This is a genomic window from Reyranella soli, assembly GCF_007992495.1.
GTDB classification, from domain to species: domain Bacteria; phylum Pseudomonadota; class Alphaproteobacteria; order Reyranellales; family Reyranellaceae; genus Reyranella; species Reyranella soli.
Genome location: NZ_BKAJ01000100.1, coordinates 1 through 54835 on the forward strand (window position 1 = coordinate 1; position 54835 = coordinate 54835).

The 54835-nt window shown below is 66.4% G+C and carries 45 protein-coding genes; 19 read left to right on the forward strand and 26 right to left on the reverse strand.

The genetic code is table 11. The features are described from left to right. Positions 1–13 precede the first annotated feature (13 nt). Entirely contained in the window at positions 14–1222 is a 1209-nt protein-coding gene (locus RSO01_RS27845) for an MFS transporter (RefSeq protein ID WP_147153637.1), read from the reverse strand. A gap of 130 nt (positions 1223–1352) precedes the next feature. Between RSO01_RS27845 and RSO01_RS27850 the strand changes: the two genes are divergently transcribed. The 3 genes from RSO01_RS27850 to RSO01_RS27860 are packed head-to-tail and all read left to right on the forward strand — an operon-like array spanning position 1353 to position 4956. Beyond that, positions 1353–1829, forward strand: coding sequence for an L-2-amino-thiazoline-4-carboxylic acid hydrolase (locus RSO01_RS27850; RefSeq protein ID WP_147153639.1), 477 nt, complete (start codon positions 1353–1355; stop codon positions 1827–1829). Then, on the forward strand, positions 1826–3433 hold the full coding sequence (locus RSO01_RS27855) for a GMC family oxidoreductase (RefSeq protein WP_147153641.1): 1608 nt from the start codon (positions 1826–1828) through the stop codon (positions 3431–3433). Before RSO01_RS27850 ends, RSO01_RS27855 begins: the two co-directional genes overlap by 4 nt. Then, positions 3433–4956, forward strand: a complete 1524-nt coding sequence (locus tag RSO01_RS27860; RefSeq protein WP_147153643.1) for an MFS transporter — start codon at positions 3433–3435, stop codon at positions 4954–4956. The genes RSO01_RS27855 and RSO01_RS27860 overlap by 1 nt, the downstream gene beginning before the upstream one ends. A gap of 347 nt (positions 4957–5303) precedes the next feature. Here the strand turns inward: RSO01_RS27860 and RSO01_RS27865 are convergent, their stop codons facing one another. Next, the gene (locus tag RSO01_RS27865) at positions 5304–6368 is read right to left on the reverse strand and encodes an Ldh family oxidoreductase (protein WP_147153645.1); all 1065 of its coding nucleotides are present in this window, start codon (positions 6366–6368) and stop codon (positions 5304–5306) included. 79 nt (positions 6369–6447) lie between these two features. On the opposite strand from RSO01_RS27865, the gene RSO01_RS27870 reads away from it, so the two are divergent. Next, positions 6448–7209 (forward strand): hypothetical protein, encoded by a 762-nt coding sequence (locus RSO01_RS27870; protein WP_218037478.1) that lies wholly within the window; start codon positions 6448–6450, stop codon positions 7207–7209. 112 nt (positions 7210–7321) lie between these two features. Here the strand turns inward: RSO01_RS27870 and RSO01_RS27875 are convergent, their stop codons facing one another. From RSO01_RS27875 to RSO01_RS27890, 4 genes are read right to left on the reverse strand one after another with little or no spacing between them, the layout of a single operon-like run. After that, the gene (locus RSO01_RS27875; protein ID WP_147153647.1) at positions 7322–7687 is read right to left on the reverse strand and encodes a nitrile hydratase accessory protein; all 366 of its coding nucleotides are present in this window, start codon (positions 7685–7687) and stop codon (positions 7322–7324) included. Beyond that, positions 7684–8340, reverse strand: coding sequence for a nitrile hydratase subunit beta (nthB, locus tag RSO01_RS27880; RefSeq protein ID WP_147153649.1), 657 nt, complete (start codon positions 8338–8340; stop codon positions 7684–7686). The genes RSO01_RS27875 and nthB overlap by 4 nt, the downstream gene beginning before the upstream one ends. Further along, positions 8337–8963: a nitrile hydratase subunit alpha gene (gene nthA / locus RSO01_RS27885; RefSeq protein ID WP_147153652.1), complete on the reverse strand. Its 627-nt coding sequence runs from the start codon at positions 8961–8963 to the stop codon at positions 8337–8339. The genes nthB and nthA overlap by 4 nt, the downstream gene beginning before the upstream one ends. 54 nt (positions 8964–9017) lie before the next feature. Beyond that, the gene (locus RSO01_RS27890; RefSeq protein ID WP_147153654.1) at positions 9018–9836 is read right to left on the reverse strand and encodes an LOG family protein; all 819 of its coding nucleotides are present in this window, start codon (positions 9834–9836) and stop codon (positions 9018–9020) included. A gap of 41 nt (positions 9837–9877) precedes the next feature. Between RSO01_RS27890 and RSO01_RS27895 the strand changes: the two genes are divergently transcribed. After that, complete coding sequence (locus RSO01_RS27895) at positions 9878–10969, forward strand: amidohydrolase family protein (protein ID WP_147153656.1); 1092 nt, start codon at positions 9878–9880, stop codon at positions 10967–10969. 147 nt (positions 10970–11116) lie between these two features. On the opposite strand, the gene RSO01_RS27900 is transcribed toward RSO01_RS27895, so the two are convergent. Then, on the reverse strand, positions 11117–12238 hold the full coding sequence (locus tag RSO01_RS27900; RefSeq protein WP_147153658.1) for an amidohydrolase family protein: 1122 nt from the start codon (positions 12236–12238) through the stop codon (positions 11117–11119). Between the two features lie 104 nt (positions 12239–12342). Here RSO01_RS27900 and RSO01_RS27905 point away from each other — a divergent pair, with 104 nt between their 5' ends. After that, entirely contained in the window at positions 12343–13092 is a 750-nt protein-coding gene (locus RSO01_RS27905) for an SDR family NAD(P)-dependent oxidoreductase (RefSeq protein ID WP_170303404.1), read from the forward strand. Positions 13093–13111: 19 nt separating this feature from the next. Here the strand turns inward: RSO01_RS27905 and RSO01_RS27910 are convergent, their stop codons facing one another. The 7 genes from RSO01_RS27910 to RSO01_RS27940 form a co-directional block, all read right to left on the reverse strand. After that, positions 13112–13675, reverse strand: coding sequence for a hypothetical protein (locus RSO01_RS27910; RefSeq protein ID WP_147153662.1), 564 nt, complete (start codon positions 13673–13675; stop codon positions 13112–13114). Between the two features lie 67 nt (positions 13676–13742). Beyond that, positions 13743–14888: a Gfo/Idh/MocA family protein gene (locus RSO01_RS27915; protein WP_147153664.1), complete on the reverse strand. Its 1146-nt coding sequence runs from the start codon at positions 14886–14888 to the stop codon at positions 13743–13745. Between the two features lie 31 nt (positions 14889–14919). After that, the gene (locus RSO01_RS27920; protein WP_147153666.1) at positions 14920–15774 is read right to left on the reverse strand and encodes an LLM class F420-dependent oxidoreductase; all 855 of its coding nucleotides are present in this window, start codon (positions 15772–15774) and stop codon (positions 14920–14922) included. A gap of 75 nt (positions 15775–15849) precedes the next feature. Beyond that, positions 15850–20733: a beta strand repeat-containing protein gene (locus RSO01_RS27925; protein WP_147153668.1), complete on the reverse strand. Its 4884-nt coding sequence runs from the start codon at positions 20731–20733 to the stop codon at positions 15850–15852. Between the two features lie 110 nt (positions 20734–20843). Then, a complete protein-coding gene (locus RSO01_RS27930; RefSeq protein ID WP_170303405.1) occupies positions 20844–23852 on the reverse strand; it encodes an AfsR/SARP family transcriptional regulator in 3009 nt (1002 codons plus the stop codon). Between the two features lie 87 nt (positions 23853–23939). After that, positions 23940–25313, reverse strand: coding sequence for a class-II fumarase/aspartase family protein (locus tag RSO01_RS27935; RefSeq protein ID WP_147153671.1), 1374 nt, complete (start codon positions 25311–25313; stop codon positions 23940–23942). Next, entirely contained in the window at positions 25310–25867 is a 558-nt protein-coding gene (locus RSO01_RS27940; RefSeq protein WP_147153673.1) for a CYTH domain-containing protein, read from the reverse strand. The genes RSO01_RS27935 and RSO01_RS27940 overlap by 4 nt, the downstream gene beginning before the upstream one ends. A gap of 159 nt (positions 25868–26026) precedes the next feature. Between RSO01_RS27940 and RSO01_RS27945 the strand changes: the two genes are divergently transcribed. The 3 genes from RSO01_RS27945 to RSO01_RS27955 all read left to right on the forward strand — a co-directional run bounded on the left by RSO01_RS27945 (position 26027) and on the right by RSO01_RS27955 (position 31230). Then, on the forward strand, positions 26027–29218 hold the full coding sequence (locus tag RSO01_RS27945) for a WD40/YVTN/BNR-like repeat-containing protein (RefSeq protein ID WP_147153675.1): 3192 nt from the start codon (positions 26027–26029) through the stop codon (positions 29216–29218). Positions 29219–29331: 113 nt separating this feature from the next. Then, entirely contained in the window at positions 29332–30921 is a 1590-nt protein-coding gene (locus tag RSO01_RS27950) for a carboxylesterase/lipase family protein (RefSeq protein ID WP_147153677.1), read from the forward strand. 24 nt (positions 30922–30945) lie between these two features. After that, on the forward strand, positions 30946–31230 hold the full coding sequence (locus RSO01_RS27955) for a DUF4242 domain-containing protein (RefSeq protein WP_246158870.1): 285 nt from the start codon (positions 30946–30948) through the stop codon (positions 31228–31230). A gap of 11 nt (positions 31231–31241) precedes the next feature. Here the strand turns inward: RSO01_RS27955 and RSO01_RS27960 are convergent, their stop codons facing one another. Continuing rightward, positions 31242–32216, reverse strand: coding sequence for a Bug family tripartite tricarboxylate transporter substrate binding protein (locus RSO01_RS27960; protein ID WP_246158872.1), 975 nt, complete (start codon positions 32214–32216; stop codon positions 31242–31244). 160 nt (positions 32217–32376) lie between these two features. On the opposite strand from RSO01_RS27960, the gene RSO01_RS27965 reads away from it, so the two are divergent. Then, positions 32377–32670, forward strand: a complete 294-nt coding sequence (locus RSO01_RS27965) for a hypothetical protein (RefSeq protein WP_147153680.1) — start codon at positions 32377–32379, stop codon at positions 32668–32670. On the opposite strand, the gene RSO01_RS27970 is transcribed toward RSO01_RS27965, so the two are convergent. Then, complete coding sequence (locus RSO01_RS27970) at positions 32671–33966, reverse strand: tetratricopeptide repeat protein (protein WP_147153682.1); 1296 nt, start codon at positions 33964–33966, stop codon at positions 32671–32673. A 65-nt stretch (positions 33967–34031) separates the two neighbouring features. Here RSO01_RS27970 and RSO01_RS27975 point away from each other — a divergent pair, with 65 nt between their 5' ends. Genes RSO01_RS27975 through RSO01_RS27995 form a run of 5 tightly spaced genes read left to right on the forward strand, consistent with a single transcriptional unit; the run spans position 34032 to position 39226 of the window. After that, positions 34032–34799, forward strand: coding sequence for an SDR family NAD(P)-dependent oxidoreductase (locus RSO01_RS27975; protein WP_218037479.1), 768 nt, complete (start codon positions 34032–34034; stop codon positions 34797–34799). Between the two features lie 42 nt (positions 34800–34841). Next, positions 34842–35756 carry a dienelactone hydrolase family protein gene (locus RSO01_RS27980; RefSeq protein ID WP_147153684.1) on the forward strand — a complete coding sequence of 305 codons (915 nt, stop codon included), beginning with the start codon at positions 34842–34844 and terminating at the stop codon, positions 35754–35756. 19 nt (positions 35757–35775) lie between these two features. Then, a complete protein-coding gene (gene clcA, locus RSO01_RS27985; protein WP_246158873.1) occupies positions 35776–37161 on the forward strand; it encodes a H(+)/Cl(-) exchange transporter ClcA in 1386 nt (461 codons plus the stop codon). 18 nt (positions 37162–37179) lie between these two features. Further along, positions 37180–37959: a sulfite exporter TauE/SafE family protein gene (locus RSO01_RS27990; RefSeq protein ID WP_147153686.1), complete on the forward strand. Its 780-nt coding sequence runs from the start codon at positions 37180–37182 to the stop codon at positions 37957–37959. 10 nt (positions 37960–37969) lie between these two features. Continuing rightward, entirely contained in the window at positions 37970–39226 is a 1257-nt protein-coding gene (locus tag RSO01_RS27995) for an MFS transporter (protein ID WP_170303406.1), read from the forward strand. Here the strand turns inward: RSO01_RS27995 and RSO01_RS28000 are convergent. From RSO01_RS28000 to RSO01_RS28020, 5 genes are all read right to left on the reverse strand, one after another. Beyond that, positions 39213–40190 carry a Bug family tripartite tricarboxylate transporter substrate binding protein gene (locus RSO01_RS28000; protein ID WP_147153689.1) on the reverse strand — a complete coding sequence of 326 codons (978 nt, stop codon included), beginning with the start codon at positions 40188–40190 and terminating at the stop codon, positions 39213–39215. The two genes, RSO01_RS27995 and RSO01_RS28000, sit on opposite strands and share 14 nt — an antisense overlap. A 6-nt stretch (positions 40191–40196) precedes the next feature. Then, a complete protein-coding gene (locus tag RSO01_RS28005) occupies positions 40197–41159 on the reverse strand; it encodes an NAD(P)-dependent oxidoreductase (RefSeq protein WP_147153691.1) in 963 nt (320 codons plus the stop codon). Next, positions 41160–42203 carry a hypothetical protein gene (locus RSO01_RS28010; RefSeq protein ID WP_147153693.1) on the reverse strand — a complete coding sequence of 348 codons (1044 nt, stop codon included), beginning with the start codon at positions 42201–42203 and terminating at the stop codon, positions 41160–41162. Beyond that, positions 42203–43171, reverse strand: a complete 969-nt coding sequence (locus RSO01_RS28015; protein WP_147153695.1) for a peptidyl-alpha-hydroxyglycine alpha-amidating lyase family protein — start codon at positions 43169–43171, stop codon at positions 42203–42205. The genes RSO01_RS28010 and RSO01_RS28015 overlap by 1 nt, the downstream gene beginning before the upstream one ends. 94 nt (positions 43172–43265) lie before the next feature. Further along, the gene (locus RSO01_RS28020; RefSeq protein ID WP_147153697.1) at positions 43266–44969 is read right to left on the reverse strand and encodes a GMC family oxidoreductase; all 1704 of its coding nucleotides are present in this window, start codon (positions 44967–44969) and stop codon (positions 43266–43268) included. A 136-nt stretch (positions 44970–45105) separates the two neighbouring features. On the opposite strand from RSO01_RS28020, the gene RSO01_RS28025 reads away from it, so the two are divergent. From RSO01_RS28025 to RSO01_RS28035, 3 genes are all read left to right on the forward strand, one after another. Next, entirely contained in the window at positions 45106–45636 is a 531-nt protein-coding gene (locus RSO01_RS28025) for an NADH-quinone oxidoreductase subunit E (protein WP_147153699.1), read from the forward strand. 125 nt (positions 45637–45761) lie between these two features. Further along, complete coding sequence (locus RSO01_RS28030; RefSeq protein WP_147153701.1) at positions 45762–46172, forward strand: nuclear transport factor 2 family protein; 411 nt, start codon at positions 45762–45764, stop codon at positions 46170–46172. Further along, positions 46172–47890, forward strand: coding sequence for an N-acyl-D-amino-acid deacylase family protein (locus RSO01_RS28035; protein WP_147153703.1), 1719 nt, complete (start codon positions 46172–46174; stop codon positions 47888–47890). Before RSO01_RS28030 ends, RSO01_RS28035 begins: the two co-directional genes overlap by 1 nt. Before the next feature lie 120 nt (positions 47891–48010). Here RSO01_RS28035 and RSO01_RS28040 read toward each other — a convergent pair whose 3' ends face one another. Continuing rightward, the gene (locus tag RSO01_RS28040; protein WP_147153705.1) at positions 48011–49843 is read right to left on the reverse strand and encodes a phospholipase D-like domain-containing protein; all 1833 of its coding nucleotides are present in this window, start codon (positions 49841–49843) and stop codon (positions 48011–48013) included. Between the two features lie 178 nt (positions 49844–50021). Here RSO01_RS28040 and RSO01_RS28045 point away from each other — a divergent pair, with 178 nt between their 5' ends. Further along, positions 50022–50168, forward strand: a complete 147-nt coding sequence (locus tag RSO01_RS28045; RefSeq protein WP_147153707.1) for a malate:quinone oxidoreductase — start codon at positions 50022–50024, stop codon at positions 50166–50168. Positions 50169–50304: 136 nt separating this feature from the next. On the opposite strand, the gene RSO01_RS28050 is transcribed toward RSO01_RS28045, so the two are convergent. Genes RSO01_RS28050 through RSO01_RS28065 form a run of 4 tightly spaced genes read right to left on the reverse strand, consistent with a single transcriptional unit; the run spans position 50305 to position 54679 of the window. Next, on the reverse strand, positions 50305–51336 hold the full coding sequence (locus tag RSO01_RS28050) for a 5-methyltetrahydropteroyltriglutamate--homocysteine methyltransferase (protein WP_147153709.1): 1032 nt from the start codon (positions 51334–51336) through the stop codon (positions 50305–50307). 6 nt (positions 51337–51342) lie between these two features. Next, the gene (locus RSO01_RS28055; RefSeq protein WP_147153711.1) at positions 51343–52302 is read right to left on the reverse strand and encodes a tripartite tricarboxylate transporter substrate binding protein; all 960 of its coding nucleotides are present in this window, start codon (positions 52300–52302) and stop codon (positions 51343–51345) included. Between the two features lie 19 nt (positions 52303–52321). Next, the gene (locus RSO01_RS28060; protein WP_147153713.1) at positions 52322–53692 is read right to left on the reverse strand and encodes an amidohydrolase family protein; all 1371 of its coding nucleotides are present in this window, start codon (positions 53690–53692) and stop codon (positions 52322–52324) included. A gap of 60 nt (positions 53693–53752) precedes the next feature. Further along, complete coding sequence (locus RSO01_RS28065; RefSeq protein WP_147153714.1) at positions 53753–54679, reverse strand: NAD(P)-dependent oxidoreductase; 927 nt, start codon at positions 54677–54679, stop codon at positions 53753–53755. Positions 54680–54835 lie beyond the last annotated feature (156 nt).

The following is a 54835-nucleotide window of genomic DNA, read 5'->3' on the forward strand; positions in this document are numbered from 1 at the left end:
CTGTGCAGAGCTACTAGGCCGCCGCCGGGGCGGGCGTCACGCTGGCGTCGTTGATGGGGAAGTGCAGCAGGGCCGCCACCAGACCCGCGAGGGCCGTCGCGATCCACAGCGGTGTGTACGAGCCGGTCAGGTCGTAGACCACGCCGCCAATTCCGGCGCCGAGGAACGACCCTATCTGGTGGCTGAGGAAGCAGATGCCGAATAACGTGCCGAGATGCTCGGTGCCGAAGATCTTTGCGACCAGACCACTGGTGAGCGGCACAGTGCCGAGCCAGGTCAACCCCATGACGGCCGCGAAGCCGAGCACCGAGGCATCCGTCTTCGGCAGGAAGAAGAACAGGATGATCGCCAGGCTGCGAACGAAGTAGAGCCATCCCAGGACGTACTGTTGGCGCACCCTGCCGCCCAGCCAGCCACAAGTCCAGGTGCCGATCATGTTGAACAGGCCGATCAACGCCAGCGCCATCGCTCCCAGGCCTGCCGGCATGTTGCAAAGGACGAGGTATCCCGGCAGATACGTCGCGATGAAGGCAAGCTGGAAGCCGCAGGTGAAGAAGCCGAGTGTGAGGAGAATATAGCCGCGGTGGCGGCAGGCGAGGGCCAGGACGTCGCTGAGCGAGTAGGCGAATTGGGGTCGGCCGGTTGCAGCGGCGCCGCGGCGCCGGTCGAGCATGAGGCCCAGCGGCGACACAGCCACCATCAGAATGGCCAGCGCCAACAGCGCGACCGAGAGGCCGGAGGCTTCGCTCACGAGCTGTGCCGCGGGCACCAAGGCGAACTGGCCGAACGAGCCACCTGCGCTCGCCATGCCCATCGCCATGCTGCGGCGCTCGGGTGTGGCGACCCGGCCGACCGAGGTGAGGACCACCGCGAATGTGGTGCAACTCACGCCAACACCGACGAGCAGGCCCATGCCGATCACCAGCAGGAAGCCCGTGGAGGCGTTCGCTGCCAGCGCCAGGCCGGCGGCGAAAGCCAACGCGCCGAAGCCGACGACGGGCGCCGCCCCGTAACGATCGGCAGCCGCACCGGCAAAGGGCTGCGCCAACCCCCAGACCAGATTGTGCAGAGCGATCGCCATGGCGATGGTGCTGAGCGATATTCCGCGCTCGAGAGCGATCGGATCGACGAACAGGCCGAACGTCTGGCGGATCCCCATGGCCGCACTGAGGATGAGGGCGCCGGCGACGATGACCGGCGCGGCTGTGTTTCTCGGATACATCGACCGGCTGCTCCTTGGCTCGCGTCGCGGAAATCTGGCGACGGGTCACCTGTTGGGCAAAGGAGAAGGATTCGTCGACGGGTGAATGATCCTGCTTTGAACGTATACTGCCTTGATTGGAGACTTGCCCATGCCGGACGTTGCCAGACTTTCCCTGCTCGACGAGGTCAAGCTGCAGGCCGAGGTGATCCTACCGATCCTGCGCTCGCTGCGCGCCGAGGTCGGCAAGGACAAGGCCGACCGCATCGTGGGCGACGCGCTGCGCACCTGGGCGCGCGATCTCTACCATCGCATCGGCGAGAGCAAGCCGGGTTCACCGCGCCAGAAATGGGACGCGGTGTGGGCCGAGGACATGCGGCCGCGCATCGGCGACGCCGTCGATCGCGACATGCTGAAGGACGACGGCGCGGTGCGCGAATACAACGTCACGCGCTGCCAGTACGCCGAGTTCTTCCGCGGTCTGGGAGAGCCCGAACTGGGCGGCATCCTGCTGTGCGATTCGGACTTCCACATCGCCGACGTCGCCGGGTCGAGCATCGAGTTCAAGCGCACCCAGACCATCATGCAGGGCGCCGCCTACTGCGATTTCCGCTACCGCTTCAAATGACCAACGAGACTTTCGACTACATTGTCGTCGGCGCGGGCTCGGCCGGCGCTGCCGTGGCCAACCGGCTGTCGGCCGATCCGCGCAACCGCGTCCTGCTGCTCGAAGCGGGTCCGGCAAGCAATCCGTGGTCACGCATCCCGATCGGGTACGCCAAGCTCATAAACAACCCGGCGGCCAACTGGCTCTACAGCGCCGAGCCCGAGGCCAACACCAACGGTCGCCGCCTGGCGGTCCCGCGCGGAAAACTGCTGGGCGGCTCGAGTGCCATCAACGGCCAGGCCTTCGTGCGCGGCCAGGCGCAGGATTTCGATTCCTGGGCGCAAATGGGCAACCGCGGCTGGAGCTACAGCGACGTGCTGCCGTTCTTCAAGAAGATGGAGAGCTACGAGGGTGGCGGCGACGATGCTTTCCGCGGCCGAGAGGGGCCGCTGCGCGTCACCGATCCCGACTGGCGCGATCCGCTGTTCTCGGCGCTGATCGAGGCGGCGGGACAGGTCGGCATCCGGCACAATCCTGACTACAACGGGGCGCAGCAGGACGGCATCGGCATGAGCCAGGCGACGATCGCCTCGCGCCAGCGCATGAGCACCGCGCGCTGCTATCTCGATCCCGTCCGCGGCCGGCCCAATCTGCGCATCGTGACCGACGCCCTGACCGAGGGGCTGGTGCTCGACGGCAAGCGCTGCGTCGGAGTCCGCTATTCCGTCGCAGGCTCGGCGCGGGAAGCCCGGGCGGCGCGCGAGGTCGTGGTCAGCGCCGGGTCGATCAACTCGCCTCAGCTCCTGGAGCTGTCGGGCATCGGCCAGCCCGACCGCCTGCGGGCGCTCGGCATTACCGTGCGCCATGCCCTGCCGGGCGTGGGCGAGAACCTGCGCGACCACTATGCGCCGCGCACCCGCTGGTCGATCGGCGCCAAGGGCTTCACCTTCAATCATCGCGGCCGTGGGCTCGGCATGGTCTATCAGGCGATGCGCTACGCCTTGTTCGGCGACGGTCTCCTGTCGATGGTCGCCGCGCCGATCCGCGCCTTCGTGCGCTCGCGCGAAGGTCTCGCCTCGCCGGACCTGCTGCTGGGCTGGGTGCCCATGCTGACCGAGCCGGGACCGAAGGGGCCGCGCATTGCGCGCCAGTCCGGCATGACCTGCTACGCCCATCCGATGCGACCCGAGAGCAGGGGCCACATCCACATCGTGTCGCCCGATCCGAAGAAGCAACCTGCCATCAACTTCAACTTCCTGTCGTCGCCCATCGATGCCGAACTCACGGTTCGCGCCGTGCGCATTGCCTGCTCGGTCATGCATGCACCGGCGCTCGCCCATCTGCAGATCAGCGAGATCGCGCCGGGCCCCGAGCGCAAGACCGACGACGAGATCATCGCCTGGGTCAAGCAGGCCGCCGAGACGACCTATCATCCCGTCGGCACCTGCAAGATGGGCTCGGACGGAATGGCCGTCGTCGATGCCCGCCTGCGTGTGCACGGCATCGCGGGCCTGCGCGTCGCCGATGCCTCGATCATGCCGACGCTGACCTCGGGCAACACCAATGCGCCCTCGATCATGATCGGCGAGAAGGCCGCGGCGATGGTTTTGGAGGATGCTGCCTGATGGCCAGCGCAGAGCCCGGCCCGGCCTCGGTTGAGGCCTTGCGCAACGCCATGCTCAAAGGCCACGAGCCGCCGCCATTGCAGGCCGTCGCCCGGCTCGCCTGGTATCCCTGGGCTGTCGTCGGCACCGTGTGCATCGGCGCCTTCATGGGCCAGGTCGACGCCAGCCTGACGCAGATGCTGCTGCCCCGGCTCGAACGCGATTTCCATGCACCGCTCAGCACCGTGAGCTGGGTTGCGGTGGCCTACATCCTGACCATGGCGTCGTTCATGCCGATCTTCGGCCGGCTGGCCGACATGATCGGCCGCAAGCTGCTCTATACCGGCGCCTTCCTGCTGTTCGTCATCGGCTCCGGCTTGTGCGGTTTCGCGCCGGACCTGCCCACCCTGATCGCCTTCCGCATCGTGCAGGGCATCGGCGCCGCGCTGCTCACCGCCAACAGCATCGCCATCGTCGTCCTGGCCGCCGGTCCCGAGCACCGCGGCCGCGCGCTCGGGCTGCAGTCGGCGGCGCAGGCGATCGGGCTGGGCGTCGGTCCGGCGGTGGGCGGCCTGGTGCTCGACACGCTGGGCTGGCACTGGGCGTTCTGGATCAACGTCCCGTTCGGGCTTTTGGGCCTGCTGCTCGGTTGGTTCGTGCTGCCGCAGACCCGGCATCTGGCGGAAGCCGGACGCTTCGACTGGCATGGCGCCTTCCTGATCGCGCCGGCGCTCACGGCCGTCGTGGCGATCCTGAACGAAGGCCACACCTGGGGCGTGGCATCGCCCGCCTTCATCTCCTGCGTCGTGGCGGCAGTCGTTCTCCTGGCGCTGTTCGTCCGCGCCGAGCACCACGCCAAGACGCCCCTGATCGACTTCAAGCTGTTGCGCCAGCCGGCCTTCCTGACCGGCAACCTCGCGAACTTCCTGTCCTATGCCACGCTGTTCGGCGTGTTCTTCCTCATCCCCTTCGTGCTGGTGCGCATCTACCAGGACTCCGAGCTCGTGGCGGGCCTGAGGCTCTCGATCGTGCCGGTGATGCTGGGCCTGCTGGCGCCGGTCGGCGGCATGCTCTTCGACCGCTTCGGCGGGCGCATCGTGACGGCGGCGGGCATGACGATCTGCGTCGCCGGCCTTGCGGTGCTCTACGTCTTCCTCGACGGCAAGGCGGCGAACATGCCGATGGTCATGCTGGCGATGGCGATTTTCGGTGTAGGACAGGGGCTGTTCATCTCGCCCAACAGCAGCGCCATCATGGCGACGGCGCCCGAGGAGCTGACCGGCGAGGCCGGGAGCCTTTTAAACGTGGTGCGCTACCTCGGCATCAGCACCGGCATCGCGGGCGCCTCGACCGTGCTGGCGCTCGGCATCACCGACGCGCCCGGATCGAATGGCATCACGGTCGATGCCTCGGCCGCGACGCTCGTCTTCGCCAGCCGCGCGGTGATCTTGATGCTCGGCATCCTCGGCGTCCTCGCTGCCGCGCTGTCGTTGATGCGAACCGTGCCGCGCAAGGTGCGAGAGCCGCAGGCAGTCGAACTCTAGCAGCTCGCGAAGGCGAACCGGGTAAATGCGTACTCAAGTTATTGACTAATATGCACCTAAGTTATATAATCGGCCTGCTGCATTGCTTGCCGTGTTGTCGCTCTTTGCATCGTTCATCCGAGACCAAAAGGCTGCAGATACCCTTGCACGGCCTGTCCGGCTGCCTGTCTCCGGACGGGCCTGGCTCGGAGTTCCGAGTCTTGCATTGAGGCCCAACCGATAGGGGGTTCGTTCTCGAAGGGGCTACCAGGCTCTCTGTCGGAAATACCGGAAATACCGATAAATCCATCGCGCCGCTGACGGCAATGCATGCACGCCGCGGTCCGCTCTCGGGCGGCCGGCTCGGATCAGTTCGTCATGATCCACGGGGCGCCCGAGGCGAGTGCGACGTCGCGCACCTTGGCGAGCAAGCCGGGTCCGACGGGAATGCCGGTCTTGAGGCGCTGGGCCGCGATGCGCCGTTCGGGCTCGCCTGCCACCATCACGGGGCGATCGGGATCAGCGGGCTTGGTGGCGCGCAGCGTGTCGCAGAAGGCGGCGACGTCGTCGCGGAATTCCTTCGGGTCGCGGAAGATGCCGGGATCGAGCGCCAGCATGAAGTGGCCGATGTCCTGCGTGCCGGGCTTCTTGGTGTGCATCGGGTCGGTGATCATGGTGGCGCCGCTCAGCGCCGACGACAGGATGTTCACCATCGATGACAGGCCGTAGCCCTTGTGGCTGCTGCCCTCAGGCGTGCCGCCGAGCGGCGTCATGAAGCCGCCCTTGCTCACCTCGCGCGGATCGGTGCTTGGCTTGCCCTCCGCAGTGACCAGCCAGCCGAGCGGCGTCGGCAGATTCTCGTTGGCCTTGTTGCGGATCTTTCCGGCGGCGACGGTGGTGGTCGCCATGTCGAGCAGGAAGGGCTCACCCGGCCGTCCCGGCGCGCCGAAGGCGATCGGGTCCGTGCCCAGCCTGGCCTGGGCGCCGAAGGTCGGCGCGACCTGGATGCCGCTCGCCGATGTGGCGACCATGCCGATCAGGCCGGCCTCGACCGCCATCAGCGCATAGAAGCCGCAGGCGCCGAAATGCGCCGAGTTGCGCACCACGGCGACGCCGATGCCCGAGGTCTTGGCCTTGGCGATGGCAAGATCCATGGCGCGCCGCGCGTTAGCGTGGCCGAGGCCGCCCTGGCCGTCGACCAGCGCCGAGACCGGTGTTTCCCGTGAAACGACCGGCTCGACCTTCATGTCGATCTTTCCGCCGCGCCGCCGCTCGTCATAGACCGGCACCATGGAGATGCCGTGGGTGTCGATGCCGTGCAGGTCGGCCCAGCTCATGATCTCGGCCGTGCTGGCCGCGGCCGGTGGCGCCATGCCCCAGGCGCTGAGGATCAGTTCGAGCTGGCGGCGATGTGTTTCATACGAGGCGGGCATGCGGTCTTCCACGGGCTATGCAGCGGGACGGGTACCCTAGCACGTGCTAGCTTTGCCGAAACGCCGGAGGAGACGTGCCATGAACGCAAGCATGAGTGCCGCGCAACGTGCAGACGCAATGGAAGCCGAGATGGCGGCCGAGCTCGACTACATCGTCGTCAAGTCGCGCCTGCACATGATGGCCGAGGGCGACTTGAGCCCACCACCCAACGCCGGCGCCATGATCAGGGCCAATCCGAAGCTGCGCGTCCTGATGGGCGACGATCCGCGCCTGCCGGCGATGCCGGAGAAGCCGACCTTGATCGATTTCTTCAAGCTGCGCTTCGGCCCCTCGATGCATCTGCTGCAGAGCGCCCGCCATGCGGTGAAGGGCGGCCTGCCGGAGAAGATGGTGCTGGCCTGCCTGCTGCACGACATCGCCGGCGCGGGATTCATCCGCGGCGACCATGGCTACTGGGGCGCCCAGCTGGTCGAACCCTATGTCGACGAGGAAGTGACCTGGGCGATCCGTGCCCACCAGGTGCTGCGCTTCTATGCCGACGAATCGGTTGGCTACGAGTATCCGCAGTCGTACGTAACGCTGTTCGGCGCCGACTATCGTCCCGATCCCTACGTGGAGGAGGATTACAAGCGCATGCGGGACCACAAGTGGTACATGTCGGGCCGCATGATCACGGTGCACGACATCTACTCGTTCGATCCCAACGTGCATGTCGAGCTCGAGGAATTCACCGACATCATCGGCCGCAACTTCCGCCAGCCCGAGCAGGGGCTGGGCTTCGACAACAGCCCCGTCGCGCACATGTGGCGCGCGATGATCAGGCCGGCGAAGTATCTGTAGTCTTGCCGGACCGCGGGCCTTCACGCCCGCTCAGACTCTTCCGGACCGCGCGCATCCGGCGCGCTCATGATCATGAGCGGGCCTGGAGGCCCGCGGTCCGGCAAGAGATGCCCTACCTGAAATCCTCCGGCTTGAGCTCGATCGGATCGCCATGCCGCGTACGGTCGGCGGCGTGGTCCCAGGCGTCGTGGTAGCGCGCCAGCAGGCCGGCATCGGCGATGCCTTTTTCGGTGACCAGCCGTTCGAGGGCGTTGAGCCAGTGCGAGTAGTAGGTCGCCCCCGTGTCTGGATCGCCCGCCGCCTGCGCCCGCTTGATCTCGTCGCCCAGCGTCGCCGCCCATTCCGGCCAGGTGAACAGGCCGCGCTTGTGCAGCGCCAGCGTCATGGCGAAGGCCTGTGCCTCCCACGGCTCGCGGAACACCGGCCCCTCCGCATCGCAGGGAATGCCGGGCAGGGGGATGGTCGGACGATCCGTCATGCCGGCTCGAGATAGGGCTCGAAGGCGTCGATCGAGATGGTGAGCGTCGGATCGGCATCCGGCCCCCAGATCTCGCGGCCGTCGAACACGACCGTGTAGAGCCACTGCGGATCGTCGCCACGCCCGGTGGCGACGGAATCCGGATAGGCGTGGCAGCCATGGATCAGCTCGACGGTGCCGACCTTGTCGCGCGCATAGCGCGGCAGGCGGGTGTGCGTCAGCGGATTGATGTTCACGGTGCGCACGCGGTCACCGGGCTTGAAGCGGGCAGGGCCCTGCTGCTGGCGGAAGAACGAGCTGCGCGTCATGCCGGCGTCGACGACGTCCTTGGTGAGCTTGCGCGGCAACGGCTTGCTCGGTCCGATCGCGTGACCCGCCTTCAGCTCCTCCTGCGTGACGTAGCCGCGCGCCAGCAGGTTCTTCTCCGCCGCCAGCTCCCAGCGCTGGTAGTAGGAGACGGCCAGATAGGTCTGCGGCGGCAGGGTCTCCTGGGCATAGCGCGAATCGTCGATGTGCCAAGCGCCGGCGTAGCCCATGGAGCGCACCAGGGCGAGCACGCGTCCCTCCCATTCCTCGTGGAACGGCGGCTCGTTCTTCTCGGCCTCGACCTTGCCGAAGCCGTCCATGCCGCCCATGTCGTGCACGCCGTTCATTTGGCGATCTCTGCCGGCGTGAGGGCGAGCCCGGTGCCGATCATCGAATCGCGCGTCACCAGGTCGGCCAGGCGCTCCTCGCTCCAGCCTTCGGTGCCGGCGGGACGCATGGGCAGCACGATGAACCGCGTCTCGGCGGTCGAATCCCAGACTCGGATCTCAGTCTCCTTGGCAAGCTTGACGCCGAAGTCGGTGAGCACGCCGCGCGGGTCCTTGACCGCGCGCGAGCGGTAGGGGGCGGACTTATACCAGACCGGCGGCAGACCCAGCACTTCCCACGGGTAGCAGGAGCACAGGGTGCAGACGATCATGTTGTGCCGCTGCGGCGTGTTCTCGACCGCCACCAGATGGTCGCCGACCGGGCTGACATGGCCCAGCGTGCCGACCGCCGCCGTGGCGTCCTTCAACAGCGCCTGCCTGAAGGCGGGATCGGTCCACGCCTTGGCGACGACAAGGGCGCCGTTGCGCGGCCCGATCTTGGTCTCGTAGGCCTCGACGATGGCATCGAGCGCCGAGGGGTCGATGTAGCCTTTTTCGGTCAGGATGGTCTCCAGCGCGCGCACGCGCAGCTGGGTCTCGGACAGTTCCGAGCCATGCTCATGGGAATGATCGTGGTCGGCCATGGAAAAGCACTCCGGTGAACTGGCTGCTATCGTAGCTCACAGGCGCCCGCCATCCTAGTCGTCGGGTGGCACCTCGGTTTCAAGGCCGCGGTCGACCAGGCATTTCCAGGCTTCTTCCGCGTCGTCGGCGTAGCTGAAGAGATCGAGGTCGCCGGTCGTGATCATGCCGGCGTCGAGCAGCGCATCGAAGTTGATGATGCGGCTCCAGTAGGCGCGGTCGAAGCACACGATCGGGGTGCGTGGCATCTTGCCGGTCTGGACCAGGGTCAGGATCTCGAACAGCTCATCCAGGGTACCGAAGCCGCCAGGAAAGACGACCAGGGCAGCGGCACGCATCGCGAGATGCATCTTCCGCATCGCAAAGTAGTGGAACTGGAAGGTCAGTTCGGGAGTCGAGTAGGCATTCGGCTCCTGTTCCTTGGGCAGGCGGATGTTGAAACCGATCGACGGAGCCCCCGCGTCCGACGCGCCGCGATTGGCCGCTTCCATGATGCCGCCGCCGCCACCGGTGGCGATCACGTTGCGCCGGCCCGCCCGGCGGCTCTGGAGGGCGCCGCCGCGCTCCGAGGCGATACGTCCGAAGCGGCGCGCCTGTTCGTACCAGTGTGCGGCGCGCTCGATCTGCCTCGACATCGCGTCCGGCGAGGGCGTCGACGCAGGCGGTCGCGCATCGCCTTCGACGGCTGGCTTGGTGCGGGCGCTGCCGAACACGACGATCGTCGAGATGACTCCCCACTTTCGCAGCAGTTCCTCGGCCTTGGCATATTCGAGGAGGAAGCGGACGCCGCGTGTCGAGTCACCCAGGATGAACTCCTCATCCAGGGCGGCGAGGCGATAGGAGGGGCTTTGCCTTTGAAGGTCGTTGTCCGTCATGATGGCAGTCTAGAGGCAGATCAACAGAGGGGAGAACGCCAATGTCTTTGACCGGGGATTTCGTTCCGAGCCCTCCTGCCGGCGGCATCATGTTCACGGGCTGCGATCTGCACGCGGCCGCAGGGCTCAGCCCGCCGGCGCACCCGCACGGCCATGACCATCCCCGTCGCCGCGAGGTCGTGGTCAACGGCAAACGCATCAAGACCATCGACGTGCACGCCCATTGCTGCGTGCCCAAGGCGATGGCCCTGATCAACCATCCGCTCGAGGCGCCGGGCCTCCTGATGGACGACACCAGCACGCGCATCGCGGCCATGGATGCGCAAGGCATCGACGTCGAAGCGCTCAGCATCAATCCCTACTGGTATAAGGCCGAGCGTGATGTCGCGGCCGAGCTGATCCGTGTCCAGAACGAAACCTTGGTGGAGTTCTGTGCCGCCAATCCCGACCGCTTCGTCGGCTTTGCGACGGCCGCCTTGCAGCATCCCGAACTTGCGGCCGAGCAGGTGGAGCACGCCGTCAAGAAGCTGGGCTTCCGCGGCATCGGCGTGGGTGGCAGCGTCGCGGGCGAGGAGCTGGCCAATCCGCGCTTTCATCCCTTCTGGGCCAAGTGCGAGGAGCTGGGCGTGCTGGTTTTCATGCATCCGCTCGGCACGCGCGAGCTCGAGCCCAGCGGCCGGCTGGGCGGCAGCGGTCTCCTCACCAACACCATCGGCAATCCCCTGGAAACGACGATCGCGCTGTCGCATCTGATCTTCGAGGGCACGCTCGATCGCTTCCCCGGGCTGAAGATCTGCGCCGCGCATGGCGGCGGCTTCCTGCCGTCCTACGCCAACCGGTCGGATGCGGTGATCCGCTGCTTCCCCAACCGCGTCGGTCCGTTGCCCAAGAAGAACCCGACCGCCTATCTCAAGGACGGCCAGCTCTTCTTCGACACCATCGTGTTCACGCCCGAAGCGCTGCGCCACCTGATCGCCGAGACCGGTCCCGGCCAGATCATGATCGGCACCGACTATCCGTTCCCCTGGACCAGCACCGAGGTCGACCTCGTGCTGAGCACGCCCGGCCTCAGCGACGAGCAGCGCGTCGCCATCCTCGGTGGCACGGCGGCGAAGCTGTTGGGAATCAAGTAGTCCGGAGCGCGGACCTCCAGGTCCGCTCATGATCTTTCGGACCGCGAGCTTCCAGCTCGCTCATGATCATGAGCGCGCAGGATGCGCGCGGTCCGGAAGACGAAGATTATGAGCGGACCTGGAGGTCCGCGCTCCGGCAAGACGACGTTAGTGCAGGCCGTAGAAGCCCATCGCGCCGCCGGCCATGATCTTGCGCTGGACCTCGGGCGACAGGCCTTTCATGCGCTCCTTCAGCATCTCCGGCGCACCCGGGAAGAAGCCGTCGCGGTGAGGATAGTCGGTCGCCCAGAGGATCTTGTGCGGGCCGATATACTCGGCCAGCGCACCGATCGAGCCCTCGACCGGCTCGAAGGAGATCCAGCAGTTGCGCCGGAAGATGTCGCTCGGCCGCATCTTCAGGCCGGAGTCATTGAACCCCTTGTCGTCGAAGTGGCGGTCCATGCGGTCGAGCCACGGCGCAATCCAGCCACCGCCCGATTCGAGGAAGCCGACGCGCAGCTTCGGGTGCCGCTCGCACACGCCGCCCCAGATGAAGCTCATCGCCGCCAGCATCATTTCCATGGTGTGGGAGATGATGTGCTGCGCGCCGCGGCCGTCGAAGCGGTCGACGCCGACCGTCGGCATGCCGCTGTTGCCGCCCTCGTGGATGCCGATGCTGAAGTCGAGCTCTTCGGCTGCGCTCCAGAACGGCTCGTAGTCCGGATCGTGCAGCTTGCGGTCGTTGTAGGGATTGGGCCGCAGGAAGCCGCCACGGAAGCCGAGCTCCTTGCGGGCGAAGGTCATCTCCTGGATCGCCGCGTCGATCGACTGCATCGGCAGCATGGCGATGCCGAACAGGCGGTCGGGGTAGGGCTTGCAGTAGTCGGCAAGCCAGCGGTTGTAGGCGCGGCACATCGCGGCGGCGAAAGCGGGATCGCTGACGGCGCCGGCGAACAGGCCGAGGCTGGGATAAAGGAAGGCGGCATCGATGCCGTCGAGGTCCATGTCGGGGATGCGCGCGTGCGGATCGAAGCCGCCCTTGCGTCCATCCTTGTATTCCATCGCGTCGGCGGCGACGACGCCCTGGCGTGCGCCCACGCCGCCGATGCCGCCGAAGCCCGCGCGGCTGCCGAGGATCTTGTCCTCCAGCAGCAGGCGCTCCTTGCCGTTGTCGTCCTTCACGAGTTTCGGTGCGCGCTCGCGATACTGCGGATCCATGTAGTCCTTCCACAGCGTGAACGGCTCCAGCACATGCCCATCGGCATCGATGACGTCGTACTTGCGGTCCATGTTTCCTCCATCCGGCTTGGATGCCGGTTTGGTGGAAAGATCATAGTCATTCCCTCGTGTCGGAACAGGCTCTAGGCTGCCGGCCAACACCGAGGGAGAAACGCATGGACCTGAAAGGAACAGTCGCCGTCGTCACTGGGGGCAATGGCGGGCTTGGGCAGCGCATCTGCCATGCACTGGCTGCACAGGGCTGTCACATCGCCGTCGTCTATGCCCAGAGCAAGGAGCAGGCGGAGGGCGTAGCGCGGGATCTGGAGAAGCACCAGGTCGGCGCGGCCGCCTTCGGCTGCGACGTCACCAAGCGCGACCAGGTGCAGAAGCTGGTCGACGACGTGGTGAAGCGTTTCGGGCGGCTGGACATCCTGGTCAACGACGCGGCCTACAACAAATCGATCCCGTTCAAGGACCTCGACAACCTCACCTACGAGGAATGGACCAAGATCATCGACATCAACCTGACGGGGCCGATGCTGATCACCAAGGCCGTCGCACCAGTGATGAAGCGGCAAGGCAGCGGGCGGATCGTCAACATCTCCTCGGTGGCGGGGCTGGGACCGACGGGTTCGTCGATCGCCTATGCGGTCTCGAAGGCGGGGCTGATCCATCTCACCAAGTGCATGGCCGTGGCTTTGGCGCCCGAGGTGCTGGTGAACTGCGTGGCGCCCGGCCTGCTCGAAGGCACGCGCGCAACGGCCAACCTCCGGCCGGAGGTGATCGAGACCGGCCGCAAGGCCTCGCTGCTGGGCAAGGCCGCCGACAAGGACGACTGCGCCGATCAGGTCGTCACGATGTGCCGGACCAACACCATGACGGGCCAGACGCTGGTGATCGATTCGGGCCGCACGTTTCATTGAGGCCCGCGGTCCGGCAAGTTTAGCGGAACATCGGGTCGTTGAAGGCCCAGCGATTCTGTTGCTCGCTGAAGATCACCGGGAAGAGCTCGCGGAACAGGCGCTCGATGCGCGGGTCGGTCGGGCCGGTGGCGTCGGTCCAGGCCGTCGTCTGCGACATCGCCCGGTCGTTCCGGCAGTAGATCGCATAGACGTAGAAGCGGCCGGGCGTGCCGGGACGGAAACGCGGCGGCTCGCCAGCGCACACCGGATCGCTGTTGAGGTTCAGCGCCGGATCGAACACCAGCACGAGCCGGTAGTTGGGCCGCGGCAGGGGCGAGGGCGCGTCGTAGGTGAAGGTCAACGCCGGCCGTGGCTTGGCGCGTTGCATGGCAGGCAGCAGGTCGCGCGCAACGATTGCCGGGTCGATGCCGGGAAACGGATTGCCGGCCAGCACGACCTGGAAGGGCTTGCCGTCGGTCGCCGCGAAGAAGTCGCGGTAATCGTACTGCGGAGCGTAATAGGTGCCGCCGATGACGGCGGCAAAAGTGGCCACCGGCGCGGTCAGCAACGCGAACAGGACGGCAGCGAAACGGGCAGGGCGCATGGGAACCTCCGGCGCCAGTTCACTTGGGCTGCGATCCAGCTCCGGACCAATCAAGTCTTCGCGATGCTCAGAGCTTCAATTCCGGCACTTTCATCCAGCGCTGCTCGGCCACACTCTTGTAGGCGAGGTCGGCGAGCTGCACGGCCTTGGCGCCCTCGACCAGCGTCGGCACATAAGGCGCATCCTCGCCGACATGGCGCAGGAATGCTTCCCAGCACTGGCGGAAGGGGCCCTTGTGGTCGCCGGCGTCCGGTACTTCCTTCCAGTCCGCCATCAGGTCGACGCCGCCGGGCCGGGCGGCCTTGATGAAGGCCTCCGGTGTTTCGGCGGCCGACTGGGTGAAGCAGCGGAAGCGCCCGGCCACTGCCGAGCCGTTGGTGCCGTCGATCTGCACGACCATCGTGTCGTCGCGGCGCGGCCGCGTCGCCCAGCTGTTGGTGATCATGCCGATCGCGCCGCTTTGCAGCTTCAGCAGGGCGTAGTTGGTGTCTTCGGCATCGACCTTGTAGCGCTGCCCGGCTTCGTCGACGCGCTCGGGGATGGCCGTGGCCATGACGGCGCAGACATCGGTGATCGGCGACGCCAGGCGATCGATCATGTAGCGCCAGTGCGCCATCATATCGAGCGCCAACCCGCCGCCCTCGGCCTTCTTGTAGTTCCAGCTCGGCCGTTGGCACTCCCGCTCGCTGCCGTCGAAGATCCACGAGCCGGCATCGACCTTGACCGACAGGATGCGGCCGAAGAAGCCCGACTTGCTGACGGCCAGAAGCTTGGCGAAGCCGGGGAGAAAGAGCTTGTCCTGGATGACGCCGTGCTTGAGGCCGGCGCGGTCGGCCAGGCGTGCCAGCTCCATCGCCTCGTCGACCGTCGGCGCCGTGGGCTTCTCGATGAAGATGTGCTTGCCGGCCGTGATTGCCTGCCGCACGCGCTTCGGCCGGTCGCCGGTGGCGGCGCAATCCATGAAGATGCGGTCCGGCCCGGCGAACGCCTCTTCGAGCTTGGTCGTCCAGCGCTGGCCGCCGTGATCGGCCGCGAGCTTCTCGATGCGCCGGGCATCGCGGCCGACCAGCATCAGCTCGGGAATCAGCCGGTCGCCATTGGCGAGGGGAAGTCCGCCTTCCGCCGCGATGGCCAGAAGGTTGGCCATGTGCTGGGTCGTGCCCATGCGGCCCGTGGCGCCGTTGATGATGACGCCGATCCGACGATCGCCCATGTCTCTTTGCTCCCCCGAGCCGCTCGTTGAACTACTTCGGCGCAACTTCCTTGAACCGCCGCAAGGTCTCGATCTGGCGATCGAGCTCGGGCATACGATACATCGGATAGAGCATCACGATCCCGGCTCCGAGGCGCTGCCAGCCATGCGCAGCTGCCGCCCAGCGCTGCGGATCGGCCTCGTCGAAGCGCAGCCAGCCTTCCAGGCCGAACTTGGCCGGATCGCGGCCGAACGCCTTCAGATGCTCGCGCAGCGCGGCGAGCTTGGGCTCGGCGGCCTCGGGCGACAGGATCGGCATCCAGCCGTCGCCGATGCGGGCGGCGCGCTTGACGACGGCATCGGACGAGCCGCCGAACCAGATCGGGATCGGGCGCTGGACCGGGACCGGCAGCATGTTGACGTCGATCAGCGTGTGGAACTTGCCCTTGAAGGTGACCAGCTCCTCGGTCCACAGGCGCCGCATCACCTCGATCTGCTCGGCCTGCCGCGCACCGCGCGTCTTCCAGTCCATGCCGAGCGCCTCGTACTCGACGTGGTTCCAGCCGACGCCGACGCCCAGGCGCAACCGGCCGCCGCTCAGGATATCGACCTCGGCAGCCTGCTTGGCGACCACGCCGGTCTGGCGCTGCGGCAGGATCAGCACGCCGCTGCACAGCTTGATGTTCTTGGTGACGGCGGCGATGAAGGCCATCGTCGTGAAGGTCTCGTGAAAGGGATCGTGTTCGCTGTAGGTCGGCTTCCAGTCGCCGCGCGGCGCCGCGCCAAACACGTGATCCGCCACCTCGATGCAGTCGTAACCGAGATCCTCGGCGGCCTGCGCCCAGTCCCGGATCTTCGCGGGATCGCGGCCTATGTCACGCGTCGGAAAGAGGGCGCTCAGCAACATCGATGACTCCTGTGCCGGGAATTTTCATGCAGCCATTGTGCGCAAAATGGCTTCGATGTTGCAAATCCCGGCTGATCAGAGGATCGCGTCGTGATGCGTCAGGTGTGTGACGGGCGGATGATGGCTGTCGCCGACGGGCGAGCCGTCTGGCGACACACGCCAGGCATCGGCATAGAAGCCGACGATATCCTCGTTGCTCAGTGGCTGGTGAAGGATGGTGCCGTCCGGCAGCTGGAAGTCGGTACCCTGACCGCTGTGGCTGCCGAGAAGCCCTCGTACCGATCCCGCCCCGTCATGCGGCCCGAGCGCGACGCCCCAGTCCAGCCAGTCGTTGCCGTGATAGCTCACGATGACGGCCTGGCCGGTGTTCCAGGTCAGCTGATAGGTGCCGGACGAGAGTTGCGCGAGCGTTCCGCCCGGGATCGCCTGCACACCGCCGCCGTGCAGCGCGATGTCCGGTGCGCCGTCGACATGCAGGGAAATCGCCTGTCCGACGGCAAAGGTCACTTTAGTGTTGCCGAAGACGGCCTCCAGCTCGGTCGTGATGCTGGCCACGCCATGGACACCCGCCGTCTCGATGCGGATCTGCAGTGGCGTCGCGGGATCGGTCCATTGAACGGCGACGAACTCGCCGACGGCCTGGAAATCGTAGTGCAGGCCGTCGAAGGTCATCATGTGGACGTCGCCTCGTCCGCCCGCCACATTGGTACCGCCGAGTCCGTCCGGCGTCACCGTGAAGCCGTCTGCTGCGTAGTCTCCCGCGATCTTCAGCCGAAGAGGGCCGAGGTCGGTGTCGAGTGTCAGCACGCCGTTCGCCCAGGTGGCGCTGCTCGCATGCGTGCTGGCCAGTTCCAGCACGTCATCGCCATTGAAGCCGACGATCGTGCCCCGAAAGGCGTGCGGATCGTTGAGCAGGGCATGTCCGTTGGCGCCGAAGGTCAGTGTCTGCTCCGTCCCGACGGCCGCCTGCAGCGTGAGCGACGATCCGGCAGCCATGGACAGGTCGCCCGAGCCTGTGACGCCACCGTAGAGCAGCAGTTCGCCGCCGTTCGCCTTGATCGAGCCGTCATTATGGATGTCGGCGAGCTGCACGGTCTTGCTGCCGCCACCCAGGCCCGAAAGCGTGCCCCAGCCGGAGACGCCGCCGCCCGAGGCAATGTGGAAGATCTCCGCGCGGACGGTGGCGTCGGTACCACCCAAGGCAAGGTGACCCGCCGCGCCGAGGGTGAGGGTGCCGTTGACCCCGAACAAGGCGTCATGGTCCGCGCCTGCACCCACGGTCACCTCGGCGGCGCCGGCCTCGCCGAGATGGGCGTCGCCGTAGACCAAAAGCGCGCTGTAATCGCCGATGCGGATGCGGCCCCTGCCGTCGTCGGCCCGACCGACGAGGAGCAGGCCGTTATTGTTGGCGCTCGCGGCGCCGACCGCGACTTCGCTGCCATGCTCGATCGCGAGGCTGCCGTCACCGTCGTCGCCGACGGTCAGGATGGTGTCGCCGGTGGCATTGGTGTTGGCGACCAGCAGAAGGCCGCCGTCGAGCCTGACCACGCCATGGCTGCCCGCCTGCCTGCCGATCGTCGCCTCGTAGGCCGTTACCTGGCCGCTGATGCCGTTGGCCGCGCCGTCGATCAACAGGGAGCCGTTGCCCGCATCGCCGACGACGAGTTCACCGGACGAAGTGACGTCGGTTGTCGACTGGCCGATCGCCCAGAAGCCGCCATTGACCAGCGCCGTGCCCTGACTGCCGGCTGAACGACCGATCGTGGCGCCGCCCGCCGTCATCGACGAGGCCACGCCCAGCAGCGCCAGCGTGCCGCTACCGGATTCTCCGATGACCACCGTGCCGTTGGCCGTGATCTGCTCGAGATTGACGACGGTGCCGTCGCTGCCGGCCGCCTCGCCGACGACAAGGGCGTCTGCCGTCGATCCCGTGAGCGCAAGCGCACCGCCCATCAAGGTGAGCAGGCCGGCACCCGTGCCGCCGACGATCGCCTTTGCCTGATCGGTGAATTCGCCGCCGCCGGCGAGCAGCAACGTGCCGTTGGCGTCGACCACCAATCCGACGCCGCTCGCCCCCTGGGCAATGACTTGTCCGGTCAACGTCGTCGGCGCCGTGACGTTGACCTGATCGACGGCGCCATCGCCGGACACCGTATAGGCGCCGGCGCTGCCCGGCTTGAACAGGGCGACGTTGACGCCGCCAGGCGGCGTGGTCGTACTCGCGCCGCTGCCGGTCAGCTTCCAGTTTGTGACGTCGCTGAAGCTGCCGACGGCGACGGAGCTATCCCATTCGAACCGGTCCGGAGTGGCTCCGCTGGCGTAATTCGAGACCGAGATCGTCGCTGTCGCGGAGGCGATGCCGGCGTAGTTGGTGGCGCTGATCGAAATGGAATCGGGCGTCGTCGTGCGACCCTTGTAGGTAAGGGTCTGCAGGCTCTGCTCGACAGCGAAGAGGGAGCCGGCAAGAGTGAGAGTGCCGGTGTTGTTGCCGGTTATCGTTATCGTCCCGTTGCCCGTGACGTCGGAGGCGAGGAGCCGTCCGCCCGTACCCGCCGTCGTCGTCAGTGTGACCGTGATCTCCGCGATTGGCAGAATCGTGCCATCGGGGATCGGCATCTCGAGAACGATGTTCGGAACGAGCACGTCCCGGTCGACTGCGCCCTGCAGCGAAGCGGCCTGCGGTACGACAACACTCGGCGCGATGCCAGGCGAGAGGGGAGCGAACGTGATGATGTGGCCGCCGCTGATCGTCGGGCTGAGGCCGGTCAGGTCACCGGTCAGTCGGTACACCAGCGGCCCACCGGTCTGCAGGTTGACGGTCAGGAGGCCAGCGCCGCTGTCGTAGCTCGCGCTGTTTACGGTGACGTCATTCAGGATCAGGCGATCGGCGTAGGAAAATCCGGTGATCGCGCCGCCCATCCCGAACGGCGCCTGGAGCTCCAGCGTGCTCGGCGAAAACGGCAGGTTCGGAGGCGATGCGAAGTTGATGGTCTGGGTCGCGCCGATCGCTGCGTTGGCGATCAGCGTGGCGCCGGCGTCGATCGTCACAGTGCCGCTGCCGGCGAGGGCATTGGCCAGCGTGAGCCGTTGCAGCCCCAGCGTCAGGTCGGTCACTGCTTCGATCGTGCCGTCGTTGACGATGGCGCCGCCGCCCGAGGCCGACAACGTGCCGTTGCCGCTCAGCTGAGCGCCGCTTTCGATCGTGGCGGTGCTGCCGCCGAGGTTGCCGCTGAAACGCCCGATGCCGCCGTTCAGGACTTCGAGCGCGCCGCTGACGGCAAGGCTTGCCGTGCTGTAGGCGGAGGGCGCCAGCGCCGCGAGCAGCGAGAGATCGGGACCGATTTGCAGATCGCCGTTGACGGTCTGGGCGTTCTCAACGCCGCCGACGAACAACACGCCCTTGTTGGCCAGCAGCGCCGTGATATCGGAGATCGTCGTGCCGTTGACGTCGCTGGGCGGGCTCGCAGCGGGCGCGGCAACTGGCGCGGAAATCTCAACGCCGACGGTGCGTACGGCGGTGTTCCCGCTGCTGTCCGTCACCGCGATCTGCACAATGTCCCGGCCCGATTGCAGCATATCGGTGAGGCTCGCGAGCACCGTGTTGATCTGGGAAAGCGGGCCCGACAAGCTGAGCGTTGGACCGCTCGTCGATCCGCCCGCGATGCCGAATGGATCGGTTACGCCGAGCGTGCCTCCGTTCGTGGAGGTCAGCGTGACGCTGTATGCACTTTGGGTCGTGGCGCTGGCCAGGAGGACGGCATCGACGCCCGAGAACCCGACCGTGCCTGGCGCGCCGGTTACGAACGCAGGCGCGATGAAGCCGAGTGCGGAGCCGTCATCCGGAGCGCCCGTCGTCGGCGCATTGCCGGCGGCAAGGACCGTGGCCAGGAACTGGACCTGGTTGGCGGTAAGCCCGGGGAAACCGGGGTAAGGGACCAATCCGTCCCACAGCTCGATGTCGCCGGCATTTGCTGCCGCACCGTTGGCGATGACGTAGGGCCAGCCCGCGTATCCCGGGAAAGCGGGAGTGGGTCCGTCGAACGCGCCGTTCTCGGTGCTGTTGGTCGTGGCGCTGCTCAGCAGGGTACGCGGCGAGGCCGTCTGGAGGCTGCCGCCCGTCGCACTGGGATCGAGTGCCGCATCCGCCTGCATCTGGAGATAGATGAAGGCGTCGGAGGAGGGCAGAGGGTTGTTCAGGGCATGATTGCCGGCCTGGACGACGCGAGCGGAGTTGCGGGCCTGCTGCAGCACCGCAAGCGTGAAGTTCTCGTCGCCGTTGGAGTGGCCCCCATCGGCCAGATGAAAGAGGTTCATCGTGTAGTCGAGGGGCGTCGTCGACCATTGGGAATAGTCGGCGATCGCCGCGCGCAGCGTGAGCTGTTGGGCGGCATCGGTGTAGCCCACGGCCTGCAACGGATAGACTCCGTTGGTCAGCGGGATGAACGGCTCGTCGGTCTCGGAAGCTCCCGCCGTGTTTGAAATGCCGCGGATCAGAGCGTTGCCGTCGAAGGCGGTGGCCAGCGCGTTCTGGAGACTGGTCCAGGCATCGATGTAATCGGCGCTCCAGAATCGACCGAGCGTCTGGGGATTGCCGTCCTTGTCGATGACGGCGATGGGCGGGCCGTTGATGTTCTTGGCCCACTCGGGCGCCGTGAAGCCGCCCCACACACGAAGCTTGATGCCGAGGTCGGTATCGTGCTGCTGGTTGTAAGCCGCCACCAGGGCGATTGCGATGTCGATGTCCGCTGTTATGAGCGGAGTGTCGATGCCCGTTACGGGCTGCAGCTGCGCCCAAGTAACGTTCAGCACGATCTCGCTGAACAGCCCCGGATACGGGTCAAGGTCGGAATTCAGCAGGGTCGAGAAGGGGACGGCCGTCGAGGGGTTGTTGTAAAAGCTGATGTCCCCCATATCGACGAGCCCGGTCTGCAAGGGCTTGCCGTCATCGGATGTACTCATTCAGACGCTTCCTCTCGCAGCGGCCCCACCAGACGATGCAGTGAGTTTTAGCCGATGAGCCGGTCCGGGTACCTCACGGATCGATCACAGATGAAATCTTCACGTTCACATCATATTGGCCACAGGCGTGCGACGCTGTCCGGCAGCGCGGCATCACCGATCGCAGCGCGAAGTCGGTTCAGGCGGAGGGTACGCCCCACATCGGCAGGATCGAGCGTCAGCAGGAATCCGAGACCCTCACTCGCCAGCAAGGCCGACTGCCGCTGGCGCTCGAGGACAACCGGCGCCATCGCAATCCCCGGCAGAAGCGGTCCCTGGTGAAGCTGCAAGGCAAGATCGAACGCCGCCATCCGGTCCGTCGTCGGCAGTGTCTCGTCACCGACGAGCCGGAGCGCGTCGCGGAGCCGGCCGAGATCGGTCGAAACGTGCAGCGGATTCAGGCGGACATGGCTGTCTTCATGAATGACTGCCTGTGCGCCGATCAGCTTGCGCAAGCGGTAGATCGTCGTGGTGAGGCTGTGGAGCGACTGATCGCCATCCGCGTCCGGCCACAGTTCGTCGGCGAGCCAGTCCTGCTCGAGATCGCGGCCATTGGCGATAATGAGATGAAAGAGGAGTTCGCGCGGCTTGCGCTGCGCCTTGCCCGAACCCGTCGAGAGCCGGTGGCCGTCCAGCTGGATCGCAAACCGGCCGAGGCAGCTGATATCGACCCGATAAGGCCAGTCGTGGTGGACAATACTCCGTTGTGGAGGCGGAAGATCCCAGAGCGCGATGAGGCGGCGCGTCACGCTGACCTCCGCACCTCGATGGAGCGCTAGGTTGGCGAGATGGCCGAAGTGCGCGACGTCGAGACCCGAGATGCGACGGAAGCCAAGCTGGCAAGCAAGATGTGCCAAGCCGTTCCAAGCGGCCACGAACGCCGACATTCGGTCCTGCGCGGCGGCATGGCAGGCCTCCGCCAGGTCGGCGTGCAATTGGAAAATGGCGCTGTGGGATCGCGCGGCAAGCTCGCGCAGCTCGTCGATGTGCTTGCGTGCTCTGTCGTCTCCCTTGACGGCAAAGGCCATCGCGAGCTGCATGGCCAACAATCCGCGCTGCTGTGTGTTGCCGACCCGGCCTGCCCGTTCGTATGCGGCTGTCGCCTCGCCAATCGCGAGATCCGCGTTTCCTTCACCGAGCGCGATCGTCGCGCGCAGGAAATGCGCCCCGACGACGTCCGGGCGGCCAGACCGCACAGCGCTCTCGATGCAGACAGCAGCCTCGGCCCGATCGCCAGCCGCGGCATAGGCTTGCGCCGCCACCCAGTAGGCATTGGCGAGACGATGCTGCGTCCCCCATTTTTGCGCGAAGGCCACGACCTCCCGCATCAGCTTTCGCACCTCGCCGTCATTGCCGTCGCGGTAGGCAATGGTCAGCGCTCCGAAGTACCAGGCCATTGTGGCAAGCGGCGGCACATCGGGCCGGCTCGCCAACGGCGCGAGGTTGTCCAGGTATGGCCGCGCTGCAGCGAGATCGCCTCGCCACCACAGGAGATAGTTGACCAAAATGGCGCCGAGCAGCAATTGCCGTCCGGCCTGTAGCCGGGGCAGGACCGCCTCGACATGCTTTTGCGCGTTCAGCACGTCGCGATGCATGGGGCAGCCGAGCAGCATCGCGACAGCCCGGGTCATCACCAATCGAGCATGAATCGCCTCCGGGAGTGCCGTAAGCAGGGGCAACGCCCGGTCGATCTCATCGATGCTCGATGAGAGCTGGGCATCGATCGACCAGTCGGCCAGGGCTGCATTGATGTCTCCCATCACGGCGACGGCAAACTCGACCGGTTGTTCGGCCGGATTCGCAGAGCGCCAGACATCCCGAAACACTTCACGTGCGGCTGACGGTTCGAACGGCAGGCGCCCCGTAGCCTGCCAAACGCGCACCAGAGGCACGCGTTGTGCGCTGTCCGACAGCATGGCGATCAGCTCGACAAGCTCCTGGTTCCTGCCACCCGTGATCATGTCGGATGCCTGGCTCAAGATGAGGTCGCGGGCCTCGTCGTCGGCGCCGGCCTGCGTCAGCAGGCGGACACCGGAGAGCATTTCGCCGCGTGCCGTCAACAGCCGTCCGGTTTTCAGCCGCGCCCGCAACAGCGCATCCGGCGCCAGCTCCGTCTCGGCGGCAGTGCGCAGGCACTCGAAGAGCAGATCGTGCTTGTGCAGTGCCCCATTGAGCAATCGAGCAACCAGCGCCGAAGTGCTGGCGAGTTGTGTGAGAACGGAGATGGCGCCTTCGCCTCCCAGCGTCCGCCACTCTTTCTCCTCGCCGGTCTGAAGAAAGGCCGTCTCGAGAAGAGCTCTTCGTTCGACCTCGCTACAGCCTGCAAACAGCCGCTTGGGCGCCAGGGCCGGGTGAGTGCGCAGATCATCGAGCGAGGGGTGCGACGATGGCCTGACAACAAGGTCGGCGATCCAGCGGCCCGACCGCTGTGCCGTGGCAATGAATGTCGCGCGGCCGCTTGCGTGCACGCCAGGAACATCGCGCGCAAAATCCTCCCATTCCCCTGCCTCGACCCGCAAATCGCTGATAACGCAGAGTCGTTTCCCTGGTACGGCGGAAAGCAAGAGCGCGGGAGGGCTTTCGCGAGACAGGCACAGCAGGCGGTCCTGAGCGAGCAGAGCACTTGCCAGGATGGCCAGAATTTCCACGACTGCCGAGTCCGGAGGCAGCCTGTGCATGTCGTCGAACGCGAACAGGTAGGGCGCACGCTCCTTGTTGCCCAGGAGGGACTTGAACCAGTTCCGGGCGAAGACCTTGACGTTCGGCAGCGCGTCCGGGGTCAGCCTCGGCAATGCCTTGCTCGCCCTGTCAGGCGATGCTCCAACCGCCAGTGCCAGCGTTTCGAAGAAGATCACCGGATCGGCATCTGTTTCATCGATGCGATACCAAAGCGCATGGCCGTGCCGTGCGGCGCTTCGACCCGAATAGAGCCAGGTCGCGGCGAGCGAGGTCTTTCCCGCTCCAGGCGGCGCGGCGATCCAGACAATACCCTTGGGCGGCGCCTGCTCGATCTCACGGAACAGCCGTTGTCGCGCGACCAAGCCGCCGATCTGCGGTGCTACCAGTTTGCTGGGGCGCATGGACCGATCGACGCCTCTTTCCCGCAACAAGCGGCACATCAATGTCTAGCGGATATGCCGGAATGATGGCAGCAGGATTGAAGATCGTTACACACTCTTCACCAATGTCGCGGCGGTATCTCTGGCGCGCGTGACGCCTTCGCGTGCCATGTCGGCGCACAAGCCGGTATAGGCCGTCGGATCCAGCAACTTCGTGATCGCGTTCTTGTCCATGTGCGCGGTCAAACGGTTGTCCGCCGCCAGAAGTTCGGAGAACGATTTGCCTTCGACGAAGGCCGCTTGCGCGGCGTCATAGACGACGTCGTGCGCATGCTGCCGACCGATCGCGATGCCGAGGTCCAGCATCACGGCTTCGGCCATGATCAATCCGCCGCCGAGATCGAGGTTGGCTCGCATGCGCTTGGGATCGACGCTGAGGCCACGCATGATCTCACACAGCCGGGCCAGCATGTCGCCGGTGGCAATGCAGGCGCGCGACTCGGCACTGTCCATCATCAGGCTGGTGGTGCGGTCGGCCTCGTGCTCGGTGGTCATGGCTTCGAGCGCCAGCGGCACCAGGCTGCGCACCTCGGCCGCGGCGGCGATGACATCCTGACAGAGTTTTGGATTGCGCTTCTGCGGCATGGTCGAGCTGCCGACGGTGCCCGGCGGCACCGGCTCCTCGACCTCGCCGAACTCGGTCTTCATCAGGGTGTAGACCTCGCGCCCGATCTTGCCGCAGGTCGCAGCGAGCAGGCCGAGGATGCATATGTTCTCCGCCAGGTGATCGCCCAGCGCACGCGACGGCACCGTCATCGTGCCGAAGCCGAGCTGGCGGCCGATGCCGGCCTGCACGGGCGGCCCCTGCTTGCCGAGCGAGGCGAAGGTGCCCGCGCCGCCGCCTAGCATGGCGACGAACAGGCGAGGGGCTGCCTGCTGCAGGCGCTCGACATGGCGCAGCAACTCGTCGATCCAGACGGCGACCTTGTAGCCGAAGGTGGCGGGCACGGCGTGCTGGCCGTGCGTGCGCCCCGCCATCGGCATGTCGGCGGTGCGTTCGGCAAGATCGGCCATTGCGGCCAGGATCTCGCCGATCTGGCGCAGGATGATCGCGTGCGCCTGGCGCAACACCAGAAGGTCACCGGTCTGCGTGATGTTCTGTGTGGTGGCGCCCCAATGCACCCAGCCGCCGTGCGGCTCGCCGACGACGCGGCCGAGTTCCCACACCAGCGGCACCAGCGTATGGCCGGTGCGGGCAAAGCCTTCGTCGATGCGCGTGCGATCCATCAGCTCGAGCCTTGCCTTGGCGGCAATGGCTTTCGCCGCCTCGGCTGGGATGATGCCGAGCTCGGCTTGAGCGCGGGCGAGGGCGGCCTCGACATCGAGCCAGGCCTGCCAGCGGTTTTCCATCCGGTAGAGCGCGCGCATACCAGGGTCGGAAACACGGGTTGCCGTCGGAAGAGTATCGCTGGTGGCAGTCATTCCGTCGTTGCTCCTTGCTCAAGATCCTTGGGACGGCCATTCCTGACGAGGTCGCCACCTGTGAAACGGGGATCATCGGTGACCTCGCGGGCGGCGAAGTCGGGCATTGGGAGAGCAGCCAGCAGATCCGCCGTACTGCACTCGGCTTCGACCATGATCAGTCCTGCGAGCGCGCCTTGAAACTCGTCGACGTGCAACGCGACGTGCGGCGGGGATTGCAGTCTGTGGCGGAGTTTCCTGATTTGAACACCAGGCAGCGACGCCGCCAGTACCGCAAACTCCTCCTCGGTCAGGTAAATCGACGTGATCAGGCGCGTCCGCGTGTCGACGTCAGCCTTGCGGCTGAACCGCAGCTTGGCTGGTCCGCCGCCGATCGGTCGGGCCTCCCTCAGCCGTAGTCGCGACCCGGTGACGTACAGATCAACGATCGCTTCGGTATGGACGATCCGTTCGCGCGGCACATTGCGACACAACCAGCGCCGCTCGTGCTCGACCGACGTGAATGCCGGCTTGGGAAAGCCCAGCGCCGTAGCGACCTGCTGGTTGATCTCCATCGACCCTATGGTGCTCGTTCGGAGGAGAACGGCAAGCGTCATGTCAACCCGAAATCAAAGCGGCTCGAGCCATCCGTTCGCCAAAGCCGATTGCGTCGCCCTGCGAACCTGACCTACGGTCGGGTCAGGCATCACCTAAAGAGATCGGCTCTCCTGCACATGGCATCGAAAAAGACCTTGCCCGCGTCGCCGGGTTTCGACGCGCTCAAGTGGCGCTGCATTGGCCCCTCGCGTGGCGGTCGCGTCGTCGCCGTCTCGGGCGATCCCGTGAACAAGATGACCTTCTATTTCGGCGCCTGCGCCGGCGGCATCTGGAAGACCGAGGATGGCGGCGTGTTCTGGCGCTGCGTCTCCGACGGCTTCATGGGTAGCTCGGCGGTCGGCTCGATCGCCGTCGCACCGTCCGATCCCAACGTGATCTATGCTGGCACCGGCGAAACAGCGATCCGCCTCGACGTCTCTTACGGTGACGGCATCTACAAGTCGACGGATGCCGGGCGCAGCTGGCAGCATGTCGGCCTGAAGAACAGCAAGTTCATTGGCCGGATCTGCATCCATCCGCAGAATCCCGATCTCGTGTATGTCGCCGTGCTGGGCGACATCTTCGGGCCCAACACCGAACGCGGCGTCTATCGCTCCAAGAATGGCGGCGCGACCTGGGAGCGGATCCTGTACCGCAGTGATGTCGCGGGCACGATCGACCTTACCATGGATCCGAACAACCCGCGCCTGCTGTTCGCCTCGATGTGGGAGGCGAAGCGCAACTTCTGGAACATTTCCAGCGGCGGTCCGGGCAGCGGCCTGTTCCGCAGCACCGACGGCGGCGACAGCTGGGAAGAGATCTCGACCTGGCCCGGCCTTCCCACGGGCATGCTGGGCAAGATCGGCGTGTCGATCTCGGCGGCACGCTCGGGCCGCGTCTGGGCGCTGATCGAGGCCGAGGGCGACAAGACCGGGCTCTACCGCTCCGACGACTTCGGCATGCGCTGGACCATGGTGTCGCCCAACCGCGACCTGATGCACCGGCCCTGGTACTACACCCATGTCTTCGCCGACCCGGGTCACGGCGACACGGTCTACGTCACGAACCTGCAAATGTGGAAGTCGACCGACGGCGGCGCGACCTTCAACGAGGTGACGACGCGCCACGGCGACAATCACGATCTCTGGATCGATCCCAAGGATCCGTCGCGCATGATCGAGGGCAATGACGGCGGCGCCCACGTCTCGTTCAACGGCGGCGCCTCGTGGTCGACGATCTACAACCAGAAGACCGCACAGTTCTATCGCATCGACGTCGACAACCAGTATCCCTACCGCGTCTACGGCACGCAGCAGGACAACACCTCGATCTCGGTGCCGAGCGCCTCGGAGTGGGGCGTCATCACCCTGGCCGACTGCTCCTATCCCGGTACCGGTGAATCGGGCTTCATCGCCGTCGACCCGCGCGACCACAACATCGTCTATGTCGGCGCCATTGGCTCGAGCCCGGGCGGCGCCGGCGCACTGCAGCGCTACGACCATCGCACGCGGCAGATCCAGCTCGTCAATGTGTGGCCGGAGGAGTCGACCGGCATCGCGCCCAAGGACCTGAAGTACCGCTTCGCCTGGACCTTCCCCATCGTGTTCTCGCCGCACGATCCCGGCACGCTCTATGCCGGCGGTAACTGTGTGTTCCGCACCCGTGACGAGGGCATGAACTGGGAGCGCATCTCGCCCGACCTCAGCCTGAACGACCGCAAGCGCCAGGGCGCCTCGGGCGGCCCGATCACCCGTGAAAGCGCCGGCGCGGAGGTCCATGCGACCTGTGCCTGCGTCGTCGAATCGCCACATCGCCGCGACGAGATCTGGGCCTCGACCGACGACGGCCTGGTGCATGTCACCTGCGACGGCGGCAAGAGCTGGAAGGACGTGACGCCCAAGGGCATGCCGGAGCTTGCCTATGTCGGCTGCGTCGAAGTCTCGCCGCATGACGCCGACACGATCTATGTGGCTGCCACGTGCTACAAGCTCGCCGACTATCGGCCGCACCTGTTCAAGAGCACCGACGGCGGCAAGAGCTGGAAGTCGATCAACGGCAACCTGCCCAAGGACGAGATCAGCCGCGTCGTGCGGGCCGATGCTGTCGCCCACGGCCTGCTCTATGTCGGGACCGAGACGGGCATCCATTTCAGCCTCGATGACGGGGCGACATGGACGCGTATGAGCGGCCTGCCCAACGTGCCGATCTACGACATGAAGCTCAAGGACAGTGACCTGGTGGCGGCGACGCACGGTCGGTCGTTCTGGATCCTCGACGACGTGACGGCGCTGCGCGGCCTGGCCGACGGGCGCCGGTCGACCCGATTGTTCGCGCCGCGCCCGGCCATCCGCACCAAGCTGCACTGGAGCGCCGGCGCCAACGTGCGCACGGGCATCGCCTATGGGCCGGCCTTCGGCATCGACGGCAGCACGGTGATGGTGGAGCGGGCCGATGGCACGCGCTATCGCGAGCATCTCGATGTCGGCGAGAACCCGCCCAATGGCGCCATCGTCTATTACTGGCTGTCCGAGAAGGACACCGGACCGGTAACGCTGACCTTCCGCGATTCGAGCGGGCGCAAGATTATCGATTGCGCGAGCAATGACACGTCGCTGTCGCCGGCGCAGCGCCCGGATACCAAGCCCGGCCTGAACCGGTTCGTCTGGAACATGAAATATCCCGGACCGACCCGGCTGGATTACGGCCTGGCGCCGCCGCGGCCCAAGCCCTTGGTGCCCGATCCGGAGAATCCGCCAGGACCGACGGTGGTGCCGGGCACCTATGGCGTGGAGCTGACTGTCGGCGAAAAGGGCAAGGACAAGAGCGACGCCGCGAAGTTCACGGTGGTCAAGGATCCGCGCCTGCCGACGACGCCCGAGGAGTACGCCGCGCAGTTCGCCCTGCACAGGGAGCTGATCGCCTCGGTGTCCAAGCTGAAGCAGGCCGTCAACCGCTTGCGCAAGATGAAGCGGCAGCTTGAGGAGGCAACCGGACATCTTGGCAAAGGCGAGCGTGCGCTGAAGAACCGCGCGGCGGCGATCGTGCGCAAGCTCTCGGTCATCGAGAGCGTCATGGTCGATCCGCATCGCAAGTCGGTGCGCGACGTGCTGCGCAACCCGGCGGGCCTCAACGACACGCTGATCGACATGGTCGCCATGGCGACCACCGCCGACCGGCCGCCGACCACCCAGACGACCGAGGTCTCGCGCGAGGTCATGGCCAAGGTCGACAGCGAGGTCGCCAAGTTCGAGGCCCTGGTGAAGGAAGACATCGCGCAGCTCAACGCCGCGCTGGCGAAGGCGCGTGTGAAGCACGTGATGGCGGAGTAGATTCTTGGTCTTCCGGACCGCGAGCCTCCAGGCTCGCTCAGGCTCATGAGCGAGCCTGGAGGCTCGCAGTCCGGAAGAGTATGAGGTTTGACGTCGTCTTTAAGAGGAATGCCATGGCCGGTGATGTCGATACCCTGACGCAGCGCTCCGCTCACGCCACCGATTCGCCCGTCGTCGAGACCGCCTCCGGTCGCGTCAGAGGCGCCACCTCAGACAGCGTGCACGTCTTCAAGGGCATCCCCTACGGTGCCTCGACGGCCGGCGCCAACCGTTTCATGCGGCCCAGCAAGCCAGCGCCATGGGCTGGTGTGCGTGACGCGCTGGCCTATGCCGGCCGTTCGCCGCAGGCGCCGGCGGCGCAACAGCGGCCCGAGCTCGCGACCGTGTGGGGACCGGTCGATACCCTGCCGGTGGGTGAAGACTGCCTCACTCTCCATGTCTGGACGCCCGGCCTCGACAACGCCAAGCGGCCGGTCATGGTCTGGCTGCACGGCGGCGCCTTCTCGTACGGCTCGGCCAACTCACCGCGCTACGACAGCACGCGGCTGGCGCGGCGCAACGATGTCGTCGTCGTGGCCGTCAATCACCGCCTCAACATCTTCGGTCATCTCGACCTGTCGCAGCTGGGCGGCGAACGCTTCGCCCAATCCGGCAATGCCGGCGTCCTCGACCTGGTGGCGGCATTGGAGTGGGTGCGCGAGCACGCCCAGCGCTTCGGCGGCGATCCCGGCAACGTCACGATCTTCGGCCAGTCCGGCGGTGGCGGGAAGGTGAGTGCGCTGCTCGCCATGCCGCGCGCCAAGGGGCTGTTCCACAAGGCCATCATCCAGAGCGGCGCCAGTGTGCGCTTTGCCGAGCGCGAACGGACGACACGCCTGGCCGATGCCGTGCTGAAGCATCTCGGACTGCGACCCGACCGTCTCGACGCGCTGCAGGCCCTGCCGCTGGAACGTCTGCAGGAGGCCGTCGTGCCGGCGCAGGCGACGCTGCCACGCCCGCGCCAGCCATTGCTCGACCGCTACAACTTCGGACCGGTGATCGACGGCAGCGTGCTGCCCGGCCAACCTTTCGACCCCGGCGCTCCAGCGCTGTCGAACGACATCCCGCTGATGATCGGCGGCACCAAGGACGAAGCGGCGATCTTTCTGGCGCCCGATGACGAGGTATGGAACCGCCGCATCACCGAGGAAGGCCTCGCCGATCGCATCGCCAAGGTCGCCGGCGCCGCCACGGCAGACCTGGTCGCCTATTACAGGCGCCGCGATCCCGCCGCGAGCCCGAGCGACCGGCTGATCACCATGCTCAGCATGTCGAATTTCCACGTACGGTCGATGTTGCTGGCCGAACGCAAGGCGGCGCGCGGCAAGGCGCCGGTCTGGATGTACAGCTTCGACTGGCAGACGCCGGCCTTCGGTGGAGCGCTGAAGTCGTCACATTCCGTCGAGGTGCCATTCGTGTTCGACACGCTCCATGTGATCGGCGAGGGGCATCGCACGCCCGGATCCCAGGCGCTGGCCGACCGCGTATCGAAGACATGGGCCACGTTCGCGCGCAACGGCGACCCCAGCAACGAGTCGATCCCGGCCTGGCCGGCCTACACGGCGGCGCGACGGGCCACGATGCTTCTCGATGACCAATGCCGCGTCGTCGACGACCCGGATGGCGAAGTGCGGCCGCTCTGGAGTAAGATCGCTGCCGGCTGAAACAGTGAACTGACGGAGGTCGACATGGCACTGCGCAAGTTCATCATCGAGCGTGACATTCCCGCGGTCGGCAGCCTGGAGCGTGAGCAGCTACGCGGCGCTGCCGCTCAATCCAACGGCGTCCTGCGCAAGCTCGGCCCGGACATCCAGTGGGTCGAGAGCTACGTCGCGGCCGACAAGACCTTCTGCGTCTATCTGGCGAAGGACGAGGAGATCATCAGGGAGCACGCCAAGCAGAGCGGCTTCCCGGCGACCAAGATCACCGAAGTCCGCAAGATGATCGATCCGACGACCGAGCAGGCCGCGTGACGGCATAGCCGTCAGCCGGGCTTGATATCGGCGGCCCGGATCACCTTGGCCCACTTCTCGGTCTCGTTGGCGAGGAAGCGGCCGAATTCGGCTGGAGTCATCGGCATCGGCACGCCGCCGAGATCGAGAATGCGCGCTTTGATCTTGGGATCGGCCAGGGCGGCGGTGACACCCTTGTTGAGCTTGTCGATGATCTCGCGTGGCATGCCGGCCGGCGCGCCGAGGCCGGCAAAGGCGCTGGTTTCGAAGCCCACCAGGAATTCGCCGAGCGTCGGGATGCCGGGTAGCAGCTCCAGCGGCGCCGGTGTCGAGACCGCGAGTGCGCGCAGGCGGCCTGCCCGGATGTGCTCGATCGACGACGGCAGGTTGTCGAACATGACCTGTACCTGGCCGCTCATCAGGTCGGCCAATGCGAGCGGGGCGCCGCGATAGGGCACGTGCTGCATGCTGACACCGGCCGTCATCTTGAACCACTCGCCGGTGACGTGCGCCACCGAGCCGGTACCGGCCGAGCCGAAATTGATCTTGCCCGGATTGGCCTTGGCGTAGGCGATGAACTCGGGAACGGTCTTGGCCGGGAAGGTCGCGTTGACGACCATGACCTGGAAGACGCGGTAGATGCCGGCGACCGGCGCGAAGTCGCGCAGCAGATCGAAGCCAAGCTTGTCGTAGAGCGTCGAGTTGATCGGGTTGTTGGCGCCGATCACCAGCAGCGTGTAACCGTCCGCCGTGGCGTGCGCGACCTGCTCGGCCGCGATGTTGCCGCCGGCGCCTGGCTTGTTCTCGACGATCACCTGCTGGGAGAACTGCTCGGCCAGCGATTGGCCGATCATGCGCGCCAGGATGTCGATCGCCTGGCCGGCAGCGAAGCCCACCATCAGGCGCACCGGCTGCGCTGGATAGGCCTGCGCATGGGCTTGCGGGACAGCGGGCAGCGCGAGCGCGCCCGCCGCCAATTGCTGGAACTGCCTGCGGCGAAGCTTCACCGGATCCTCCCATCGCCGGCTTTTTTGCGCCGGTCGGTGCGAAGCTTACGCCTTTTCAGATCAAGGCAGTAGCAAGGCGGTGTGCGGAAACACACAGAATCCCGGCGCCGAGGCTGATAGCCAGTGTGCCAGACCCTGCGTCTGGTCATTGGAGCTGCCAATGATGAAGAATCTCTTGAGCGCAATCGTCATGGCCGTCCTGGTTGGGACGTTCGTGCTGGCACCGGCCCCGCAATCGACGCTGACAGTGTTATCGCGCGCTCCTGCCGAGACCGTGGCGGTTGCTCCCGTCATCGACGACACCGCCGCCAAAGCCGCCATCGAGGCGTCCGGCTACCGAGAGGTAAGCGGACTCATCAAGGCCGCCGACGGCACGTGGCGTGCCACGGCCTACATCGGCACGGCCGAGGTCCAGCTCGTCGTGGATTCCAGGGGCCGAGTACAGCCCGACTGACTAGCTGAGCCCGGCCACCGGCACCGACGGTCGCCGGTCGGTGTGTGCCGCAAGCAACTTGCGGGCATCGGTCTCACGACCAGCCTTGAGATAGGCTGCGAGCAGCGTGTTCTCGATCAGGTCGCGCTGGGCGCGGCTGCCGCCGATGCGCACGGTCTCGGCCAGCGCCGGCTCGAGGATGGCGATCGCTTTCGCCCAGTCGCCGTCGCCATAGGCGGAAAGACCGTTGGCCAGCCGCGGCACCACATCGCCCGCGGGCGAGCGGCCGGAGGCGGCGCGCTGCTCGAGCTCGGCCACGTAGGCCGCGATGCCCTCGCGATCGCCTGCGGCGACCGAGGCCAGCGCGCGATGGACGTCGACGAAGGCGATGCCGGGCTTGGGAAAGGATTTCTGGCCGTAGGCGTGGACTTCGTTCCATAGCGCCGGCTTACGGCCGTAGCCCGCGAGCTCGGCGCGCCACAGGAAGGCCGGGGCGTCGGTGGCGACATTCAGCGCCGGGCCCCAGGCGCCGCCGGGATGGACCTGCGCCTGATAGACCTGCCAGGCGCGCTCGGTATTGCCCAGCATCAGGGCGAACAGCGCCACGTGCCACGAGATGTGGCAATGCATCAGGCCTTCCCGCTCATAGGTCGGCAGCCAGGCGTCCAGATAATCAAGGGCAGTGCGGTCCTCGCCCATTTCGTACAGGACGTGCGCCTTGATGTGGGCGCCATGAGCGTTCTTCGGGTTCGTGGCCATGCTGCGCTCGATCAGCTCGAGCGCCTCGTCGAGCCGGCCATGTTCCTCCAGCGCGAAGGCGTAGACGGCCTGGAACCACCAGTCGTTGGCGAGATGCGGTTTCAGCGCGTCAAGGAACTCGACCTGCTCGGGCTCGCGACCCTGTCGGCCGCTGAAGCCGATCAGGCCGAACACGCCGGTGGCCGGGGAGGCGACCATGGCGTCGCGCGGATGCTCGGCGAGATGGGCACGCGTGGCGGCGAACGCCCCAACCGGGTTGCCCTCGATGGCAAGGCAGAGCGCATCGATATGGCTTTGCTCGCGCGGTGTCACCTTCGGGGCGAGCTCACGGGCGCGGGCGGCGGACTGCCGGGCGCCGGAGATGTTGGCCATCAGGAAGCGGGCACGGGCGAGGGCTGCATGGGCCAGGGCGAAATCAGGATCGTTCGCGACGGCGCGCTCGAGATGCGCCTGGTCGCCATGTGCCGCCGACAGCAAGCAGTCGACGCCGGCGATATAGGCGTCGCGCGCCGCGGCGGACGAGGTGCTGAGCGGCAGGCCGTATCGATCGACAAGCATGAAGGCAGTTTCCCCTGACTGAATGCGGGTGTTATTGCTCTGATCTTCTTGGCGCAGGAGGTCTCGTGTCCAGTGAATTGAAGGGAAAGGTGGCGCTCGTCACCGGTGCCAGCCGCGGCCTGGGCGAGGGCGCGGCGCGCGCGCTTGGCGAAACCGGCGCGGCGGTCATGCTGGTGGCACGCGACGGCGCGCTGGCCGCTGGCGTGGCGCGCGACATCGTGGCCAAGGGCGGCCGTGCCGAAGCGATTGCATGCGATGTGTCGGACTACGGCGCCGTCGAGGAGGTCGTTGCCGCCACCAAGGCGCGGCTGGGCGGGCTCGACATCCTGGTCAACAACGCCGGCGTGATCGAGCCGATCTCGGAGATCGCGACCTCCGATCCCAAGGCCTGGGCCGACAACATCACGATCAATCTTGTCGGCGCCTACAATGCCATACGCGCGGTGCTGCCGGACATGCTGGCCAACGGCGGCGGCACCATCGTCAACGTCTCGTCGGGCGCCGCCTACCGGCCATTGGAAGGCTGGAGCGCCTATTGCGCGGGCAAGGCGGGGCTCGCCATGCTGACCCGGTCGATCGAGCTCGAGACCAAGGGCAAGGGTATCCGTGTCTTCGGCTTCTCGCCGGGTACGATCGACACCGAGATGCAGGTCAAGATCCGCGCCTCGGGCATGAACATGATCAGCCAGATCCCGCGCGCCAACCTCTCTCCGGTCGAGCATGCCGTGCGCGGGCTGGTCCATCTCTGCACCACGGCCAGCGACGACCTGATCGGCCAGGACGCTTCCATGCGCGACGACGCCTTCCGCGGCCGTATCGGGTTGGCCTCCTAGAGGTTGCAGGGTAGCTTATCCGGGGAAAGAGGAGGGGGGCCTATGGAAACGACGCGTGAGCTGAAACGACCGCAACTCTCGCCGGTGACGCAGGACTGGATCGACCAGCGTGTCTTCGACCTTTACGACGAGTACTGCCACGGCCGAATCGACCGCCGTGCCTTCCTGTCGCGCGCCGCAGCGGTGACCGTCGGCGGGCTGGCGATGGCGCAGGCGCTACTGCCGCAATATGCGCGGGCGCAGACCATCTCTTTCACCGACGATCGCATCAAGGCGCGTTACGTCAACTATCCGTCGCCGGGGGGCAGCTCGGGCCAGATGCGCGGCTACCTGGTGCAGCCGGCGGGCAACGGGCCTTTCCCGACCGTCCTGGTAATCCACGAAAATCGCGGTCTCAATCCCTACATCGAGGACGTGGCGCGCCGCGTCGCCGTCGCTGGCTTCCTGGCGCTGGCGCCGGACGGCCTGTTCCCGGTCGGCGGCTATCCCGGCAACGACGATGACGGCCGCACGCTGCAGGCCAAGCTCGACCAGGGCAAGCTGCGCACCGACATGGTGAACAGCGCGCGTTACCTGAAGGCGCACGAGCTTTCCAACGGCAAAGTCGGCGCCACCGGCTTCTGCTGGGGCGGCGGCACCACGAACTTCCTGGCGGCGACCTTGGGCGCCGACCTGCAAGCGGCGGTGCCGTACTACGGCGCGGCGGCGGATACCGCGTCGGTGGCCTCGATCAAGGCGCCGGTCATGATCCAGTACGCCGAGAACGACGAGCGCATCAACGCCATGTGGCCGGCCTACGAGACGGCTTTGAAGGCGGCGAACGTACCCTACGAGATGTACATCTATCCGGGCACGCAGCACGGCTTCCACAACAACTCGACGCCGCGCTACCAGGAGGCGGCGGCCAAGCTCTCGTGGGAGCGCACGGTCGCCTTCTTCAAGAAGAACGTCGTGTGACGATGAATGGGCTGCTGACGTGAGTGTCGACGGCGGCCACCGCCGGATCACCAATCGTCTGTTCTACTGGATGGCCGGCGGCTGCGGCTTCGCCACCGGCGTCGTCGGCGCTGCCTTTCATCTTGCCGTCGATCGGCTGTTGCAGTGGCCTCACTGGCTGGCGGATCGCCTGGGTACGGGTCCGCTCACCATCGCCGCGGGCGCCGGTGTTGCGGCCCTTGCCATCACGCTCGCCTACCTGCTGACGCGCTACATCGCGCCGGAGACCGCGGGCAGCGGCGTACCGGAGGTCGAGGGCGCGATGGAAGGCGTTCGCGAGGTGCGCTGGCGGCGCGTGCTGCCCGTCAAGTTCGTGGGTGGCGTGCTCAGCCTCTCCGCCGGGCTCGTCGGCGGCCGCGAGGGCCCGACCATCCATATCGGCGCATCGATCGGCGCGGCACTGGCCGAATGGCTGCGGCTCGACAAGCTGGATTTCCATGCGCTGCTTGCGGCCGGCGCGGCGGCGGGGCTTGCCTCCGCCTTCAACGCGCCGCTCGCCGCCGTGCTGTTCGTGATCGAGGAGACGCGCCGGCAGTTCCGCTACACCTTCCGCTCCTATGTCGCCGTGATCGTCGCCTCGGCCGCCAGCGCCTTCGGCATGGAGCTGGTCGGCGGCACCGCGCCGCAATTCAGGATCGATACCGACGCGCTGCCGCTGGTGATGCTGCCGCTCTTCATGGTGCTGGGCGCCGCGCTGGGTGTGCTGGGGCTCGCCTTCAACAAGACGCTGCTGATGGCGCTCGATTGGCGCGCCAAGGCGTTTGCGCGGGTGCCAATCCTCTATGCCGTCATCGTCGGCGCGGCGATCGGCGCGCTCGCCTTCGTCATGCCCATGTCGGTGAGCGGCGGCGAGAGGTTGATCGCCGAAATGCCGGTGGCCGACCTGCCGCTCAAGATGCTGGCGTTGATCGCCGTCGTGCGCTTCGTCGGCACCATGGCGAGCTATCCGGTCGGCGTGCCGGCCGGCATCTTCTCGCCCATGCTGACGCTCGCCACCACGGTCGGCCTGATCTTTGGCCTGCTGGTCGAGATGGCGCTGGAGCGCTCGTCGTTTCCCGTGCCGCCGCTGACCGGCGCGGCGTTCGCCGTGGCGGCTATGGGCGGGTTGTTCTCGTCGACCATCCGCGCGCCGCTGGTTGGCGTCGTGCTGGCGGTCGAGCTGACCGGCGCCTTCGAATTGATCCTGCCGCTGATGGTGACCTGCGTCACCGCGCACGTCGTCGCCCAGGTCCTTGGCGGCCGGCCGATCTACGAGGTGCTGTTCGAGCGCTCGGAGCGGCTGGCCGGCCGGATGCCGTCAGTGCGGTCGGCGGTAACGTCCTCGCCCGTCGGCATCGATGACCCACCTCGCTCCGAGACGCGCTGAGGTAGGGAAGGGCAGGAGATGCTGCTGGGCTACGATCCGATCAATCTGGTGTTGGCCCTGGCGGCGGGCTTCGCCTGCGGTTTCCTCAATACGGCGGCATCGTCGGGCTCGGTGGTGACGCTGCCCATCATGATCTTCCTCGGCCTCGATCCCGCGACCGCCAATGCCACCAACCGCCTGCCGGTGCTGATCGGCGCCGCCTCGGGCGCGCTCGACTTTGCCGCGCGCAAGGCGATGCCGTGGAAGATCGCCTTCCACATCGCCGCGCCAACCACGCTCGGCAGCCTGATCGGCGCGGGCCTCGCCGAGATCGTGCCGCGGCGTGACATGGGCATGGTGGTGACGGCCGGTGTCCTGTTCGCCGCCCTGCTGCTCTTCAAGAACATCAAGAACGCCATCGAGCAGGCCCAGGCCGCGGAGGTCCGGCTGCGGCCGCGCGATCTGGCGCTGTTCTTCCTGGCCGGCATTTGGCTCGGCTTCATCGTGCTGGGCGGTGCCACCTGCATGTTGCTGATCCTGACCCTGATGGTGGGCCTGGACCTGCCGCGCGCCAACGCCGTGCGCGCGGCCGCCCTGGTGCCGGTCACGCTGGTCGCCATGGTGGTGTTCGCCGCACACGGCGACATCAACTGGGTCCTGGGCGGCATCCTCAGCCTGGGCAGCATCGCCGGCGGCATGATGGGCGCGCGGCTGTCGCTGTCAGCCAATGCCAAGCGCTACGTCTTCGTGCTGCTGGTGGTCGCGATCTCGGCCGAGCTGCTGCAGCTCGCCTGGCATTATGTCTTCAACAGGCTCTGAGGGAGAGGGAATGACTGCGGCCAGCACCAGGAGGATCATCGCGGCCGGCGCCATCGGCAACGTGCTGGAATGGTACGACTTCGCGGTCTACGGCTACTTCGCCGCCGCCATCGGCCGCACCTTCTTCCCGAGCGAGGACAAAGTCGCGCAGGTGCTGGCCGCCTTCGGCATCTTTGCCGTCGGCTTCCTAATGCGCCCCGTCGGCGGCGCGGTGATCGGCTATATCGGCGACCGCCTGGGCCGCCGCACCGCGCTCACCTTCTCGGTGGCGGCGATGGCCATCCCGACCTTCCTGGTGGGCGTGCTGCCGGGCTACCAGACTCTGGGGCTTGCCGCGCCGATCCTGCTGACGCTGCTGCGCATGATCCAGGGCCTGTCGGTCGGCGGCGAATACACGACCTCGATCGTCTTCATGGTCGAGCATGCCAAGCCGGGCGGCCGCGGCCTGATCGGCGCCATGGGCTGCTGCGGCGCCGTCGGCGGCATCCTGGCGGGCTCGGCGACCGGCGCCGTGCTCGCGTCGGTGATGTCCGAGGCCGTCCTCGAAAGCTGGGGCTGGCGCATTCCCTTCATGCTCGGCCTGGTCGTTGGGCTGGCGGGCTTCTTCCTGCGCCGCGGGATCCATGAGGAAACGAAGGTGAAGACGGCGGTAGCCGCGTCGTTCCTCGCCACGGTGCGTAATCACCGGTCGCTGCTGCTCAGGCTCGCGGCGCTCTCTGTCTTCAACTCGGTCGGCTTCTACCTGATGTTCGTCTACATCGTGAGCTGGCTGCAGCTGGTCGACGGCATCGCGCCGGCGCGGGCGCTCGGCATCAACACGGTCAGCATGGCGCTGCTGCTGCCGCTGATGCTGGCGACGGCGTGGCTGTCCGACCGCATCGGCCGCCGGCCCGTGCTGATGGCCGCCACCGCCTTCGCCTTCGTCGCGGCATGGCCGCTGTTCTGGATGATGCACAACCCCGATCCAGCGTTGGTACTGCTGGGCCAGCTCGGTTTCGTGCTGTCGGTCGGCGCCTTCGTCGGTTGCCAGCCTGCCCTGATGGTGGAGACCGTGCCGACCGAGGTGCGCTGCACGGTGATTGCGCTCGGCTACAACGTCACCCTCGGCGTCATCGGCGGGTTGAGCCCGCTGGTCGCGACCTGGCTGGTCGACCGCACTGGCAACGACTACAGCCCGGCCTTCATGATCATGGCGGCCGCGGCGACCTCTTTCCTGGCGCTGCTGTCGTTCCGGGAATCGTACAGGGTCTCGCTCACCCCAGCTTGATGTTGCCCTCGGTTATGAGCTTGCCGAGCAGGGTGCGCTGGCCCTCCAGCCAGGCCTTGAACTCGGCGGGCGTATTGGGCGTGAGCACCGCGCCGGCCGCATCCAGCCGCTCCCTGACCTTGGCGTCCTTGATCGCCTCGGCGCAGACCGCCTGCATGCGAGCGATCAACTCCGTCGATGTGCCGGTCGCGGCAAAGAGACCGTTCCAGTCGATCATGTCGTAGCCCGGGTAGCCCGACTCGGCGACGGTCGGCACGTCGGGGAAGATGGCGACGCGCTGCAGGCTGGTGACGGCGAGGATGCGCACGCGGCCGCCGGCCAGCGGCGGTCGGATCGAGTTGGTGGTGATGATGACCGAATCGATTGCCCCCGCGCCGATGTCGCGCGCGGCGTCGGCGCCGCCGCGATAGGGGGCGTGGATCAGCTTGATGTCGGCGCGGCGCTGCAGCTCTTCGCCCGCCATGTGACCCATGCCGGCGGCGGGCGGCGTGCCGTAGCTGATCGTGCCCGGTTTCGCCTTGGCGGCCGCGACATACTCCTGGAGCGATTTCGCGGGAAACTCCTGCTTCACCGCCAGGACCTGAGGGAAGTCCGACAGCTTGGTCACCGGCAACCAGGTCTTCTCGTAGTCGAACGACAGGTCCTTGATCAGGAACGGATTGGTGAGCTGGTTGGCGGCGTCGATCAGGAAGGTCTGGCCGTCACGCGGCGTCTGCAGAACTGCGTTGGCCGCGACCAGCGAGTTGCCGCCGGTGCGGTTGTCGACGATGACCTGCTGGCCGATGATCTCCGAGACTCGGGCGCCGACATTGCGCGCTACCGTGTCGGCGGCGCCGCCCGCGGCAAAGGCCACGATCCAGCGCACCGGACCTTTGGGCCAGTCGCCTTGCGCGTAGCCGTGGCGCGAGAGAAAGGGCGCAGCAAAACCTGCCGCGAGAACGCCGCGGCGCAACAACCTGGTCATGGGCGACTACTCCAGCAGCTCGGGAACCACCCAGAGCGCCGGTTCTCCGCGCGCAACCCTCTGGACGTTATCGAAGCCGTTGCGCAGGCGGGTAATGTTGCTCTCGTAGGTCGGGCCGGCGAGATGTGCCGTCAGCACGACGTTGTCGAGCTTGAGCAGGGGATTGTCGGGCGGCGTCGGCTCCTCGTCGAACACGTCGAGGCCGGCGCCGAACAGCTTGTGGGCCGACAGCGCGGCGGTCATCGCCTTCTCGTCGATCACCGGGCCGCGCGAGGTGTTCACGATGATGGCCGAGGGCTTCATCACCGCGAGCTCTTGGGCGCCGATCATGCCCTGGGTCGAGGCATTGAGCGGCACATGCAGGGAGATGATGTCGGAGTGGCGCAGGATCTCGGGCAGCAGGCGGAAGCGCACGCCCAGCGCATCTTCTTCCTCCTCTTTGAGCCGCTTGATGTCGTAGTAGTGCACGACGATGCCGAAGGCCTGGGCAAGGCGCGCCACCTTCTTGCCGATGGTGCCCAACCCGATGATGCCTAAAACCTTCTCGCGCACCTGGTGGACGGTGGGCGGCTGGTTGCCGTGCCAGCGGCCGGCCGTGACGTTACTGTGCTGCGTGATCAGCCGGCGCGACACGGCCAGCATCAGCAGCATCGCATGCTCGGAGACGGCGACCGAGTTGGCGCCGCCGTTGTTGCACAGGGGCACGCCACTCTTGCGCGCCGCTGCAAGGTCGGCGCGGTCATAGCCCGCGCTCAGCATCTGGATCAGTTTCAGCTTTGGCGCGTCCTTGAAGAGCTGCGGCGTGACGTACTGCTGGATGAAGCCCACGAAGTAGTCCGTGCCGGGCAGCGCCGCCTTCATCTCCGGCGAATTGTGCAGGGCCTTGACGATCTCGAAGCCCTTCGGCGCGAGGTCGTCGACCATGGAGATAGTGTCCTTGGGTCCGACCACGAGTACGCGTTCAACCATTTAGAGTGCCTCCGCAGCAATACGATGACCTTTTAGAAGTCCGGGCAGGCGCCCGGGCTCGGTGCGGCCCCAGCCGCACTCGGCCGACAGGCCGAATTCCGTGACATGGCGCTTTGCCACCTCGACGCGCTTCCTGTCGCCAGCGTCGTCGTCGTGGTGCAGCAATCCGAGATAGAGTTTCGTTCCCTTTGGCCGCTTGAAGCTCTTCAGCGGCGCATAGAAGGCGTCGTCGGTGCGGTCCTTCGGAACCGGAACGTGGATGAAGTCGATGTGCCGTCTGGTGGCGGCGACGATGCCGTTCATCATCTCGACCAGGATGGCGGCATCCTTGGGCTGCACCAGGTGCTCGTCGTGCGGCGAGCCGTAGCACAGGTGATAGCCCATCTCGACGCCGGCCGGCACGGCATCGCCCAGCCGGCCCAGCATGTCGAAGATCTGCGTCTTGTAGTGCGCCGGGCGGTCCTTGAAATAGTCCTCGAAGGCCAGCACCTCTTGACACACATCCCACTGGATCGAGAGATCGGCCGCCGGGATCGCCTTCACGATATTGGCCAGCGCTGCCTTCAGCGCCCGTTCGTACACCCCGAAGTAGGTCTCGCGTGCCGGCCCGCTGACATAGAGGTAGCCGCTGGCCTGCGGCGTCGGCAGGCTGACCTGGAAGCGCATGTGTTTCGGGATGGCGCCGGCGGCGCGCAGTGTCTTGAAGACCTCCCAGGAGGCGAGGGCAGCCTTGTCGTAGCCCGTCTGGAAGACGACCGTCGCCGAATCGACGCCGGGCTTGAAGCGGACCTGCTCGATCTCGCGCACGATCTTGCCGTCCCACTGGATGAACTTGTAGGGCGGTACCGTGGGATCGACCTCCATCGCCGGATGGTCGACCAGCATCTGGCGCTGGAAGTAGACCCAGCGCGAGCGCTCTCCTGTCTCGCCGTCAGGAATGCAGCGCAGGAACGGACCAAGCTCGTCGGCGAGCCGCCGGAACACCTGCTCGCTGCTGTCGAGCGGGATGCTGCCGATCAGATGCAGGCGATCCTGCTTCTCCACTAGTTGACCTTCTCGAGCTTCTGGAACGAGCGCAGGTACTTCGGCACCGGTACGCCGGGATGGGTGCCGCCCCAGTTGGTATAGCTCACCTCGCCGACATAGATGTCGCCCTTACTGTCGACCGCGAGCCCATGCGGCGACAGGAACCTGCCGGGTTCCTGACCGGGGCCGTGCTCCCCGCCCAGCCGCGCGATCAGGCCGCCCTTCTTGTCGACGATGGCGAGCCGGGGCCCGATGTTGGTGTGTTTGCTGTTGACCGGCATGCCCGGTCCCAGCTCGCCGATGATGAACTTGGGGTTCTTGCCGCCGCCGGCGTAGCAATAGAGCGCGCAAGGCCGGTGCATGTTGTTCCACTGCATCTCGTACTTGCCGTTGCCGTCGAACACCTGCACGCGATGGTTCTCGCGGTCGGCCACGTAGACCCAGCCGTCGTCGTCGGTGGCGATGTTGTGAGCGATGTTGAACTGGCCGGGATCGGTGCCGGTGGTGCCCCAGCACATCAGATGCTTGCCGTCGGGCGAGTATTTGTGAACGCAGGAATTGCCGTAGCCGTCCGACACATAGATCTCGCCCTTGGGCGAGAGCGCCGTATGGGTGCAGCGGTTGAACGGCTTGCCGCTCAGGAACGGCGCGGGCTGGTTGGGCACGCCGATGGTCAGGAGCACCTTGCCCTCGGTGGTGACCTTGCGGACCGTATGGTCGCCGTCGTCGGTGCAGTAGAGGGTGTCGTCGCTGTCGATATGGATGCCGTGGGCGCGGCTGAACAGGTCTTCGCCCCACGAGCGCAGGAAGTTGCCGTCGCGGTCGAACACGATCATGGGATGCTGGCCGCGATTGAAGACGTAGACGCGGTCCTTGCTGTCGACGGCAACCGCCGCGACGTCGCGGAACTCCCAGCCGTCGGGCAGCTTCGCCCAGTTCTCGATCACGCGATAACGATGCTCGCCGCTTCCGAGGATTACGGACATGTCTCTACTCCCAAAGCTGTCATCCCGAGGCCGTAGGCCGAGGGACCTTTAATGCCATGAGCAAAGGTCCCTCGCTTCGCTCGGGATGACATCGTTATTGTCGCCTCGTCATTGCGTCAGAGATCTTCTCCGCGCTCATCAGCGTCGGGAAGTTGGTGTTGGCGCAGGGCACCACCGGGAAGATCGAGGCATCGACCACGCGCAGGCCCTGCACGCCCTTGACGCGGCCTTGCGTGTCGACCACCGACATCGGATCGTCCGGCCGGCCCATGCGGCAGGTGCAGGAGGCATGCCACACGCCGATCGCCGCCTTGCGCACGAAGGCTTCCAGCGCCTCGTCGTCGTTCATCACCTGCTCGAAGGTGAAGCCCTCGACCACGAACTTCTCGATCATGAAGCGACGCAGCGCTGACGGCCCTTCGAGGAGCTGGGCGACCAGGCTGGTCAGGATCTTGTTCTTGGTGTTGACGACGCCGACCGCCCGCACCTTGTCGCTGTAGGTGGCGGGGAAGGGCACGTCGGTGACCTCGCGCACGGCGTCGGTCATCTGCAGCGCCGCCATCAGCTTGAAGCCGCTCATCAGGCGGTCGAGGTCGCGCTTGTCGGAGAGAAGGTTGAACTCGACGATCGGTTCGCTGCGATAATCGCGTGACGCGAGCTTGACCTGTCCGGTCTCGGAATAGGTCTTGTTGATGAAGGTGAGCAGCGAGCCGATCTGCTCGCCAACCGCATGCCAGGCCGACTTGGCGACGACCACGGTGAACATGTCGCCCATTGGGATGCCCGGCAGCCCGGATGAGTAGCGCAGAGCCAGATGGATGTGCCGGCGCGTGTGATGGTTCATGCGCGCGCCGCGGCGCAGGAACGACGACAGCGCGATCGATGGATGGTCCATCAATCGCTGGCCGACGCCGGGCAGGGCGGCGACCACGGGGATGCCCATCTCGCTCAAGTGGCCGACCGGGCCGATGCCGGCGCGCATCAGGTGGGCCGGCGTATGGATGGCGCCCGACGACAGGATCACTTCCCTGGCGCGGAACTCCTGCTCCTTGCCGGCGATCATCGCGGTGACGCCGACGCAGGTCGTGCCTTCGAACAGCAGCGACTTGACCTGCGTCTCGGTCGAGATGGTGAGGTTGGGTCGCTTGCGCGTTTCGCCGTCGAGATAGCCCATCGCCGCCGACACCCGCCGCTCCTCGGCGTTGGAGTGAGTCACCGGGAAATAGCCCTCGACGAACTCGCCATTCTGGTCGGGCAGGAACTTGTAGCCCTTGGACTCGAAGGCCTTGGCGACCGCCTTGTCGTGGGCCGTCCAGTGCTCGGGAGGGATGCGGCGCACCGGGATGCGCCCTTCCTTGCCATGCCAGGGCCCGTCGAAGTCGAGGTCGCGCTCGACCTTCTTGAAGAATGGCAGGACCTGGTCCCAGCCCCAGCCCTCGGCGCCGCGGCTTGCCCACTCGTTGTAGTCGGTGGGCGCGCCGCGGTTGGCCATCTGGCCGTTGATCGACGAGCCGCCGCCCAGCACGCGCGCCTGCTCGTACTTGCGCAGCGGCGGTCGGTTCTCCTGCGGATTGTTGTGCGACACGACCTGGGTGTGGACCTTGAGGTCGGTCCAATGGAAGCGCGGATCGAAGTACGCCGTGCCGGAGTAGCTGTCGGCGATCTCCTTGGGCTCCTTGCCCGGCGGCGTGTCCTGGCCCGCCTCGCACAGCAGCACCTTGTTGGCGCTCTTGGCCGACAGCCGATGCGCCATGACCGAGCCGGCTGAGCCGCCGCCCACGATGATGTAGTCGTACACGGGTGCGTTTCCTCGAGGTTGTTGGTCAGACGCTAACCCGTTGGGCAATGTGGCGAAACCAAGATATTTCGCCGCGCAACGCTTGAGGTGCCTCGACGTTCACGTCGGACCTGCAATCAAAGAGGAGGCACTATCAATGAAGCGTACCCTTCTTGCCCTGGCCCTCGTGACCGCTGCCGGCGCCGCGGGCGCTCAGACTGTCACCACCCCGCCGGTCGGCGGCGCGACGGTGACTCCACCGTCAGTCGGCGGCGGTGCCGTGACGACCCCGCCCGCGACCGCGCCGGCTGTCAACACACCTGCCATGCCTTCGCGCTCGGTGGGCGCCGGTGGCACTACTGTGACCACGCCGCCCGTGAGCGGCGGCACTGTGCAGGCTCCGTCGGCCGGGTCGGCTGGCGTCACCACGCCTTCGGCCAATCCGCCGGGCGTGAGCACGTCGGGCATTCCCGCGAGGACCGTCACGGCCCCCAGCCAGGCCAATGCGCCGGCGCTGCCCAATGCCCAGGGTTCGGCCAACGCGGTAAAGAAGATCGAGGGCGACGGCTATAAGAACGTGCAGGGCCTCCAGCGCAATGCCGACGGCAGCTGGAGCGGCAAGGCGCTGCGTGGCGGCCAGTTGGTCGACGTGCGCGTCGACGCGCGCGGCAACGTCGTCACCAGGTAGCGTAGCGTCCGATCAGCCCCATTCGAGCCCGCCTCGTCAGCCGACGGGGCGGGCTTCCCTCGTTGTGCTTGCGGCCGCGGCGCCGGCCTGCAATCGTTCGGCTCAAGCACTGTGGGAGGTTTCGTATGCCGGACGTCACAGCCGCAAATTCTGACATCGCCACGCCTGAGCTCATGAAGGCGATCTCGGCCGCCTTCAACAGCCGCGACGTCGATCGCATCGTCTCGCACTTCACCGATGACGCCACCTTCTGGCTGGCGCGCGGACCCGAGCCGGTCGGCCGCACGCTCAAGGGCAAGGAGACGATCCGCAAGACGCTGGCCGCGCGCTTCAAGGTGATCCCCGACATGCGCTGGGACCACAAGGAGTACATCTACGCCGGCAACCGCGCGATCTCGGTGTGGACCGTGAAAGGCAAGGGCGCCGACGGCGAGGATCTGAACTACCAGGGCTGCGACATCTATACGTTTCGCGGCGGGAAGATCTGCGCCAAGGACACCTACTGGAAGATCGTCGAGCAAAAGGATCGCCTGTGATGACCCTCGATCTCCTCATCCGCGGCGGCACCCTCGTCGACGGCTCGGGCAAGCCGCGCTTTTCCGCCGATGTCGGCGTCAAGGACGGCCGCATCGTCGAGGTCGGCCGCGTCACATCGGCCGCCTCGCGCACGATCGATGCCCACGGCCTGATCGTGTCGCCGGGCTTCATCGACGGCCACACCCACATGGATGCGCAGGTGGCGTGGGATCCGCTGGGCAGCTGCTCGTGCTGGCACGGCGTCACCTCGGTGGTGATGAGCAATTGCGGCTTCGCTCTGGCGCCCTGCAAGCCCGAGGACCGCGACTGGTATGCACGCTGCCTGTCGGCGGTGGAGGACATTCCGACCGAGGCCATGGCCGCCGGCATCGACTGGACCTGGGAGACCTTCCCGGAATATCTCGCGACCGTCGAGCGCCTGCCCAAGGCGATCAACTACGGCATGTATATCGGCCATTCGGCGCTGCGCATGTACGTCATGGGCAAGCGCGCGCTGACCGAGGCCGCGAGCGAGGACGACATGGCGCGCATGGCCGCCGCCGTGAAGGAAGCGCTGAAGGCGGGGTCCATGGGCTTCTCCAGCTCGCGCGCCTCGACCCACGTCACACCCGACGACACGCCGGTGGCGAGCCGCATCGCCGAATGGCAGGAGATCGACCGCATCATCGCGGCGATGGCCGAGCTCGATGCCGGCATCTTCCAGGTCGGGCCCGATATCTCGAGCGGGCCGAACCATCGCACCTTCCTCGAACGCCTGCGCAAGGTGGCACTGGATTACAAGCGCCCGATCATGTTCGGCGTGCTGGCGACGAAGCAGGGAGACGATCCCACGGGCTGGCAATATCAGACCAAGTACATCGACGACACGGTTGCCGCCGGCGGCCGCATGTTCGGCCAGGGCACGACGCGCTCGATCAACGCCATCTTCTCGCTGAAGTCCTACCTGCCGTTCGACGTGCTGCCGGCATGGCGGCCGCTCCGCGCCCTGCCGATCGCCGAACAGATGAAGAAGCTTCGCGACCCGGCCGTGCGCCGCGAGCTGGTCGAGGCCGAAGCGCGCATGAAGCCGCGCGATGGCGTGTTCCAGGGCGGCGGGGCGGCGACGACCGATCCGCGCAAGCCCGACTATACCAACCTGTTCGCCCTGAAGGGCGTCGATTGGGACGATCCCACGGTCGACCAACTCGCCAAGGCGAGCGGGCGGCACCCGGTCGAGGTGATGATCGACCTGTCGCTGAAGGACGAGAACCAGGTCTACGTTCAGCCGCTGGTCAACGAGACGCCCGACGATGTCTTGGGCATCCTGAAGCATCCGCGCACGCTTGCGACCTTCTCCGACTCGGGCGCCCATGTCTGCCAGGAGATGGGCTCCTCGCTGCAGACGCACCTCCTGAGCTACTGGGTGCGCAAGCGCGGCGCCTTTACGCTCGAGCAGGCGATCAAGAAGCTGACGCACGACAATGCGGTGGCCTGGGACCTCAACGACCGCGGCGTCGTGCGCGAAGGGTACAAGGCCGATCTCGTGCTGTTCGAGGAGAATGGCATCCGTCCACTGCTGCCGACGGTCGAGAAGGACCTGCCGGGCGGCGCGCGCCGCCTGGTGCAGAAGGCCGAGGGCATCAAGGCCACGGTGGTGAACGGTGCCGTGGCCTTCGAGAACGGCGAGGCGACTGGTGCCTATGCCGGCACCGTGCTGAAGGGCCGCCTGGCCTCCTAGAGCACAATCCGCCCAGCTGGAATCAGCTGGGCGGATTGTGCCTCTTGCAACAAGGATCTCCAGGGCGCGCAAATCCAATCAGATCGAACCGCGCGCGGTTCGATCTGATTGAATTTCGCTCTAGCCGAACAGCTGGCGGTCGGCGCAGTGCAGGTCTTTGGTGTCGTAGTAGGGCTTGGTCCAGCCGTCGCTCGTTGACAGGAACCAATGGGCCTGGGTGGCGGCATCCTTGAGCGATGCCGGCGGCGACTTCGGCGCCTTGACGCCGGCCTCCTTCGACTTGCTCTGGAAATTGTCGAGGAAGTTGAAGTGGTCGACCAGGCCCACCGCTTCGATGGCGAACACCGTGGCAACGTCCTGGTCGTGAATGGCGAGCAGGTTGTCGCCGTTCACCGTCTCGCCCTTGTTGGCGAGGTTCGACGAGCCGCAATAGACCACGGCATCCTTCGCGTTAAAGCCGCAGACGACGAACTTGTGATGGATCTGGTGCCTGCGGCCGCCGATGTTGGGGACCTGGTCGAACGGCGGCGGCAGGATCGTATGGACGGGCTTGCCGGTGACCAGCAGGCCCCGTTTGTGCCCCGGTGCGTAGAGGACGATGCCATCGGGGTTGTCGGAGATGCCGTAGCTGAAGATCTTCTCGTCGGCGTGGACCTTGTTCAACGTCGAATAGACGCTGCTCGAGCTCTTGGCGCCCATTTCCATGACGGCGAACAGCACGTTGCCGGAGGGCTTCTTGGCTTCCGCCTTCACCCGGTCCACCAGGCCGCCCATCACCTTGTCGGCGAACTCCTGGGTGTGCGGCGAGAAGGTGATGTCGGTCGAGGGAACGCCCTTGCCGTTGAAGGTGAAGGTCTTGCTGGCGAAGGAACTGCTGCGGAAGGCCGGCGCCTTCACCTGGTCCTTCCACGACAGCTCGAAGACGTCCGAATAGGCCTTGGCGACGGTGCGATCGTCGTAGACCAGGACGTGGTTGGAGTTCACGTAGAGCCCCGTCACCGAGAAGTTGGTCGAGCCGGTGAGCACCGTGCGCGGGCCCTTGCCGTCGGAGACGATCAGGACCTTGTCGTGGGCATAGCGCCCGAAATGACCGCGCAGGATCGACTTCTTGGTCTTGTCGGCCGCCTTGAACATCTTCTCGAACGTGTCCTCGGGCGCCGTGCCGTCCTTGGCGTTGCTCTTGTGCAGGGCGGCGTTGTCGAGGATGACGCGGATGCGCCGCTGCTTGGCCAGGCCGAGCAGGGCGTTGGCGAAGTTGGGCTCGCTGAGGTCGTAGGCGAAGACATCGAGGTGCAGCGCCTTGTTGCCCGTGACCTCGTCGAGCATGTCGAAGATGCGATCCTGGGCGGTGAAGCCCAGCCACTCGTATTCCTGGTCGTAGGTGAAAGAGTCGCCCTTGGCGTTCTTGCCGGCCACCGCCTCGGTATCGAAGATCAGGCCGGACTTCGGCGGCTGCACCTTAACCGTCGGCCCGAAATGGTGGACGAAGGCCTGGCTCTGCGTGAAGCCGCGGGTGAAGCCGGTGGACAGGCTGCCCTTGGTGAACGGCTTCACCGGAACGTCGAGGGAAACACCGCGCTTGGGATCGATCGGCAGCATCGAGCCCGATGCGTTGAAGAAGCGCGGCGTCACCGTGTAGGTGTACGTGCCGTAGAACGGCTTCAGTCCCTGATGGACCGATCCCGGCACATGCAGCCAGCGGAACTTGTGGATCGGGGCGTTGAACGACGAATTGGCCGGCAGCTTGGGATCCTGGGCGTGGTCGCTGGGTTTCTCGTATTGCAGCTGGTTCTGCAGGTAGTAGGCGTCGCCCTTGGCCGGCTTGCATTGTATGGTGAAGCCGGCCAGGCCCTTGGCGTCGGCCTTGGAGAGGTTGAAGGCCAGAAGCGTCTTGGCGTCGCCGACATAGGCGTTGACCGTGAATGAGCCACTTTTCTTGGTGATGGTGGTCATGTCTTCCTCCGGGCTGTCAGGGAATAATAAACCCATGGTTGTGACAGGAACGTGCCAAAGGTCACGTTGGGCAGGCGCCCTGTGCCTCGTCCTTGTGTGCTGCGGGACTTCAGTCGGTGCGCAAACCGCCGCCCGACCGGCTGCCACGTCCAGCCCCTCACTGGCCGGCAGTGCCAGCGTGAAGACCCATCTGCAATCTCTGCACTACGGCAATGTCCAGGACCTGCGCCGCGGACCCGACGGCCAATGGACCGGCCGGGCGACGCAGAACGGCGTCGAGAAGCAGGTGACGGTCGGCCCCAAGGGCACGGTAACGGCCCGTTAGTTCTCATTGGACCGCGGGCCTCCAGGCCCGCTCATGCTCATGCTCTTCCGGACCGCGAGCCTCCGGCTCGCTCATGCCGGAGGCTCGCGGTCCGGAAGACTCTGAGCGGGCCTGGAGGCCCGCGGTCCAATGAAGCCTAGCTCAATTCCTTGCGCACGATCGCCGCACCCTCGGCGAGGGCCTTTAGCTTGCCGAAGGCGGTGGCGCGCGGGAGGTACTTCATGCCGCAATCGGGAGCGGGGAGGAGCTTGTCGGGCGGCAGATGTTTCAGGCCGGCGCGGATGCGATCGGCGACCTTCTGCGGCGTCTCGATCTCGGGATCGTTGAGGTCGATCACGCCCAGCATCACCTTCTTCGGTGCGAGGTCCTTCAGCACGCCGAGATCGAGCTTGGGCTGCGCCGATTCGATCGAGATCTGCTGGGCGATCGAGTCCGCGAGCTGCGGCAGGAAGGAATAGCCCGTCGGCTTCCCGCCGGTGACGACGGCGGCATAGCCGAAGCAGAGATGCACGACCGTCGGCACCTTGATGTCCCTGAGCGCGCGGTCGATCACCTTCACGGCGTAGCGCTTGGCCTCTTCGGGGTTGTTGCGCAGCCACGGCTCGTCGAGCTGGATGACGTCGGCGCCGGCCTTGACCAGCTCATGCGCCTCCTCGTTCACCGCCGCGGCGTAGTCCATGCACATCGCCTCGGCGTCCCTGTAGAATTCGTCCTTGACCTGCTGGCCCATGGTGAACGGGCCGGGCAGGGTGATCTTGGCGAGCCTGTCGGTATTGGCGCGCAGGAACTGCATGTCGCGCAGCTCCACCGGCCCGGTGCGCCGGATCTTGCCGACCACGCGCGGCACAGGCGTCTTCTGGCCGCGGTTGTTCACGATCTCGGCCGGATGCTCGTCGTCGATGCCGCTGAGCGCGGTGGCAAAGCGGTTGGAGTAGCTCTCCCGCCGCATCTCGCCGTCGGTCACGATGTCGATGCCGGCGCGCTCCATGTCGCGGATGGCGATCAGGGTCGCGTCGTCCTGGGCCTGCTCGAGGAACGTCTCGGGCACGCGCCAGATCTCACGCATGCGCGTGCGCGGCACGACCTTGCTCAGCATCTTGCGATCGACCAGCCAGTCGGGTTGCGGATAGGAGCCGACGACGGTGGTCTGGAGGAGGACGTCTGACATTTTCACCTACTGCAGCTTGATCTCGGCCTTCTTGGCCAGGTCGATGTTTTCCTTGATCTCGGCCACGACGATCTTGTCGAACTCGGCGGGCGTCGTCGGCGCGGGATCGGTGCCAAGCGCCTGCAGGCGCTCCTTCACCTCGGGGTTGTCGAGCGCCTTCCTGACTTCGGCATTGAGCTTGTCGATCACCGCCGGTGGCGTGCCGGCCGGCGCGAACAATCCGACCCAGAAATTGTAGCCGCTGTCCTTGAAGCCCTGTTCCTCGGTCGTCGGCAGGTCGGGCAGCACCGACGAGCGCTTGGGGCTGCCGTTGGCCAGGGCCACGACCCGGCCGTCCTTGATCATCGGCAGTGCCGCGATCACCGGGCAGAAGTAGATGTCGGTACGGCCGTTCATCGTGTCGCTGAGCGCCTCGGGTGTGCCCTTGTAGGGCACGTGCACGGTGTCGATGTCGGCCGCGAGCTTGAACTTCTCGGCGTTCATGTGCGTGCCGCTGCCCGTGCCGGCCGTGGCGTAGGTGAGCTTGCCGGGCGCCGCCTTGGCCGCGTTCACGTAGTCATTGGCCGTCTTCCAGCCCTTGGACGGTGAGGCCACCATGATGTTGGGCTGCACCGCGAGCAGGGTGACGGCCGGCAGGTCCTTGGCCGTGTCGAAGGTCATGTTGGGATAGATCGCCGGATTGACCGTGTGCGCCGAGGAATTGGCGAGCAGCGTGTATCCGTCGGGGGCAGACTTGGCGACCTGGCCAGCGCCGATCGTGCCGCCGGCGCCCGGCTTGTTCTCGACGATGACCGTCTGGCCCAGGTTCTTGGTCATGGCGGCTGCCACGGCGCGGGCGACCACATCGGTGGCGCTGCCCGGCGTGAAGGGAACGATGATGTGGATCGGCTTGTCGGGGAAATTCTGCGCCGAAGCTGGCAGGGCGAAGAGCGCCGATGCCAGTGCTAATGCGATCAGACGTTTCATGGATTTCCCTCCCTGTATTTTATGTCGCCGCTATTTCGCGACTGACGCTCTTTATGTTTAGCCTCGACAGAATTCGTTCGCCCGACGCCGCCAGCCTGGCGCGCACACCTGAAAGATCGGGCCGCGCCAGCTTACCATCGCGCTTGGCGAAGCGGCCGGCAACCAGGACGTCACGCATGCGGGCGCCGGAACCCTGCATGACCACGGACGCAACCGCATCATGCACCGGCCACATGGCGAGCGGGCCGAGCGACATGACGGCAATGTCGGCCTGCTTGCCGGGCGCCAGGGAGCCGATGCGATCGGCCATGCCCAGCATTGCCGCCCCACGCGCGGTGACCCAGTCGAACGCCTCCGCCGCCGGCACCGTGGAGGTGGCGGGGATGCCGCCGCTTCGGGCACGTTCCGCCGCGTTGTCCAGCGCGCGCTGCGAGGCGAGCGCCATGCGCGCCACGGTGAACATGTCGCCGCTCACCGCCGATTCGAGGTCGACGCCGACCGAGGGGCCGGCGCCCAGCGCGCGCAGGCGGCCGGTGATGGGATGGCCGTGACCCTGCGCCATCTCATTCTCGGGCGTGATCGAGAAGCTGACGCCGAGGTCGACGAAGGCCCTGAGCTGCTCGTCGGTGAGGTTGTTGCCGTGCACGATGTTGATGTGTGGGCCGACCAGGCCGCGCTGCATCAGGGTTTCCCAGCCGCCGGGCGTCTTCGCCTCGCCGCCGCCTTGGTGCATGGAGGCGACCAGGCCGAGTTCCTTGGCCAGCGCGAAATCGTGGTCGCTGACTTCGAGCGTGGAGTAGTGCGGGCCGAGCACGGCCATGCCGAGGGTCACCAGGGCCTGGCGGTCGGACAACGGGCCCTTCAGCAGCCGCTCGACCTCCTTGCGCGGGTGAGGGACCTCCGAGAAGTGCGGCTCGCCGGGCTTGGGATCGGGCTTGGGTGAGCCGTGGAAGAAGGCGGCGCGGATGCCCGACTCTTTCAGGCCGGCGATGCCGGCGTCGGTGTGCTCAGGCGTCGGATTGTTGTGGCACCAGTCGACCAGCGTGGTGACGCCGTGGTCGAGCTGGTTCAGCGCCCCGGCCAGGGTGGCGATGTGGATGTCCTCGGGCGTGAACACCGTGGCGAGGCCGGCATGGACGTGGCGGAAATACTCCAGCAGCGTCCAGTTGGCCGCGACCGAGCGCAGCGCCGTCTGCCAGGTGTGCATATGGGCGTTGACCAGCCCCGGCAGCACGAAGTGCCCGCTGCAGTCGACCGTCTCGGCACCGGCCTGCAGCGAGGGCGCGATGGCGGCGATGCGGTCCCCGTCGACCAGCACGTCACCCTTCGGCAGCACGCCAAGCGTGGCGTCCTGCGTGACGACGATGCCGGATTTGAGGAGGAGCTTCATCGGAGCGCGGACCTCCGCCATTTGTCATCCTGAGCGTAGCGAAGGATGACACCTTCGCTGTCACAGCCCATCGCCGACCTTCACATTCTCCGCCTCGAGCTTCATGCCGGCCGAACGCGCCAGCTCCAGCAGCAGCACGGAGAAATCGATATCGCCTGGATACTGGTGTGCCAGCGAAGCGATGCTGTCGCGCGTCACCGACGCGGTCGGCATGACGACGCCGAACTGCTTGGCCGCGCCGATGCCCAGCTCCATGTCCTTCAGCAGGAGCTTGGGCGTGAAGGTGGTGGTGAAGTCGAGATTGACCAGCGCCGGCGTCTTGTAGCGCGTGTACATCGATCCGAGCACACTCTGGTTGATCGATTCCAAAAAGACATGCCGCGCGATGCCGGCCTTCTCGGCCATCAGCGTGATCTCGCACAACGACTGGATGATGACGCCGAACATGGTGTTGTGGGCGATCTTCCAGACGCGTGAGAGCTCGCCTTCGCCGACATACATCGCCGCCCGGCCCAGCGCCGCCAGCAGCGGCTGCACCGCGTCGTATTCGGCCTTGGGGCCGGACGCCACCACCAGGAGCTTGCCTGCCTTGGCGACCTTGGCGTTGCCCGACACCGGCGCGCTCAAATAGGCGACGCCCACGTCGGTCAGGCCCTTGCGGATCTCGGCCGAGCCCGTGTCGGAGATCGACGACATGTCGACCACGCGCTTGGGCCGCGCGTTCCCGCTCAGCACGCCGCCGGCGCCAAACAGGATGTCCTTCAGGTCGTCGGTGGTCGAGACCATGGTGAAGACGGTGGCGCAGTGCGCCATCGCCGCCTTGTCGGTCACGACCTCGGCGCCGATCTGGGCCAAAGGATCGGCCTTCGACGCCGTGCGGTTCCATACCGAAAGCCCGTGTCCCGCCTTCACCAGCCGGGCCGCCATGGCCTCGCCCATGCGGCCAAGCCCGATCCAGCCGATGTCGTGGGATGCCTTGCTGCTCATGAGTCGGAAACTCCGCGCCTGTCCTGGATTGCGATTCGCGGCGCAGTTTGCGAGGCGATCAGGCGGCTGTCCATCATCGGACCGCGGGCCTCCAGGCCCGCTCATACTCTTCCGGACCGCGCGCGTCCTCGCGCGCTCATGATCATGAGCGCGCGA

Coding starts and splice junctions, on each gene's coding strand:
- RSO01_RS27845 (WP_147153637.1), bottom strand. CDS start 1,222: ATGTATCCGAGAAACACAGCCGCGCCGGTCATCGTCGCCGGCGCCCTC.
- RSO01_RS27850 (WP_147153639.1), top strand. CDS start 1,353: ATGCCGGACGTTGCCAGACTTTCCCTGCTCGACGAGGTCAAGCTGCAG.
- RSO01_RS27855 (WP_147153641.1), top strand. CDS start 1,826: ATGACCAACGAGACTTTCGACTACATTGTCGTCGGCGCGGGCTCGGCC.
- RSO01_RS27860 (WP_147153643.1), top strand. CDS start 3,433: ATGGCCAGCGCAGAGCCCGGCCCGGCCTCGGTTGAGGCCTTGCGCAAC.
- RSO01_RS27865 (WP_147153645.1), bottom strand. CDS start 6,368: ATGCCCGCCTCGTATGAAACACATCGCCGCCAGCTCGAACTGATCCTC.
- RSO01_RS27870 (WP_218037478.1), top strand. CDS start 6,448: ATGAACGCAAGCATGAGTGCCGCGCAACGTGCAGACGCAATGGAAGCC.
- RSO01_RS27875 (WP_147153647.1), bottom strand. CDS start 7,687: ATGACGGATCGTCCGACCATCCCCCTGCCCGGCATTCCCTGCGATGCG.
- nthB (WP_147153649.1), bottom strand. CDS start 8,340: ATGAACGGCGTGCACGACATGGGCGGCATGGACGGCTTCGGCAAGGTC.
- nthA (WP_147153652.1), bottom strand. CDS start 8,963: ATGGCCGACCACGATCATTCCCATGAGCATGGCTCGGAACTGTCCGAG.
- RSO01_RS27890 (WP_147153654.1), bottom strand. CDS start 9,836: ATGACGGACAACGACCTTCAAAGGCAAAGCCCCTCCTATCGCCTCGCC.
- RSO01_RS27895 (WP_147153656.1), top strand. CDS start 9,878: ATGTCTTTGACCGGGGATTTCGTTCCGAGCCCTCCTGCCGGCGGCATC.
- RSO01_RS27900 (WP_147153658.1), bottom strand. CDS start 12,238: ATGGACCGCAAGTACGACGTCATCGATGCCGATGGGCATGTGCTGGAG.
- RSO01_RS27905 (WP_170303404.1), top strand. CDS start 12,343: ATGGACCTGAAAGGAACAGTCGCCGTCGTCACTGGGGGCAATGGCGGG.
- RSO01_RS27910 (WP_147153662.1), bottom strand. CDS start 13,675: ATGCGCCCTGCCCGTTTCGCTGCCGTCCTGTTCGCGTTGCTGACCGCG.
- RSO01_RS27915 (WP_147153664.1), bottom strand. CDS start 14,888: ATGGGCGATCGTCGGATCGGCGTCATCATCAACGGCGCCACGGGCCGC.
- RSO01_RS27920 (WP_147153666.1), bottom strand. CDS start 15,774: ATGTTGCTGAGCGCCCTCTTTCCGACGCGTGACATAGGCCGCGATCCC.
- RSO01_RS27925 (WP_147153668.1), bottom strand. CDS start 20,733: ATGAGTACATCCGATGACGGCAAGCCCTTGCAGACCGGGCTCGTCGAT.
- RSO01_RS27930 (WP_170303405.1), bottom strand. CDS start 23,852: ATGCGCCCCAGCAAACTGGTAGCACCGCAGATCGGCGGCTTGGTCGCG.
- RSO01_RS27935 (WP_147153671.1), bottom strand. CDS start 25,313: ATGACTGCCACCAGCGATACTCTTCCGACGGCAACCCGTGTTTCCGAC.
- RSO01_RS27940 (WP_147153673.1), bottom strand. CDS start 25,867: ATGGAGATCAACCAGCAGGTCGCTACGGCGCTGGGCTTTCCCAAGCCG.
- RSO01_RS27945 (WP_147153675.1), top strand. CDS start 26,027: ATGGCATCGAAAAAGACCTTGCCCGCGTCGCCGGGTTTCGACGCGCTC.
- RSO01_RS27950 (WP_147153677.1), top strand. CDS start 29,332: ATGGCCGGTGATGTCGATACCCTGACGCAGCGCTCCGCTCACGCCACC.
- RSO01_RS27955 (WP_246158870.1), top strand. CDS start 30,946: ATGGCACTGCGCAAGTTCATCATCGAGCGTGACATTCCCGCGGTCGGC.
- RSO01_RS27965 (WP_147153680.1), top strand. CDS start 32,377: ATGATGAAGAATCTCTTGAGCGCAATCGTCATGGCCGTCCTGGTTGGG.
- RSO01_RS27970 (WP_147153682.1), bottom strand. CDS start 33,966: ATGCTTGTCGATCGATACGGCCTGCCGCTCAGCACCTCGTCCGCCGCG.
- RSO01_RS27980 (WP_147153684.1), top strand. CDS start 34,842: ATGGAAACGACGCGTGAGCTGAAACGACCGCAACTCTCGCCGGTGACG.
- RSO01_RS27990 (WP_147153686.1), top strand. CDS start 37,180: ATGCTGCTGGGCTACGATCCGATCAATCTGGTGTTGGCCCTGGCGGCG.
- RSO01_RS27995 (WP_170303406.1), top strand. CDS start 37,970: ATGACTGCGGCCAGCACCAGGAGGATCATCGCGGCCGGCGCCATCGGC.
- RSO01_RS28000 (WP_147153689.1), bottom strand. CDS start 40,190: ATGACCAGGTTGTTGCGCCGCGGCGTTCTCGCGGCAGGTTTTGCTGCG.
- RSO01_RS28005 (WP_147153691.1), bottom strand. CDS start 41,159: ATGGTTGAACGCGTACTCGTGGTCGGACCCAAGGACACTATCTCCATG.
- RSO01_RS28015 (WP_147153695.1), bottom strand. CDS start 43,171: ATGTCCGTAATCCTCGGAAGCGGCGAGCATCGTTATCGCGTGATCGAG.
- RSO01_RS28025 (WP_147153699.1), top strand. CDS start 45,106: ATGAAGCGTACCCTTCTTGCCCTGGCCCTCGTGACCGCTGCCGGCGCC.
- RSO01_RS28030 (WP_147153701.1), top strand. CDS start 45,762: ATGCCGGACGTCACAGCCGCAAATTCTGACATCGCCACGCCTGAGCTC.
- RSO01_RS28035 (WP_147153703.1), top strand. CDS start 46,172: ATGACCCTCGATCTCCTCATCCGCGGCGGCACCCTCGTCGACGGCTCG.
- RSO01_RS28040 (WP_147153705.1), bottom strand. CDS start 49,843: ATGACCACCATCACCAAGAAAAGTGGCTCATTCACGGTCAACGCCTAT.
- RSO01_RS28050 (WP_147153709.1), bottom strand. CDS start 51,336: ATGTCAGACGTCCTCCTCCAGACCACCGTCGTCGGCTCCTATCCGCAA.
- RSO01_RS28055 (WP_147153711.1), bottom strand. CDS start 52,302: ATGAAACGTCTGATCGCATTAGCACTGGCATCGGCGCTCTTCGCCCTG.
- RSO01_RS28060 (WP_147153713.1), bottom strand. CDS start 53,692: ATGAAGCTCCTCCTCAAATCCGGCATCGTCGTCACGCAGGACGCCACG.
- RSO01_RS28065 (WP_147153714.1), bottom strand. CDS start 54,679: ATGAGCAGCAAGGCATCCCACGACATCGGCTGGATCGGGCTTGGCCGC.